Origin of the sequence: Oceanibaculum sp., assembly GCF_022449305.1 — a bacterium.
Classification (GTDB): domain Bacteria; phylum Pseudomonadota; class Alphaproteobacteria; order Oceanibaculales; family Oceanibaculaceae; genus Oceanibaculum; species Oceanibaculum indicum.
This window is the reverse complement of sequence record NZ_JAKUSO010000017.1, coordinates 1-55,347: the sequence shown is the minus strand read 5'-3', so window position 1 is coordinate 55,347 and position 55,347 is coordinate 1. Positions and strand designations below refer to the sequence as shown.

Annotated in this window: 57 protein-coding genes (1 of these 57 only partly in view); 36 read left to right on the top strand and 21 right to left on the bottom strand. The window is 65.4% G+C overall.

From position 1 onward, the window contains the following. From kdpF to MK313_RS07670, 6 genes are all read left to right on the top strand, one after another. A protein-coding gene (gene kdpF, locus MK313_RS07700) for a K(+)-transporting ATPase subunit F (RefSeq protein ID WP_121219240.1) crosses the window boundary here: on the top strand, positions 1 to 14 show its final stretch. It extends 76 nt beyond the left edge of the window; the window shows 14 of its 90 coding nt (coding positions 77-90); the start codon falls outside the window, past its left edge; it ends in the stop codon at positions 12 to 14. 13 nt (positions 15 to 27) lie between these two features. After that, on the top strand, positions 28 to 1,725 hold the full coding sequence (gene kdpA, locus MK313_RS07695) for a potassium-transporting ATPase subunit KdpA (RefSeq protein ID WP_287780722.1): 1,698 nt from the start codon (positions 28 to 30) through the stop codon (positions 1,723 to 1,725). An 18-nt stretch (positions 1,726 to 1,743) separates the two neighbouring features. Beyond that, complete coding sequence (locus MK313_RS07690) at positions 1,744 to 1,935, top strand: hypothetical protein (RefSeq protein ID WP_121219244.1); 192 nt, start codon at positions 1,744 to 1,746, stop codon at positions 1,933 to 1,935. 11 nt (positions 1,936 to 1,946) lie between these two features. Then, complete coding sequence (gene kdpB, locus MK313_RS07685) at positions 1,947 to 4,529, top strand: potassium-transporting ATPase subunit KdpB (RefSeq protein ID WP_416054114.1); 2,583 nt, start codon at positions 1,947 to 1,949, stop codon at positions 4,527 to 4,529. Further along, on the top strand, positions 4,526 to 5,221 hold the full coding sequence (locus tag MK313_RS07675) for a response regulator (protein ID WP_287780721.1): 696 nt from the start codon (positions 4,526 to 4,528) through the stop codon (positions 5,219 to 5,221). The genes kdpB and MK313_RS07675 overlap by 4 nt, the downstream gene beginning before the upstream one ends. Positions 5,222 to 5,290: 69 nt before the next feature. Then, complete coding sequence (locus tag MK313_RS07670; RefSeq protein WP_287780720.1) at positions 5,291 to 5,545, top strand: hypothetical protein; 255 nt, start codon at positions 5,291 to 5,293, stop codon at positions 5,543 to 5,545. A 56-nt stretch (positions 5,546 to 5,601) separates the two neighbouring features. Here the strand turns inward: MK313_RS07670 and MK313_RS07665 are convergent, their stop codons facing one another. Further along, the gene (locus MK313_RS07665) at positions 5,602 to 6,513 is read right to left on the bottom strand and encodes a LysR family transcriptional regulator (protein ID WP_287780719.1); all 912 of its coding nucleotides are present in this window, start codon (positions 6,511 to 6,513) and stop codon (positions 5,602 to 5,604) included. 169 nt (positions 6,514 to 6,682) lie between these two features. Here MK313_RS07665 and MK313_RS07660 point away from each other — a divergent pair, with 169 nt between their 5' ends. The 9 genes from MK313_RS07660 to MK313_RS07620 all read left to right on the top strand — a co-directional run bounded on the left by MK313_RS07660 (position 6,683) and on the right by MK313_RS07620 (position 15,092). Then, the gene (locus tag MK313_RS07660) at positions 6,683 to 7,375 is read left to right on the top strand and encodes an urea carboxylase-associated family protein (protein WP_287780718.1); all 693 of its coding nucleotides are present in this window, start codon (positions 6,683 to 6,685) and stop codon (positions 7,373 to 7,375) included. 65 nt (positions 7,376 to 7,440) lie between these two features. Further along, the gene (locus tag MK313_RS07655) at positions 7,441 to 8,622 is read left to right on the top strand and encodes an aromatic ring-hydroxylating oxygenase subunit alpha (RefSeq protein ID WP_287780717.1); all 1,182 of its coding nucleotides are present in this window, start codon (positions 7,441 to 7,443) and stop codon (positions 8,620 to 8,622) included. Positions 8,623 to 8,631: 9 nt separating this feature from the next. After that, positions 8,632 to 9,297 carry an amino acid ABC transporter permease gene (locus MK313_RS07650; RefSeq protein WP_287780716.1) on the top strand — a complete coding sequence of 222 codons (666 nt, stop codon included), beginning with the start codon at positions 8,632 to 8,634 and terminating at the stop codon, positions 9,295 to 9,297. Positions 9,298 to 9,304: 7 nt separating this feature from the next. After that, on the top strand, positions 9,305 to 10,060 hold the full coding sequence (locus MK313_RS07645; protein WP_287780715.1) for an amino acid ABC transporter ATP-binding protein: 756 nt from the start codon (positions 9,305 to 9,307) through the stop codon (positions 10,058 to 10,060). Position 10,061: 1 nt separating this feature from the next. After that, positions 10,062 to 10,691, top strand: coding sequence for a DUF1989 domain-containing protein (locus MK313_RS07640; protein ID WP_287780714.1), 630 nt, complete (start codon positions 10,062 to 10,064; stop codon positions 10,689 to 10,691). After that, positions 10,688 to 11,839, top strand: a complete 1,152-nt coding sequence (locus MK313_RS07635) for an aromatic ring-hydroxylating oxygenase subunit alpha (RefSeq protein WP_287780713.1) — start codon at positions 10,688 to 10,690, stop codon at positions 11,837 to 11,839. The genes MK313_RS07640 and MK313_RS07635 overlap by 4 nt, the downstream gene beginning before the upstream one ends. Beyond that, positions 11,839 to 12,849, top strand: a complete 1,011-nt coding sequence (locus MK313_RS07630; RefSeq protein WP_121219269.1) for a D-2-hydroxyacid dehydrogenase — start codon at positions 11,839 to 11,841, stop codon at positions 12,847 to 12,849. The genes MK313_RS07635 and MK313_RS07630 overlap by 1 nt, the downstream gene beginning before the upstream one ends. 40 nt (positions 12,850 to 12,889) lie before the next feature. Continuing rightward, on the top strand, positions 12,890 to 13,750 hold the full coding sequence (locus MK313_RS07625; RefSeq protein ID WP_287780712.1) for a substrate-binding periplasmic protein: 861 nt from the start codon (positions 12,890 to 12,892) through the stop codon (positions 13,748 to 13,750). Between the two features lie 82 nt (positions 13,751 to 13,832). After that, positions 13,833 to 15,092, top strand: coding sequence for a M20/M25/M40 family metallo-hydrolase (locus tag MK313_RS07620; RefSeq protein WP_287780711.1), 1,260 nt, complete (start codon positions 13,833 to 13,835; stop codon positions 15,090 to 15,092). Between the two features lie 62 nt (positions 15,093 to 15,154). Here MK313_RS07620 and ggt read toward each other — a convergent pair whose 3' ends face one another. After that, a complete protein-coding gene (ggt, locus tag MK313_RS07615) occupies positions 15,155 to 16,810 on the bottom strand; it encodes a gamma-glutamyltransferase (protein WP_287780710.1) in 1,656 nt (551 codons plus the stop codon). 323 nt (positions 16,811 to 17,133) lie between these two features. Then, entirely contained in the window at positions 17,134 to 18,027 is an 894-nt protein-coding gene (locus tag MK313_RS07610) for a LysR family transcriptional regulator (protein WP_287780709.1), read from the bottom strand. A 150-nt stretch (positions 18,028 to 18,177) separates the two neighbouring features. Here MK313_RS07610 and MK313_RS07605 point away from each other — a divergent pair, with 150 nt between their 5' ends. Together MK313_RS07605 and MK313_RS07600 are read left to right on the top strand one after the other, a co-directional pair. After that, on the top strand, positions 18,178 to 18,828 hold the full coding sequence (locus MK313_RS07605; RefSeq protein ID WP_287780708.1) for a hydrolase: 651 nt from the start codon (positions 18,178 to 18,180) through the stop codon (positions 18,826 to 18,828). 152 nt (positions 18,829 to 18,980) lie between these two features. After that, positions 18,981 to 20,756 (top strand): monovalent cation:proton antiporter-2 (CPA2) family protein, encoded by a 1,776-nt coding sequence (locus MK313_RS07600; RefSeq protein ID WP_287780707.1) that lies wholly within the window; start codon positions 18,981 to 18,983, stop codon positions 20,754 to 20,756. On the opposite strand, the gene MK313_RS07595 is transcribed toward MK313_RS07600, so the two are convergent. Next, entirely contained in the window at positions 20,753 to 20,893 is a 141-nt protein-coding gene (locus MK313_RS07595; protein ID WP_287780706.1) for a hypothetical protein, read from the bottom strand. The two genes, MK313_RS07600 and MK313_RS07595, sit on opposite strands and share 4 nt — an antisense overlap. Here MK313_RS07595 and MK313_RS07590 point away from each other — a divergent pair. The 7 genes from MK313_RS07590 (at position 20,892) to MK313_RS07560 (ending at position 26,596) form a co-directional block, all read left to right on the top strand. Continuing rightward, the gene (locus MK313_RS07590) at positions 20,892 to 21,182 is read left to right on the top strand and encodes a metal-sensing transcriptional repressor (RefSeq protein WP_287780705.1); all 291 of its coding nucleotides are present in this window, start codon (positions 20,892 to 20,894) and stop codon (positions 21,180 to 21,182) included. The genes MK313_RS07595 and MK313_RS07590 overlap by 2 nt on opposite strands. Before the next feature lie 52 nt (positions 21,183 to 21,234). Then, positions 21,235 to 22,344: an S-(hydroxymethyl)glutathione dehydrogenase/class III alcohol dehydrogenase gene (locus MK313_RS07585; protein WP_287780704.1), complete on the top strand. Its 1,110-nt coding sequence runs from the start codon at positions 21,235 to 21,237 to the stop codon at positions 22,342 to 22,344. A gap of 23 nt (positions 22,345 to 22,367) precedes the next feature. Continuing rightward, on the top strand, positions 22,368 to 23,204 hold the full coding sequence (gene fghA, locus MK313_RS07580; RefSeq protein WP_287780703.1) for an S-formylglutathione hydrolase: 837 nt from the start codon (positions 22,368 to 22,370) through the stop codon (positions 23,202 to 23,204). Between the two features lie 142 nt (positions 23,205 to 23,346). Continuing rightward, positions 23,347 to 24,627, top strand: coding sequence for an NAD(P)/FAD-dependent oxidoreductase (locus tag MK313_RS07575; RefSeq protein WP_287780702.1), 1,281 nt, complete (start codon positions 23,347 to 23,349; stop codon positions 24,625 to 24,627). 108 nt (positions 24,628 to 24,735) lie between these two features. After that, positions 24,736 to 25,074 carry an ArsR/SmtB family transcription factor gene (locus MK313_RS07570; RefSeq protein ID WP_287780701.1) on the top strand — a complete coding sequence of 113 codons (339 nt, stop codon included), beginning with the start codon at positions 24,736 to 24,738 and terminating at the stop codon, positions 25,072 to 25,074. Positions 25,075 to 25,097: 23 nt separating this feature from the next. Then, positions 25,098 to 26,189, top strand: coding sequence for an ACR3 family arsenite efflux transporter (arsB, locus tag MK313_RS07565; protein WP_287780700.1), 1,092 nt, complete (start codon positions 25,098 to 25,100; stop codon positions 26,187 to 26,189). Continuing rightward, positions 26,186 to 26,596: an arsenate reductase ArsC gene (locus tag MK313_RS07560; RefSeq protein ID WP_287780699.1), complete on the top strand. Its 411-nt coding sequence runs from the start codon at positions 26,186 to 26,188 to the stop codon at positions 26,594 to 26,596. The genes arsB and MK313_RS07560 overlap by 4 nt, the downstream gene beginning before the upstream one ends. On the opposite strand, the gene MK313_RS07555 is transcribed toward MK313_RS07560, so the two are convergent. Both MK313_RS07555 and MK313_RS07550 read right to left on the bottom strand, forming a co-directional pair. After that, positions 26,593 to 27,129, bottom strand: a complete 537-nt coding sequence (locus MK313_RS07555) for a GNAT family N-acetyltransferase (RefSeq protein ID WP_287780698.1) — start codon at positions 27,127 to 27,129, stop codon at positions 26,593 to 26,595. The two genes, MK313_RS07560 and MK313_RS07555, sit on opposite strands and share 4 nt — an antisense overlap. An 8-nt stretch (positions 27,130 to 27,137) precedes the next feature. Next, positions 27,138 to 27,710 carry a helix-turn-helix domain-containing protein gene (locus MK313_RS07550; protein ID WP_287780697.1) on the bottom strand — a complete coding sequence of 191 codons (573 nt, stop codon included), beginning with the start codon at positions 27,708 to 27,710 and terminating at the stop codon, positions 27,138 to 27,140. A 169-nt stretch (positions 27,711 to 27,879) separates the two neighbouring features. On the opposite strand from MK313_RS07550, the gene MK313_RS07545 reads away from it, so the two are divergent. The 7 genes from MK313_RS07545 (at position 27,880) to MK313_RS07515 (ending at position 37,261) form a co-directional block, all read left to right on the top strand. After that, complete coding sequence (locus MK313_RS07545; RefSeq protein ID WP_287780696.1) at positions 27,880 to 30,930, top strand: ATP-binding protein; 3,051 nt, start codon at positions 27,880 to 27,882, stop codon at positions 30,928 to 30,930. A gap of 19 nt (positions 30,931 to 30,949) precedes the next feature. Then, the gene (locus MK313_RS07540; RefSeq protein ID WP_287780695.1) at positions 30,950 to 31,345 is read left to right on the top strand and encodes a response regulator; all 396 of its coding nucleotides are present in this window, start codon (positions 30,950 to 30,952) and stop codon (positions 31,343 to 31,345) included. A 184-nt stretch (positions 31,346 to 31,529) separates the two neighbouring features. Continuing rightward, positions 31,530 to 33,323 (top strand): peptide ABC transporter substrate-binding protein, encoded by a 1,794-nt coding sequence (locus MK313_RS07535; RefSeq protein WP_287780694.1) that lies wholly within the window; start codon positions 31,530 to 31,532, stop codon positions 33,321 to 33,323. A gap of 72 nt (positions 33,324 to 33,395) precedes the next feature. Beyond that, positions 33,396 to 34,355, top strand: a complete 960-nt coding sequence (locus MK313_RS07530) for an ABC transporter permease (protein WP_008945450.1) — start codon at positions 33,396 to 33,398, stop codon at positions 34,353 to 34,355. 7 nt (positions 34,356 to 34,362) lie between these two features. Further along, positions 34,363 to 35,262 carry an ABC transporter permease gene (locus tag MK313_RS07525; RefSeq protein WP_287780693.1) on the top strand — a complete coding sequence of 300 codons (900 nt, stop codon included), beginning with the start codon at positions 34,363 to 34,365 and terminating at the stop codon, positions 35,260 to 35,262. Positions 35,263 to 35,275: 13 nt separating this feature from the next. Beyond that, entirely contained in the window at positions 35,276 to 36,268 is a 993-nt protein-coding gene (locus MK313_RS07520; RefSeq protein ID WP_287780692.1) for an ABC transporter ATP-binding protein, read from the top strand. An 18-nt stretch (positions 36,269 to 36,286) separates the two neighbouring features. After that, positions 36,287 to 37,261 (top strand): ABC transporter ATP-binding protein, encoded by a 975-nt coding sequence (locus MK313_RS07515; RefSeq protein ID WP_287780691.1) that lies wholly within the window; start codon positions 36,287 to 36,289, stop codon positions 37,259 to 37,261. A 2-nt stretch (positions 37,262 to 37,263) separates the two neighbouring features. On the opposite strand, the gene MK313_RS07510 is transcribed toward MK313_RS07515, so the two are convergent. From MK313_RS07510 to MK313_RS07500, 3 genes are all read right to left on the bottom strand, one after another. Further along, positions 37,264 to 37,614, bottom strand: coding sequence for a hypothetical protein (locus MK313_RS07510; RefSeq protein WP_287780690.1), 351 nt, complete (start codon positions 37,612 to 37,614; stop codon positions 37,264 to 37,266). 12 nt (positions 37,615 to 37,626) lie between these two features. Further along, on the bottom strand, positions 37,627 to 38,961 hold the full coding sequence (locus MK313_RS07505) for an FAD-dependent oxidoreductase (protein WP_287780689.1): 1,335 nt from the start codon (positions 38,959 to 38,961) through the stop codon (positions 37,627 to 37,629). A gap of 161 nt (positions 38,962 to 39,122) precedes the next feature. Next, positions 39,123 to 39,866: a cyclic nucleotide-binding domain-containing protein gene (locus MK313_RS07500; protein WP_287780688.1), complete on the bottom strand. Its 744-nt coding sequence runs from the start codon at positions 39,864 to 39,866 to the stop codon at positions 39,123 to 39,125. 168 nt (positions 39,867 to 40,034) lie between these two features. Between MK313_RS07500 and MK313_RS07495 the strand changes: the two genes are divergently transcribed. Beyond that, a complete protein-coding gene (locus MK313_RS07495) occupies positions 40,035 to 40,487 on the top strand; it encodes a hypothetical protein (protein ID WP_008945457.1) in 453 nt (150 codons plus the stop codon). Here the strand turns inward: MK313_RS07495 and MK313_RS07490 are convergent. The 4 genes from MK313_RS07490 to MK313_RS07475 are packed head-to-tail and all read right to left on the bottom strand — an operon-like array spanning position 40,484 to position 47,747. Next, on the bottom strand, positions 40,484 to 43,162 hold the full coding sequence (locus MK313_RS07490) for a bifunctional acetate--CoA ligase family protein/GNAT family N-acetyltransferase (protein ID WP_287780687.1): 2,679 nt from the start codon (positions 43,160 to 43,162) through the stop codon (positions 40,484 to 40,486). The two genes, MK313_RS07495 and MK313_RS07490, sit on opposite strands and share 4 nt — an antisense overlap. 21 nt (positions 43,163 to 43,183) lie before the next feature. Further along, positions 43,184 to 44,638 (bottom strand): alanine/glycine:cation symporter family protein, encoded by a 1,455-nt coding sequence (locus MK313_RS07485; protein ID WP_287780686.1) that lies wholly within the window; start codon positions 44,636 to 44,638, stop codon positions 43,184 to 43,186. Further along, entirely contained in the window at positions 44,635 to 46,248 is a 1,614-nt protein-coding gene (locus tag MK313_RS07480) for an MBL fold metallo-hydrolase (protein WP_287780685.1), read from the bottom strand. Before MK313_RS07480 ends, MK313_RS07485 begins: the two co-directional genes overlap by 4 nt. Beyond that, the gene (locus tag MK313_RS07475) at positions 46,245 to 47,747 is read right to left on the bottom strand and encodes a thymidine phosphorylase family protein (protein ID WP_287780684.1); all 1,503 of its coding nucleotides are present in this window, start codon (positions 47,745 to 47,747) and stop codon (positions 46,245 to 46,247) included. Before MK313_RS07475 ends, MK313_RS07480 begins: the two co-directional genes overlap by 4 nt. A 103-nt stretch (positions 47,748 to 47,850) precedes the next feature. Between MK313_RS07475 and MK313_RS07470 the strand changes: the two genes are divergently transcribed. Further along, a complete protein-coding gene (locus tag MK313_RS07470) occupies positions 47,851 to 48,162 on the top strand; it encodes an ArsR/SmtB family transcription factor (protein ID WP_121220652.1) in 312 nt (103 codons plus the stop codon). A 10-nt stretch (positions 48,163 to 48,172) separates the two neighbouring features. Here MK313_RS07470 and MK313_RS07465 read toward each other — a convergent pair whose 3' ends face one another. From MK313_RS07465 to MK313_RS07430, 8 genes are all read right to left on the bottom strand, one after another. Continuing rightward, on the bottom strand, positions 48,173 to 48,601 hold the full coding sequence (locus MK313_RS07465) for a CBS domain-containing protein (protein WP_008945463.1): 429 nt from the start codon (positions 48,599 to 48,601) through the stop codon (positions 48,173 to 48,175). Between the two features lie 163 nt (positions 48,602 to 48,764). Beyond that, the gene (locus MK313_RS07460) at positions 48,765 to 49,220 is read right to left on the bottom strand and encodes a DoxX family protein (RefSeq protein ID WP_287780683.1); all 456 of its coding nucleotides are present in this window, start codon (positions 49,218 to 49,220) and stop codon (positions 48,765 to 48,767) included. Continuing rightward, positions 49,217 to 49,975, bottom strand: a complete 759-nt coding sequence (locus MK313_RS07455; RefSeq protein ID WP_287780724.1) for a DNA-binding domain-containing protein — start codon at positions 49,973 to 49,975, stop codon at positions 49,217 to 49,219. Before MK313_RS07455 ends, MK313_RS07460 begins: the two co-directional genes overlap by 4 nt. Position 49,976: 1 nt before the next feature. Next, complete coding sequence (locus tag MK313_RS07450; protein ID WP_287780682.1) at positions 49,977 to 50,837, bottom strand: DUF692 domain-containing protein; 861 nt, start codon at positions 50,835 to 50,837, stop codon at positions 49,977 to 49,979. A 62-nt stretch (positions 50,838 to 50,899) separates the two neighbouring features. Next, on the bottom strand, positions 50,900 to 51,208 hold the full coding sequence (locus tag MK313_RS07445) for a DUF2282 domain-containing protein (protein ID WP_416054113.1): 309 nt from the start codon (positions 51,206 to 51,208) through the stop codon (positions 50,900 to 50,902). A 229-nt stretch (positions 51,209 to 51,437) separates the two neighbouring features. Beyond that, positions 51,438 to 52,097: an aspartate/glutamate racemase family protein gene (locus tag MK313_RS07440; RefSeq protein WP_287780681.1), complete on the bottom strand. Its 660-nt coding sequence runs from the start codon at positions 52,095 to 52,097 to the stop codon at positions 51,438 to 51,440. Positions 52,098 to 52,307: 210 nt separating this feature from the next. Then, on the bottom strand, positions 52,308 to 53,102 hold the full coding sequence (locus MK313_RS07435; protein WP_287780680.1) for an SDR family NAD(P)-dependent oxidoreductase: 795 nt from the start codon (positions 53,100 to 53,102) through the stop codon (positions 52,308 to 52,310). Positions 53,103 to 53,127: 25 nt separating this feature from the next. Beyond that, a complete protein-coding gene (locus MK313_RS07430; protein ID WP_287780679.1) occupies positions 53,128 to 53,613 on the bottom strand; it encodes a MaoC family dehydratase in 486 nt (161 codons plus the stop codon). 156 nt (positions 53,614 to 53,769) lie between these two features. Here MK313_RS07430 and MK313_RS07425 point away from each other — a divergent pair, with 156 nt between their 5' ends. Genes MK313_RS07425 through MK313_RS07415 form a run of 3 tightly spaced genes read left to right on the top strand, consistent with a single transcriptional unit; the run spans position 53,770 to position 55,245 of the window. Further along, the gene (locus MK313_RS07425; RefSeq protein WP_008945471.1) at positions 53,770 to 54,111 is read left to right on the top strand and encodes a hypothetical protein; all 342 of its coding nucleotides are present in this window, start codon (positions 53,770 to 53,772) and stop codon (positions 54,109 to 54,111) included. Between the two features lie 43 nt (positions 54,112 to 54,154). Beyond that, a complete protein-coding gene (locus MK313_RS07420) occupies positions 54,155 to 54,565 on the top strand; it encodes a cupin domain-containing protein (RefSeq protein WP_287780678.1) in 411 nt (136 codons plus the stop codon). After that, on the top strand, positions 54,562 to 55,245 hold the full coding sequence (locus tag MK313_RS07415) for an RluA family pseudouridine synthase (RefSeq protein ID WP_287780677.1): 684 nt from the start codon (positions 54,562 to 54,564) through the stop codon (positions 55,243 to 55,245). The genes MK313_RS07420 and MK313_RS07415 overlap by 4 nt, the downstream gene beginning before the upstream one ends. Positions 55,246 to 55,347 lie beyond the last annotated feature (102 nt).

The following is a 55,347-nucleotide window of genomic DNA, read 5'->3' as shown; positions in this document are numbered from 1 at the left end:
CAGAGCGTTTCTAGGGGAGGCGGAATCATGTCTCCCACTGATCTTCTGCAGATCCTGCTGTTCCTGGCGCTGATCCTGGCCATCGCGCCGTTTCTGGGCGCCTACATGGCGCGCGTGTTCGAGGGCCGGGTCGGCTTTCTGGCGCCGGCCGAGCGCGCGATCTATGCGGCCTGTGGCACGGACCCGGTCGAGGAACAATCCTGGGGCCGCTATCTCGGTGGCGTGCTGCTGTTCAACCTGGCCGGCTTCGCGCTGCTGTTCGCGATTCTGCTGACCCAGCACTGGCTGCCCTGGAACCCGGCCGGCATGGCCGGGTTGGACTGGGATCTCGCCTTCAATACGGCGATCAGCTTCGTGACCAACACCAACTGGCAGGCCTATGGCGGCGAATCGACGCTCAGCTATTTCAGCCAGATGGCCGGGCTGGCGGTGCAGAACTTCGTCAGCGCCGCCACCGGCATCGCCGTCGCGGTGGCAATCACCCGCGGTATTGCCCGCCGGCAGGCCCGGACGCTGGGCAATTTCACCGTCGATCTGACGCGCGGCGTGCTCTACATCCTGCTGCCACTGTCGATCCTGGTGGCGCTGGCGCTGGTCTGGCAGGGCGTGCCGCAGAATCTGGCCTCCTATGTCGATGCCGCCACCCTGGAAGGCGCGCAGCAGACCCTGGCGCAGGGTCCGGCCGCTTCGCAGATCGCGATCAAGCAGTTGGGCACCAATGGCGGCGGCTTCTTCAGCGTAAATTCCGCCCACCCCTACGAGAATCCGACGCCGATCTCCAACCTGATCCAGATGGTGGCGATCCTGGCGATCCCCGCCGGTCTCGCGCTGACCTACGGCCATATGGTCGGTGACAAGCGGCAGGGTTGGGCGATCTTCGCCGCTATGGGCGTGCTGTTCCTGGCCGGCCTTGCCGTTACCTACTGGGCCGAGATGCAGGGCAATCCGCTGCTGGCATCGCTGCCGGTGGATCAGGCGGCCGGCAATATGGAGGGCAAGGAAACGCGCTTCGGCGTCGTCAACTCCGTGCTCTGGGCGGTCTCCACCACGGCGGCCTCGAACGGCTCGGTCAACGCCATGCATGACAGCTTCACGCCGCTGGGCGGGCTGGTGCTGCTGCTGAACATCCAGCTGGGCGAGATCATCTATGGCGGCGTCGGCGCCGGCCTCTACGGCATGCTGCTGTTTGTCGTGCTGGCGGTGTTCATCGCCGGGCTGATGGTCGGCCGCACGCCAGAATATCTCGGCAAGAAGATCGAGGCGCGTGAGGTGAAGCTGGCGGTGCTCGGCATGCTCTCGATGCCGGTGGGCATCCTGGGCTTCGGCGCGCTGGCCGCCGTGCTGCCGGTGGCGCTGGCCTCGGTGCAGGATGCCGGGCCGCATGGCCTGAGCGAAATCCTCTACGCCTACTCCTCGGCCACCGGCAATAACGGGTCCGCCTTCGCCGGCTTCGGCGCCGACACGCCCTACCAGAACGTGATGCTTGGCCTCGCCATGATCCTGGGGCGCTACGCTTTCATCGCGGCGATGCTGGCGGTTGCCGGCAGCCTGGCGGCGAAGAAGGCCGTTCCCGCGTCCACAGGCACCTTTCCGACCCATGGCCCGCTGTTCGTCGGCCTGCTGGTCGGGACGATCCTCATCGTCGGCGGCCTGACCTTCTTTCCGGCGCTCGCCCTCGGCCCGGTGGCCGAGCACCTGGCGATGCTCGCCGGCACCAAATTCTGATTTGAAGGAGATAGGAAGATGTCCGTCATTGGCCATCATTATCCGACCGTGTCCCTCGCCCGCCCGAATATCCGTCCGTACCTCGGTCCGGTGCTTCGCCTCACTGGCTTCGCCCTGGGCATGACGGCGGTCCTGCTTGCCCTGATGGCGATCCGGGTACTGTCCGTTGCGGACACCATGCCAGCGGTCGCCAAGGCGATCTTCGGCTGAGGAGAGACATCATGATCGCAAACAAGGAAGCGCCGCTGCTCGACGGGAGTCTGGTCCGCGCCGCCGCCATGGCCGCGCTGACGAAGCTGGACCCGCGTACGCTGATCCGTAATCCGGTGATGTTCGTCACCGCCGTTGTGGCCGCGCTGTCAACCCTACTGCTGGGTATCGATATCGCCGCTGGCGGATCCGCGAATACCGGCCTGTTCGCCCTGCTATCCTTCTGGCTGTGGCTGACCGTGCTGTTCGCCAACTTCGCCGAGGCGGTGGCCGAAGGCCGGGGCAAGGCACGCGCTGACACGCTGCGCGCCACCCAACGCGAGACTATTGCAAAGCGGGTGAAAAGTTCCGGCGACCGGGAGTATCAGGAGGTTTCCAGCCGCAGCCTCGCCCAAGGCGATCTGCTGCTGGTCGAGACAGGCGACATTGTACCGGCCGATGGCGAGGTGGTGGATGGCATCGCTTCCGTGGACGAAAGCGCCATCACCGGCGAGAGCGCGCCGGTGATCCGCGAGAGCGGCGGCGACCGGTCCGCCGTCACCGGCGGCACCCGGGTAGTCTCCGACTGGGTCGTCATGCGCGTGACGCAGAAGCCGGGCGAAAGCTTCCTCGACCGCATGATCGGCCTGGTCGAGGGCGCGCAGCGGCAGAAGACGCCGAACGAGATCGCGCTCACCATCCTGCTGGTCGGCATGTCGCTGATCTTCCTGATCGTGGTCGGTAGCCTGGAATTCTTCGCTCATTACTCGGGCGCGCTGATCCCGGTCTCTTTCCTGGTGGCGCTGCTGGTGACCCTTATCCCGACGACCATCGGCGGGCTGCTGTCGGCCATCGGCATTGCCGGCATGGACCGGCTGGTGAAGGCGAATGTGATTGCCAAGTCGGGCCGGGCGGTCGAGGCGGCGGGCGATGTCGATGTGCTGCTGCTGGACAAGACCGGCACCATCACCTTCGGCAACCGCATGGCCGATGGCTTCCTGCCGGCGGCCGGCACCTCGGAGCGCAGTCTGGCGGAAATGGCCATGCTTGCCTCGCTGGCCGACGAGACGGCGGAGGGCCGCTCCATTGTCGAGCTGGCGCGCCGGCAGTATGGGCTGGACCTCGCCGCCGAAGCGGATGCGGTCTTCGTCCCCTTTACCGCGCAAACCCGGATGAGCGGCGTCGATCTGCCGGACGGGCGCCGCATCCGAAAGGGCGCCGCCGATGCGGTGCTGGCGGATGCCTTCGGCGATGGCGGCTCCCAAAAGGCACCGCGCGAGCTGCTGAACGCGGTTGACCGGGTCGCCCGCTCCGGCGGTACGCCGCTGCTGGTGTCAGTCGACCGTAAGCCCGTCGGTGTCATCCATCTGAAGGATGTGGTGAAGCCCGGCATCCGGGAGCGTTTTGCCGAACTGCGCGAGATGGGCATCCGCACCGTCATGGTCACCGGCGACAATCCGTTGACGGCGGCTGCCATCGCCGCGGAGGCCGGGGTTGACGACTTCCTGGCGGAAGCCACGCCGGAGAAGAAGCTGGAGCTGATCCGCAACGAACAGGCCGAGGGCCGGCTGGTCGCGATGTGCGGCGACGGTTCCAACGACGCGCCGGCACTGGCCCAGGCGGATATCGGCGTGGCGATGAATGACGGCACGCCGGCGGCGAAGGAGGCCGGTAACCTGATCGATCTCGACAGCGACCCGACCAAGCTGATCGAGGTCGTCATGGTCGGCAAGCAGATGCTGATCAGCCGGGGCGCGCTGACTACCTTCTCCATCGCCAACGATGTGGCGAAATATTTCGCCATCATCCCGGCGCTGTCCGCCGTCGTCGATCAGGCGGCGCTGGCTGTGGAACGCACCAACCTTGCCCGCGACATCGAGGAAAAGCGCCTGCTGACGGAGACGGAAAGCCTGCGCGCCGCCCTGCTGTCCTCCATCTCGCACGATCTGCGCACGCCGCTGGTGTCGATCATCGGCTCGGCGAGCAGCCTGCAGGCCTATGGCGAGCGCATCCCCCCGGCGCAGCGCGGCGAATTGCTGGAAACCATCCAGGACGAGGCAGAGCGGCTGAACCGTTTCGTGCAGAACCTGCTCGACATGACGCGGCTGGGCTATGGTGCCCTGATGCCGAAGCGCGACTGGGTGGACCTGCGCGACGTTATCGGTCGCGCGCGGGAACGGCTGAAAAAGCCGCTGGCTGCTTTTCAGCTGTCGGTTGACTTCGCGGAGGAGCTGCCGCTGCTTCATGTCGATGCCGTGCTGATGGAACAGGTGATGGTCAATCTCTTGGACAATGCCGCGAAATACGCGCCGCCGGGGACGCCGATTTCGGTTACCGCGCTGCCGAAGGATGGGGCGGTGGAGGTGCGCGTCTGCGACCGCGGGCCCGGCATTCCGCCGGCCGACCGCGAGGCGGTGTTCGACATGTTCTACCGGGTTCGCAGCGGCGACCGGGAGAAGGCGGGCACCGGCCTGGGCCTCGCCATCTGCCGGGGTATTGTTGAGGCGCATGGCGGTTCCATCCGGGTGGAGGACGGTGCAGATGGCGTGGGGGCGGCGATCGCCGTGACGCTTCCGGTATCGCCGATGCAGGCCGAGGCGGGAGAGGCGGCATGAGCGGCATTGCCCGTATCCTCGTCATCGATGACGAGCCGCAGATCCGGAAGTTCCTGCGCATTAGCCTGGAGGCCAATGGGTTCGAGGTCATTGAGGCGGAAACCGGCAAGCAAGGTATCGACCTGTGTGCCACCCGGACGCCCGACCTGGTGGTGCTCGACCTCGGCCTGCCGGACATCGACGGGCAGGAAGTGGTGGGCCGCATCCGCGACTGGTCGCCGGTGCCGATCATCGTATTGTCGGTCCGCGCGGCGGAGGCGGAGAAAGTGGCGGCGCTGGACAGCGGCGCCAACGACTACATCACCAAGCCCTTCGGCATCGCCGAGTTCATGGCTCGGCTGCGGGCCGCCCTGCGCAGCCGCCCGGCCGAGGACGGTGCTGTTCAGGCGGTACACCGGATTGGTGACCTTGAAGTCGATCTGGCGGCCCATCAGGTCACGCGCGCGGGACAAGTGGTGAAGCTCAGCCGCAAGGAGTTCGAGCTGTTGCGCCTGCTGGTCATCCATGCCGGCAGGGTGCTGACGCATGACCACCTGCTGCGGGATGTCTGGGGACCGGCGCATCTCAGCGATACGCAATATCTGCGCGTCTATATCGGCCATCTCCGCCAGAAGCTGGGCGACGATGCCACCGATCCCAGGTTGATTGTGAACGAGATCGGCGTCGGCTACCGGCTGGTGACGGGCGAGTAAATGGAGGGCCCTGCACGGCTGTTTTCAGGCATACCTAGATCGAAGACCGTACGCTATCCAGGCGTGAACATGGAAGACGCGCTCGCCTTCTCGGGGGACAGAAATCTGACGGCGATGGCGGCTCTTCATCCGACCTTAGGGGCCGCCATCGGCCGGTTATCGAAACGACCGCTTATCGGGGTCAGATATTTGAAGCAGACAGGCCGCTTCCAGCCGGGACCGGACAGGATCGAACAGACCGCCAGTGACATCTCCACCCTCGAAGACGATGCCGCGACGCGCCGCGCGAATTACGAGGATTCACCGGCTGGTATGCCGGGCTGATGCTGGAGCTGTTCGGTTAGCGGCTGGCCGGGTGTTGTCAGGATACCCGCCGCAGCTTATCCCTCATGCAGCCGGCGGTTCAGGATGGCGACCAGCTCCTGCATGAACTTGTCGCGCAGCGGCTGCTTCTGCCGGCTGCTCCTGGTTATAATGAAGAATGCGGTGTGCAGCGCCAGGTCGCTGCCGGACAGGTTGCGCATCTCGCCGACCTGCAGCCAGCGCCGGGCGTAATGATCGGGCAGGAAGCCGATGAAGCTCCCACTCAGGATCAGGTGCGCGGCGGCTTCCATGCTGGACACACGGGAGCCGACGAGGGCGTTCTTGATGACACCCAGCTCCTCGTCGCCGCCATAGCTGCGCACCACCAGTGGATGCTGGCGCAGCATAGACAGCTTTGGCTCGTCGTCGGGGTGCAGGAACAGCGGATGCCGGCGGCCGCAATAGAGCGAGTGTTTCTCGACATAGAACTGCCGGTATTGCAGCCCCTCACGGTGATAGATGATCGGCCCCAGCGCCAGGTGGAGATTGTTGTTCGCCACCTCCGTCTCCAGATGCTCCGGAATGTCCACCACCACCTCGATCTCCGCCTCCGGCATCTTCTTCAGGAAGGCCGAAATAGCCTCTGATATCGGGAAGTCGTAGTTGGAGACGGTATTGTCCACCAGCCCGATGCGCAGCTTGCCGGTGACCCGGCGGCGCAGTTCGCTGAGGCTTTCCTCGAAACTGTCCAGCTCCGCCAGGATCAGCCGGGCCTGGCGATAGACGACGGCGCCGCGGTCGGTCAGCTGGAAACCGCGCCGGCCGCGCTGGCACAGGGTGAAGCCCAGCCGCTCCTCCAGTTTCTTCAGGTGCAGGCTCAGCGCCGACTGGGTGAGGCCGAGCGAGATTTCGGCACCGGCAAAGCCGCCATGCTCAACGATGGCCTGAAAGACATGGAGCGCGCGGATGTCGGTGTTGGCGAGACGCATGGCTGCCCGACAGCTTGTTTGAGGAAAACTTATGTAAGGTTTGAAAGAAAGATATTTTCTTTAAGCGCATCCTGATGCGTCAATCTTGTCAACAAAGAAAACAGGATTTCAGGGAAGTCGTAGCCGGCAGCGTCATTCAACCCTTAATAATTGTGGGGTTTGCGCTGTAATGTGCAAGACAGAAGAAGTACAACTACTGAACAGTGAGTGGCTGGGTACTAACGCCACCCTGAATAATCCGATATCCAGTGACGGAACGCCAGTATTGGGGCGGCGTTATACGGTGCCGGCACGCGAAGGGCGTGCTGTGAGGGTCGCCAGGGGGCAGACCATCCGCATCGTCAACACGCATGGCACGCAGGTCTGCGATACCTGGGCCTTCAGCCAGGCCAACCTGCAGGAATTCATGTCCTGGGAGCATGGTCGGGTAATGATCAGCCGGGTCAATCCGGTTGCCGGCGATCCGCTCGGCTCAAACCGCCGCCGGCCGATCCTGCAGTTCCTGGAAGATACATCGCCCGGCATCCACGACACGATCTATGCGGCGTGCGACCTCTACCGCTACCGCATCCTGGACGTGGCCGGCTATCACGATAATTGCTCGGACAATCTGCGCATGGCGATGGCGGCCATTGGGCTGACCGTGCCAGAAGTGCCGCAGCCGCTGAATCTCTGGATGAACATCCCGATCACGGAAGGCGGTAAGACCGAATTTCTGCCGACCGTCTCCAAGGCTGGCGACCATGTGCTGCTGCGTGCCGAAATGGACGTGATCGTCGTCATGTCGGCCTGTCCGCAGGACATCATCCAGATCAATCACGGCACCCCCGCCGACATTCACTTCATCGTCGAACCAGCCTGATCCCCAGCCTGATCCGGGCGGGCGGAAAGCCCCCGTGCGGCGCGTCAAAGCGAGGAGTCAAACGGATGATCGAAGCGGCCACCCTGTCCAACTCTGCCATCGGCCTGTCCGAACCGGCCGACATGTTCTCCCCGGATCATTACAAGGCGATGCGCCGCCCGCTGGATCAGGCAGAGACGCTGCCGGCCTGGTGCTACACCAGCGAACGCTTCTACAAGCGCGAGGTGGAGCGCATCTTCCTGAAGGTCTGGAATTTCCTCGGCCGCGCCGACCGCATCCCCAATCCGGGCGATTATTTCACGCTGACCTTCGCTGGCATCCCGCTCATCATTGCGCGTGGCGATGACGGCAAAGTGCGGGCCTTCGCCAACAGCTGCCGGCACCGCGGTTCCATCGTGGCGCTGGGCGAGGGCAATTGCCGGGCCTTCAAGTGCCCCTACCATTCCTGGGCCTTCGCACTGGACGGCACGCTGCTGGGCGCACCTTCGATGGAGAAGACCGCCAATTTCGACCCCGCCGATTACGGGCTGATCGAGGTGCGGCTGGAAAGCTGGGGCGGCTTCATCTTTGTGAATTTCGACAAGGACGCTCCCGATCTGATGAGCTTCCTGGGCGATCTGCCGGAGCGGCTGGCCTCCTATAATTACGAGGAGATGGTCTGTGTCCGGCGCGTCGAGTACGAGCTGAACTGCAACTGGAAGATCTATGTCGAGAATGCCATGGAGGCGTACCACGTCCCCTATGTGCATAAATCGACCCTGCAGCGCCAGAAGGGGCCGACCGCCCAGCCCATCGAGACCAGGGGTGAGTGGGTGGGGCTGTTCAAGGAACATACCGGCAGCCGCGCGCTGCTGGCCGGTGAGACCGGCTTCCCGCAGATCCCCAGCCTGACCGGCCCGGCCGCCGCTGGCACGCATTACCCGCTGATCTATCCAAGCACCATGTTCGGCGCGACCATCGACTGCATGTGGTGGCTGGAAATCCACCCCATCGCCGCCGACCGCATGCGGCTGATCGTCGGTTCCGCCTTCCCGAAGGATGTTGTGGCGCGGCCGGATTTCGAGGAGATCGTCACCCGCTACTACCGGCGCTGGGACGTCTCCATCCCCGAGGATAACGAGATTTCCGAACTGCAGCAGCGCGGACTCAGCTCGCCGCTCTACCGCGAGGGTCGCTTCTCCCATCTCGAACCCCTGGTGCACGCCATCGACAATTGGGTGCTGGACCAGGTGCTTGACCCGGCCTGAGGACGCATCATGGATTATGTCTGGCATTTCGGCGTCGTCTGGGACTACCGGCTGGTCTTCGTGCGCGGGGCGGGGATCACCGCGCTGCTTACCCTCTATTCGACGCTGATCGGCGTCTCGCTCGGCCTGCTGTTCGGCCTGTTCCGGTCCAGCAACATCGTGATCCTGCGCTGGCCGGCGGCGGTCTATATCGAATTCTTCCGGGCAACGCCGGTGCTGGTCCAGCTGGTGTGGATCTACTATTCCCTGCCGATCCTGACCGGCCTGCAGATGAGCGGCATCGCCTCGGTGTCGGTCGGCCTTGGCTTGCATGCGGCGGCCTATTTCGCGGAAATCTTCCGCGCCGGCATCGCCTCCATCGACAAGGGCCAGTGGGACGCCGCGCGCTCCATCGGCATGGGCTATGGCCAGGCGATGTGGCGGATCATCCTGCCGCAGGCGGTGCGCCGCATGGTGCCGCCCTTCATCAACGAGTTCGCCACGCTGATCAAGCTGACCACGCTGGGCTCCGTGCTGGCCGTGTACGAGCTGCTGCACGAGGCCAATAACCTGATCAACAACACCTACCGCCCGCTGGAGATCTACAACGTGCTGGCGCTCGCCTTCGCCGTGCTGATCTACCCGATCATCCTGCTGTCGCAGCGGCTGGAGCGGTACTGGAAGACCAATTCTTGAGGGCGCGATGATCGAGGTCAGGAACCTGCACAAATATTACGGCCCGCTGCATGTACTGCGCGGCATCGACGTGGACATCGCCAAGGGCGAGGTGTTCTCCGTCATCGGCCCGTCCGGGTCGGGCAAGAGCACCTTCCTGCGCTGCCTGAATTTCCTGGAGGAATATCAGGAAGGTGATGTGCGCTTCGACGGCAAGCTGGTGGGCTACCGCGAGACGGCGGGCAAGCGGCTGCGGGCCGGGGCCGGCTCGATCGCGGCGATGCGTACCCGGATGGGCATGGTGTTCCAGAGCTTCAACCTGTTCCCGCACAAGACCGTGCTGGAGAACGTCATGGAAGGCCCGGTCATCGTGCAGAAGAAGCCGCGCGGGGAGGTGCGGGCGATGGCGCTCGACCTGCTCGCCCAGGTCGGCCTCTCGGAAAAGGCGGAGCAGTATCCGAGCAAGCTGTCCGGCGGCCAGCAGCAGCGCGTCGGCATCGCGCGGGCGCTTGCCATGCAGCCGGAGGTGATGCTGTTCGACGAGCCGACCAGCGCCCTTGACCCGGAACTGGTGGGCGAGGTGCTGGACGTGATGAAGAACCTCGCCACCGCCGGCATGACGATGGTGATCGTCACCCATGAGATGTCCTTCGCCCGCGAGGTCTCCGACCGGGTGATGATGATGGATGAGGGCGTGGTGGTCGAGATTGACCGGCCGGAAGTGATCTTCGGCAGCCCGCGCCAGGCGCGCACCGCCGACTTTCTGCGCCGGGTAGTGCACTGAGATGGATGAGGTCGTGCATCTCGACGAGGTGGTCGCGCCGAAGACCGGCTGGTCCTGCCGGATGGCCGCCGGGCAGCATCTGAAGATCGTCGATCTGCGCGGCGCCCAGGCGGTGGATTTCCTCGCCTATGCCGCGGACCGGCCGGAGGAGCGCTACAACGCCGCCGACACGATGAAGATCGCCGGATCGATCTTCCTGACGACAGGTAGCCGGCTCTATTCCGATATGGGGCGTGTGCTGCTGACCATCGTCGAGGACACGGTGGGATTCCACGACACCATCGGCGGCTGCTGCAGCCGGGAGAGCAATCTCGCGCGCTATGGCAAGCCGGGGGAGGCGAACTGCCGGGACAATTTCCTGGACCAGCTTGCGCGCCACGGCCTCGGCAAGCGCGACATCGTGGCGAACATCAATTTCTTCATGGCCGTGCCGGTGCTGCCGGACGGCGCCATGGCGATCAGCGACAGCCGCTCCCGGCCGGGCGACTACATCGTGCTGCGCGCCGAGACCGATGTGCTGGTCGTGCTGTCCAACTGCCCGCAGATGTTCAATCCGGCGGCCGGCTACGACCCGACGCCGATCCGCTGCGTGGTCTATTCAAATTCCGACGAGAAGGAGACGGTCCGATGATCCTGAACAAGGAACCGCAGGACCTGTTCGACCCCGCCCTCTACGCCAATGTGCGCAAGCCGCTGGCCGAGGCCGAAACGCTGCCGCCCTGGTGCTACACCAGTGACCGGTTCTACCAGCGCGAGGTGGAACGCATCTTCCTGAAGGTCTGGAACTTCATCGGCCGCGCCGACCGCATCCCCAATCCGGGCGATTATTTCACGCTGGAGTTCGTCGGCATCCCGCTCATCATCGTGCGCGGCGACGACGGCAAGGTGCGCGCCTTCGCCAACAGTTGTCGGCATCGCGGCGCGCTGATCGCGATGGGCGAGGGGCGGTGCCGCGCCTTCAAGTGCCCCTACCATTCCTGGGCCTTCGGGCTGGACGGGCGGCTGCTGAGCGCGCCGTCGATGGAAAAGACCGCCAATTTCGACCCCGCCGAATACGGGCTGATCGAGGTGCGGCTCGAAAGCTGGGGCGGCTTCATCTTCGTGAATTTCGATCCGGACGCGCCGGACCTCGCGACCTATCTGGGCGACTTCATCGACAGGGTCGCCCCCTACAATTTCGAGGATATGGTCTGCGTCCGGCGCACCGAATACACCATCGATTGCAACTGGAAGATCTATGTCGAGAACGCTAAAGAGGCGTACCACATCGGCACGGTCCACCGGAACACGATCAACCGCTACGCCTCGGCCAAGTCGGCGGGCTACCGGGTGCAGGACACGGCGGGCAATTACTGCTCCACCTTCTCCATGCATGAAGGCTCGATGGCGCTACTGAAGGGCGACAAGGGCTTTCCCATCATCTCCACCCTGATGGGCGACCTGCGCGGCGGCACCACGGCGCCGCTGATCTATCCCAGCACCTACCTCGCCTGCACCATCGACTGCGCCTGGTATCTGGAGATCCACCCGCTGGGGCCGCGGCGGATGAAGCTGATCCATGGCGCGCTGTTCCCGAAGAACAATCTGGCGCGCAAGGATTTCGAGGACTCGGTCCGCAACTACTACCGCCGCTGGGACATCACCACCGAGGAGGACAACGTCGCCTGCGAGTTGCAGCAGCGCGGGCTGGAAAGCCCCTTCGCGCTGCCCGGGCGGTTCTCCTACCGCGAGCCGCTGGTGCTCGACATCGACAATTGGGTGCTGGACCAGGTGCTGTGATGCCAAAAGCCGTGAAAGAGGGCCGAAGGGTCCGGCTGTACGTCGAATCGCTGACGCGCCAGCCGGAGGTGTTCCACATCACGCCGGAACGCTATGCCCGTGTCGCCGCGCGCCTGCCGGAGATCGCGGCGAGGATCGACCCGGTGCTGAGCTTCGATGGCGCGAAATTCGCGGAGAATGTCGAGACCGCCGAGGTCATGGTCGGCTGGGAGTTCGACCGCATGGCGGTGCGCGGCCGGGCAGACAATCTGGCGCTGGTTCATATCACCGGGGCGGGGCTCGACCATCTGCGCCCCTTCGACTGGCTGCCGCCCGGCGCGAAACTGACCAACAACAGCGGGGTGCATGGCGAGAAGGCCGGCGAGTTTGCCTTCATGTCGGTGCTCATGCTGAACAACCGCATGCCGCAGCTCATCAATTCGCAGGCTGCCCGGAAATGGGACCGGGCCTTCGCCTCGGTCAGCGCCGGTAAGGTCCTGCTGGTGGTCGGCGTCGGCCATATGGGGGCGGAGGTGGCGCGCTATGCCCACCGCAACGGGCTGACCGTGCTGGGCATCAGGCGCAGCGGCAAGGCCAGCCGCTATGTTCACAAGATGGGCACGCCTGACCGGCTGGCGGAATTCCTGCCGCTGGCTGATTTCGTGGTCGTCACCGCCCCCGCCGTCGAGGAGACGAAGCACCTGATCGGTGCGGCGGAGCTGGCGCTGATGAAGGACACGGCCGGGCTGGTGAACATGGCCCGCGCCCATCTGGTCGATTACGCGGCGCTCAGCCAGGTGCTGGAATCCGGCCGGCTGTCGGGCGCCATCCTCGATGTGTTCTCGCCTGAGCCGCTGCCGGCGGACAGCCCGCTCTGGGGTGTGCCCAGGATGATCCTGACCCCGCATTGCTCATCTGACGATGCGGAGTTGTACGCGGAAAAGACGCTTGAACTCGTCTTCCGCAACATCGACCGCCTGCTGGGCGGGCGGAAACTAAAAAACGTGGTCGATCTGACCAGGGGGTACTGACCATCGGCGGAATCCAATGCTCAAACGCACGGAGGCACCAATGTTTCGGACAACATTTCGCAGATTAGCCCTGGCGACAGGAATAGTCGCCATCGCCCTGGCCGGCACGGCGGCCCTGACGGACGCCAAGGCGCAGATGATGGACCGCATCCTGAAGGACAAGAAGGTCAAGGTCGGCTATATCCCGTCGCCGCCCGGCACGATCAAGGACCCCGCCAGCGGCGAGATCAAGGGGTTCTATGTCGAGGGTGTACGCTACATGTTCGACCAGATCGGCGTCGAGATCGAATTCGTCGAGACCACCTGGGCGAACTTTGCCGCCGGCCTGCAGTCCGGCCAGTTCGACTTCTCGATGGCCGGCACCTTCGCCACCATCAAGCGCGCCGCGGCGGTCGAGTTCACCAACCCGATCCATTATCTCGGCTACAGCGCCGTGGTGAAGAAGGGCGACGAGCGCTTCAAGTCGCTGGCCGACTTCAACCAGGAAGGCATCAAGATTGCTGTCGTGCAGGGCGGCGCAGGCCAGGAATATGTGCGCGAGAACTTCCCCAAGGCGGAAATGGTCCAGCTTGCCACCGGCAATCTGACCGCGCCCTTCATCGAGGTGGCCTCCGGCCGCGCCGATGTCGGCATTGAGGATGCCTGGCAGGCCCGCCGCTTCGCCTCCGCGCAGCCGGGCGTGACTGACCTGTTCGGCGACCAGCCCTATAATGTGCTGCCCATCGCCTGGGCGGTGAAGCGCGGCAATGACGACATGCTGCGGTTCCTGAACACGGCCATCGACTTCATGCTGCTGACCGGCCGCTGGGAGAAGATGGCGGAGCCGTATGGCGGCACCGGCCGCTATGTCGACAAGGTGGTGATGGTGCCGTTCGGCCCGGCCACCGAAGTGAAGAAATAATTCCAGCCCCTGACTGCCGGCGCCGTCTCCGGGCGGCGCCGGACTTTCTCGTCATATCCGCTCTATCGGAAAGGTATTTCCCATGTCCGCATCCACCGGCGACGACAAGCAGCAGCTCATCGACTGGATCGAGGCCGACCGCGACAAGCTGGTCGCCTTTCTGTGCGAATTCATCCGCCGCCGCAGCCCGAATCCGCCCGGCGACACGTTGGAGGCCGCCGCTCATGTGATGGAAGCGCTGACCGGGAACGGGCTGGACTACAGGGTGATCGACCCGAACAAGGTGATGCCGAACATTGTCGCCAGCTTCGAAGGCGGATCGCCCGGCCGGCATCTGGCGCTGAACGGCCATATCGATGTGTTTCCGGTGGAAAGCGATGCCGGCTGGACTGCCGAGCCCTGGGGGGCCGAAATCCGCGATGGCAAAATCTACGGGCGGGGCGCGGCCGACATGAAGTGCGGCACCACCGCCTCCCTCTTCACCTACATCTATCTCAACCGGCTGCGCGAGAAGCTGAAAGGCAGGCTGACCCTTGTCGCAGTCTCGGACGAGGAGACTTTCGGTCCGTGGGGTGCCCGCTATCTCGCCGATCACCATCCCGAAGTGTTTGGCGATTGCTGCCTGAATGGCGAGCCGAGCGGCAGGGGCTCCCTGCGTTTTGGCGAGAAGGGGCCGCTCTGGCTGGAATTCACGGTGAAGACCGCCGGTGCACACGGCGCCTATACCCATGCCAGCCCCAGTGCCACCAAGATTGCCGTCGGTATCATTACCCAGTTGGAAGATCTCAGCGACATGGAGCCGGCGGACCTCGGCAATCTGGAGGCGCTGATCCGCGATGCTTCATCGGTTATCGATCACGAGTTAGGCGACGGGGCGGCGCGCATCGTGCGCCGCGTCACCGTCAATCCCGGCACCATCAGCGGCGGTGTGAAGGTGAACATGGTCGCCGCCGACTGCACCTTCCAGGTCGATATCCGGGTGCCTAACGGGCTGACTGATGAGGACATTCACAAGGAAGTGGCGCGCATCCTGGAGGCCTATCCGCAGGTGACCTACAAGACGCTGGTCTATAACCCGCCGGCCTGGACCGACCCGGACACCGAGATGGCCCGCATCGTGCGCGCCAACGCCATGCTGGTGTCAGGCGTCGATCCGGTGCCGGTCATCAGCCTGGGCGGCACCGATGCGCGGCTGTGGCGCTACAAGGAAGTGCCGGCCATCGTCTATGGGCCGGCCCCACGCGGCATGGGCAGCGTCGATGAGCATGTGCCGATCGAGGAGTTCATCCACGTCGTGAAGTGCCACGCCCTGTCCGCCTACGACTACCTGACAGCTGAATAGAGTGTGGCGGGATGGGCTGGCGCTTCTCGCAAGTCGGGACGTGAAACCACGCGCCCGGATGGTCAGAGGCGAAACCGAACGCCAGGGCGGGCCAGCCCTCCGCTTTGCGCCATTGCGGTGCCGTCCGCCCGCCAGCAGGCGGCACCTGTCATCATCCCGTCCTTCTCGAAAGCGATGGCGTTCATGCCGCCGCCCGCGGTCTTGACGAGGCGTACCTCCCGGCCCCGCTGCGCCAGATCTCCTCCCATATCCGCGTAGGCCGGTTCCAGTTCGATATGGTGGCCTTCCGTCCAGAGGCGCGGTGCCTCGACGGCCTGCTGCAGGCTCATCCGGTGATCGATCAGGTTGACAATGGCCTGCATCGCCGACGGGAAAATGCGTACCCCGCCCGGTAGGCCCAGTGCGAAGACAGGGCGGTCCTCTTTCAGGATGATTATCGGCGCCATCGCTGTCGGCACCCGTTTGCCAGGGGCGATGGACATCGCCTTACCGGGACGCGGGTCGTAGTTCAGCATGTAGTTATTGGGGATAATGCCGGTGCCGGGCACCATGATGCGCGCACCGAAGAGGCTGTTTATCGTATGTGTCGCGGCGACGATATTCCCGTCCCGGTCGGCCGCCGTGACATGCGTGGTGTCGCGGCTTTCGTGAAGCGAGGGGTGCGGCACCGGCCTTTTCTTCATTCTCTGGAGGCAGGTGCGGGCATAGTCCTTCGAAATGTAGCGTTCGACAGGCACCTCGACGAAATCGGGGTCGCCGGACGCGGTGCGCCGGTCCTCGAAGGCGATGCGGATCACCTCGGCCAGCAGGCCCAGAGACTCCACGCTGCCGAACCCCATGGCGGTGACGTCGAAATTCTCCAGCATGTTCAGCATCTGCACGATGTGCACGCCGGATGAGGCCGGCGGCGGCGGACCGACGATGGTGTGCCCGCGATAGGTGCCGAAGATCGCCTCGCGTTCGATGGCGCTGTAGGAAACAAGGTCTTCCAGCGTCAGGGCACCGGCATCCATACCGCCGGTCTGCAGCCGGTCGATCAGGGCGCGCCCCAGCGCACCGCCATACAGCGCCGATGCGCCTTCCGTCTGCACCTGCCGCAGGCTTTCGGCATAGTCTCCCATCACCATGCGGCTGCCCGGCTCCGCCGGCGTGCCGCCCGGCAGCATCAGCCGTGCAATCTCGGCATCCGCCGCAAGATCGGCCTCATGCTCTTTGATTGCGCCATTCAGATAGTGACTGACAGTGAAACCGCGCCTCGCGGCCTGTATGGCCGGTTCGATCACGTCGGCAAAGGGCAGTTTGCCGTACTTTTCCTGCATCAGGCACCAGCCGCGCAGATTTCCTGGAACGGCGACGGCCGATGGCCCGACGAGATTGCGCCGGTCAAGCGTGTCACTGTATCGCTCGGGAAGGTCGGAAACAGGGGTGAACATCGTCGGGTGCATCGCTGCCCCCGCCGTTGACAGCGCGTCGATCACCACATGGCGGCCGTCACTCAGCCTTATGTGCGAGATCCCGCCACCCGCGATCCCCACCATCATTGGCTCGACAACGGTGAGCGTCAGCAGCGCGGCAACGGCGGCATCGATGGCATTGCCGCCAGCCGCCAGCATCTCGCTGCCCGCCGCGGTGCCGAGCGGCGCGTTCGTCACGACAACGCCAAGGTCACCTGAGGCTGACCGCTTTTCGCAGGTGAAGGGCAATTTTTTGCGGATCAACGGAATCTCCCCGGTTTTCACACGGATTGGGCCCATATCGCATCGGTCTGGCGGCGTACGGCGCATGTGGCCAATCCGCAGGGTCTCTCCTGTATCGAATGCCATCGGTCGCGTTTTGGCTAATACCGTCCGGTCGATAGGGAGCCGAAGCCAGCAACGAGGTTTTGCAGGCCAATGCCATTCAACGCCAGGACTTTAGAGGCTGGGCGTATCGCTGTCCGGTAGATAAATATTCAATGCTGCAATGCGACGTCATCGGATGGGCGAAGGAGGATACGCGGAACCCTGTCAAAGGAAATGGAGCGTTTGGACAGTACGCTATGTTAGCGGTCGAGGCCCCAAATCTCCGGATTGCCGGCCATGTGCTTGATCAGCATCTCGGTCAGGACCCGTATTTTCCGCGCGGGATGCTGGCCGGGCGGACGGACGACATAGGCGCCGGCGGGCGGTGGGGGATAACGTGTCATGATCGGAACGAGGGCGCCGGCGGACACATAGTCATGGATGATGCAGTCGGGCAGCCAGGCAATGCCGAGGCCAGCCGCTGCGGCACCGGCAAGCGCCGTGGCGTTGTCGGCCTTGAACCGGCCCTGCGGCTGCACCGTGACAATCCTGTTTCCATCCTGGAACTGCCAGCTTTCCGTTCCCTGCATCAGCGCCTGGTGGCTTGCCAACTCATCCGGCGTCTGCGGGGCGCCGTTTTTCTCGATATAGTCCGGACTGGCCACAAGCTTGCCATGGATCGGCCCGATGCGCTTTGCGATCAGGTTGGAGTCCTGGAGATAGCCAACCCGGATCGCGCAGTCGAAGCCCTCGGCGATCAGATCGACAAAACGGTCGCTGTAGGCGCTGTGGATATGCAGCCGGGGATGCCGGTGCGCCATCTCGGCAAGCACCGGGGCGAAATGCGTCGGACCGAAGGAAAGCGGCATGGCGATCCGCAGATGGCCGCGCAGATCGCCGGTCGGCAGGATTGTCTCCCGGGCCGTGTCGATCTCCGCACTGGCCCGGGCCGCATGATCCCTGAAGGTAACCCCCGCTTCGGTCAGCGCGGCCCCGCGGGTCGTCCGTGCCAGAAGCTGCACGCCGAGTTCGGCCTCGATCCGGAACAGCCGCCGGCTGACGATCGACTTGGAGAGGCCAAGCCGGCGTGCGGCGGCCGACACACCCCCGGCATCGGCCACAACGACAAAGGTCCGCAGATCGTCCATATCCATACTATGCGTTCCAGTTTTTGCGACACAGCATGCCGCATTATGGCGCTAGCCTGCGAATTAAAGGAACAGCAGAGTGCGGCCCGTTAATGGCGCCGCCCATGGTGCATGTGGCAGACCGCCCCTTCACACAGGCACGACAAGGATGCAGCAATGACCTTCCGCAATGGCCTCGATTCGCTTCTCCGCCCCGAAGATTCGGTCCTCGTTCTGATCGACCACCAGCCTTACCAGCTGACGAACCTGAACAGCCATGACCCGCATATGGTGGTGAACAATTCGACCGCGCTGGCGAAGGCCGCCAAGGCCTTCGGCGTGCCCACCATCCTGACCAGCGTGATCGCCGAGCGCGGTGGCCTGATCTTCCCGCAGATCACCGATGTCTTTCCGGGGCAGGAGGTGATCGACCGGACCTTCATCAACACCTGGGAAGACAAGAAGGTCGTCGATGCGGTCAGGGCGACGGGCCGCAAGCAGCTGATCATCGCCGGCCTGTGGACGGAGGTCTGCGTCGCGATGCCGGTGATCCAGGCTCTCGGCGAAGGCTGGGACGTGACGGTCGTCAACGAAGCGTCGGGGGGCACCGCGGGCGAGGCTCATGAAGTCGCGATCCAGCGCATGATCGGGGCCGGCGCGAACATGATGACCTGGCTGGCGGTGGCGTCGGAGTGGCAGCGCGACTGGGCCCGCACGGAACATGCCGCCGAGCTGACGCAGATCCTGATACAGCATGCCGCCGGCAGCGGCGTCGCCTATCTGTGGGAACAGCAGCTGCTGAACACGCCGGTGCCGGCAAAAGGCTGAACCAGGCCGGGGATGGCGGGTGTTTCGGAAAATGGCCGGCCCTCGCCATCCCTTCCTGCCGGAGAATGCCGGGAAATCGCACGGTCGCCGAACCTGCCGGAATAGGCCATAGTCTCTAACGGTTGCCGGCACAACATTCAGAAGGCAGGTGGATGGCAGAAGCGAGTCTGGGGCAAATCATCGGACCGGCGGTTGTCCTGATGGGGGCGGCTGTTGTCGCCGTGCCCTTGTTCCGGCGGATCGGCCTCGGATCGGTGCTGGGCTATTTCGCCGCCGGCCTGCTGGTCGGCCCCTCGGTGCTGGGCCTGTTCACCGATGCGCAGTCGATCCTGCATTTCTCCGAACTTGGCGTGGTGATGTTCCTGTTCGTGATCGGACTGGAACTGCGCCCGCAAAAGCTCTGGACGATGCGCGGCCAGATCTTCGGGTTGGGCCTTGTCCAGGTTGCCCTCGCCACCGCCGCCCTGGCGCTGACAGGGGCGGCGATCTTCGGCTTTTCCGCTCAGGTGGCCTTTGTCGCCGGGGCGGGTTTCGTCCTGTCCTCGACCGCTGTCATCATGTCGGTGCTGCAGGACCGCGGCGAAATCGCCAGCCTGGAAGGCCAGAAATCGGTCTCGATCCTGCTGTTCGAGGATCTGATGATCGTGCCGCTGCTGGGCGTCGTCGCCTTCCTGTCGCCGCTGGCACAGGGCGAGGCGGGATGGATGGACGCCCTTCTGGCGGTCGGCGCGCTGCTGGCGTTGCTGGGGGTGTCGCACTGGGGGCTGAATCCGTTCTTCGCCCTGCTGGCGCGGGCGCGGACGCGCGAGGTGCTGACCGCTGGTGCGCTGCTGGTGGTTCTGGGGGCGGCGCTGCTGATGGACGCCGTTGGCCTGTCGATGGCGATGGGCGCTTTCCTCGCCGGTGTGATGCTGTCGAGTTCGAGCTACCGCCATCAGATCGAAAGCGATATCGAGCCGTTTCGCGGCCTGCTGATGGGGCTGTTCTTCCTTGCCGTCGGCATGTCGCTCGACCTGTCGGTCGTCGCGGTGGAATGGCAGCTCCTTCTGGCGATGCTGGCGGCCTTCACTGTCGCCAAGGGCATCATGGTCTATGGCGTCGCGCGCGTGTTCGGCAGTTCCAACCATCAGGCGCTGCGCCGGACATCGATGTTCCTGCAAGGCGGCGAATTCGCCTTTGTGCTCTATGCCGCCGCGACCTCCGGCGGCGTGATCGATGCGCGGGAAAATGCGCTGTTCGTCACTGTCGTCATCCTCTCCATGGCGATGACGCCGCTTTTCATGCTCATGGCCGACCGGCTGCTGCGCAGCGAACCCTCCATGGAGGGTGTCGATGTCGCCCGTGACCTGAAGGGGCGCATCCTGATGATCGGCTTCGGCCGCTTCGGCCAGATCGCCTCCCAATTGCTGCTGTCCCGGGGCGTCAGCCTTTCCGTCATCGACCGCGACCCGGACCGGATTCGCGATGCCGGTCGATTCGGCTTCAAGGTCTTCTTCGGCGACGGCACCCGGCTCGACACGCTGCATCATTCCGGTGCCGGCACGGCCGATGCGATCATGGTCTGCATCGATGACCGGAAGGCCGCGTTACAGATCGTGGAGCTGGCGCAGCACGAGTTTCCGCAGGCGAAGCTGCTGGTGCGCAGCTACGATCGTGGCCATTCCATCGATCTCATCCGCGCCGGCGTGGCGTATGAGATCCGGGAGACGGTCGAATCCGCCTATCTGATGGGCGCCGAGGGCCTCCGCGTCCTGGGCTGTGCCGAATCCGAGATCGAGGAGGCCGCGGAGGATATCCGCCAGCGCGATGTCGAACGCCTGTCCGAACAGGTGCAGGGCGACATCATGTCGGGCCTGGACCGGCTGCACAGCAACCAGCCCACACCAGAGCCGCTGAACAAGGCAAAGCCAACGGAACAGGCGGACTAGAACCGCACGGAAACGGAGGCGATGGCGGTCAGCGGCTGGCCCGGATGGGCGATGGACCGGTCGCTGGCTGCGGTTGCCTCAAGCGCCTCACGGCCTATACTATAGGGGAGTATAAGCCACAGGCCTGAGGCATTCATGCCGAACGATCCGGAAGAGAAGAAGCGTGTGCTCGCCCGCGTCCGCCGTATCCGCGGGCAGTGCGAGGCGTTGGAGCGCGCGCTCGATTCCGGCGCTGCGTGCGGGCCGGTGCTGCAGCAGATCGCGGCCGTGCGCGGCGCCATCAACGGGCTCATGGCCGAGGTTCTGGAGGCCTATATCCGCGAGGAGTTTCCCGCGTCCGGGCCCGGTTCCGGGCCTGATACTGGGGAAGGGGCGGATACGCGACAGCACGAGCTTCTCGGCCTCGTCCGCAGTTACCTGAAATGAGAATCGGCGGCACAGACGCCAACGACAACAGCCACCAGATGGAGAGAGCATCATGAAATCCCGCGCCGCCGTCGCCTTCGGTCCCGGAAAGCCGCTGGAGATCGTCGAGATCGATGTCGCCCCGCCACAGAAGGGCGAGGTGCTGATCCAGGTAACCCATACCGGCGTGTGCCATACCGACGCCTTCACCCTGTCGGGCGAGGACCCTGAAGGCCTCTTCCCCTGCGTGCTGGGGCATGAGGGCGCCGGCATCGTGCTGGAGGTCGGCGCGGGCGTCACCTCGGTGAAGCCGGGCGACCATGTGATCCCGCTCTACACCGCCGAATGCGGGAAATGCGAATTCTGCACCTCGGGCAAGACCAATTTGTGCGTCGCCGTGCGCGCGACCCAGGGCAAGGGCGTCATGCCGGACGGCACCACGCGCTTCTCCTACAAGGGCGAGCCGGTCTATCACTATATGGGCTGCACCACCTTCACCGAGTACACCGTGGTGGCCCAGGTGACGCTCACGAAGAACAACCCGGAAGCCAATCACGAGCAGGTCTGCCTGCTGGGCTGCGGCGTGACCACCGGCATCGGCGCGGTGCACAACACCGCCAGGGTGCAGGAAGGCGATTCGGTCGCCGTGTTCGGGCTGGGCGGTATCGGCCTTGCGGTCATCCAGGGCGCCCGCCAGGCGAAGGCGGGGCGGATCATCGCCATCGACACCAATCCGGGCAAGTTCGAGCTGGCAAAGCAGTTCGGCGCTACCGACTGCGTGAATCCGAAGGATCACGACAAACCGATCCAGCAGGTCATCGTCGAGATGACGGGCTGGGGCGTCGATCATTCCTTCGAGTGCATCGGCAATGTGAATGTCATGCGCGCCGCGCTGGAATGCGCGCATCGCGGCTGGGGCCAGTCGGTCATTATCGGTGTTGCCGGTGCGGGGCAGGAAATCTCCACCCGCCCGTTCCAGCTGGTGACCGGGCGGCGCTGGATGGGCACCGCCTTCGGCGGGGTGAAGGGCCGCAGCCAGCTGCCCGGCATGGTCGAGGACGCGATGAAGGGCAAGATCGAGCTGGCGCCCTTCGTCACCCACACCATGGAACTGGACCGGATCAACGAGGCCTTCGACCTGATGCATGAGGGCAAGTCGATCCGCTCCGTCGTCCATTACTGACCGGCGGCGCACAAGGAAGCGACATGGAACTTACCGAGAGTAACCGCGCCTTTGGCGGCACGCAGCAGGTCTGGCGGCACGAGTCCCGCACGCTTGGCTGTGCGATGAATATCGCCGTCTATGTACCCCCTCATGCCGAGGGGGCGCGGCTGCCCGTGATCTACTGGCTGTCGGGCCTGACCTGCACCGAGCAGAATTTCATCACCAAGGCCGGCGCGCAGCGCTATGCGGCGGAACAGGGGGTGGTTCTGGTGGCGCCGGACACCAGCCCGCGCGGCGGCGATGTTGCGGATGATCCGGCCTATGATCTGGGCAAGGGGGCGGGGTTCTACCTGAACGCCACGCAGGCTCCCTGGTCGCCCCATTACCGGATGTACGACTATATCGTTGAGGAGCTGCCGGCGCTGATCGAGGCGCATTTCCCGGTCGATGACCGGCGCGGCATCATGGGGCATTCGATGGGCGGGCTTGGCGCGTTGGTCATCGCGCTGCGCAATCCGGGGCGTTACAAGGCGGTCTCTGCCTTCGCGCCGATCGTGGCCCCGTCGCGTGTGCCCTGGGGCCGCAAGGCGTTCACTGCCTATCTGGGCGAGGATGAGTCCGCCTGGGCCGCCTATGACGCGACGGCCTTGCTGGAAGGGGTGCGGGAGCGGCTGCCGATCCTGATCGACCAGGGTGATGCTGACGATTTTCTGGAGAAGCAGCTGAAGCCGGAGATTTTCGAGGCAGAGGCGGCGCGCGTCGGCCATCCGCTGGAGCTGCGGATGCAGCCCGGCTATGGCCACAGCTACTACTTCATCGCCAGCTTCATCGGCGACCATATCGCCCATCATGCGAAGGCCCTGAACCCAAAGCCCTAAACGGAGGCTAATTCATGCGCCCATGACGGGACGGGCATTGCGCAGGTGCGAAAGCCGGCGCAGACTTCGCGGTATCGGGCATGCGTTCTGCATTGCCTGTCCCATCCTGCCAGATGATGCCCCGAACCCGAGAGGTCCCGTCATGAGCGCCCGTCCCGACATGCCCTATTGGTGGGAAGAAGCCGAACCCGCGGCGGCATCAACAGGGACGCTGCCGGCCAGGGCCGATGTCGTGGTGGTCGGCGGCGGCTATGCCGGCATGGGGGCGGCGATCCCGCTGGCGCGGGCGGGCCGCGATGTCGTGGTGCTGGAACGTGACCGCCCGGGCGATGGCGCGTCCAGCCGCAATGGCGGCATCACCAGCGGCAATATCCGGCATTCCTTTTCCAGCCTCATCTCGAAATACGGGCTGGAGAAGGCGAAGGCCATCTATGCCGAGGGCGTGGCGGCCCGCGAGGAACTCTACGCCTTCATTGAGGCGGAGAAGCTGGATTGCGATTTCCAGCCGACCGGCCGCTTCACCGGGGCGATGCGGCCGGAAATCCTGGACACGATGAAGCGGGAAATGGCGCTGCTGCACGAGCATATCGGCGTCGAGCCGGTGATCGTCGAGCGCCAGGACATGCAGGATGAGATCGGCTCCGACCTCTATCATGGCGGCGTGCGCCGCGCCGATATCGGCGGCGTCCATCCGGCGAAGCTGCACCGCGCTCTGCGGGGCGTTGCCGAGGCGGCCGGGGCCGCGATCCATAGCGGCGTCGGCGTTACCAACATCCGCCGTACCGGTACCTCCTTCGAGGTGACGACTCCGAAGGGCAAGATCCAGGCGGCGCATGTCATCGTCGCCACCAATGGCTATACCGACAAGGGGCTGCCCTGGCTGCGCCGCCGCCTCGTGCCGGTGATTTCCGAGATGATCGCGACGGAACCGCTCAGCCCGAACCTGATGCAGAAGCTGATGCCGAAGCGCCAGATGCATGGCGAGACACGGCAACTGGGCTATTACTACCGGCCCTCGCCCGATGGCACGCGCATCCTGCTGGGCGGCCGTCGCTACGCCAGCGACACGGCGGAGGCGCGTGAGCGGCTGCGTCAGGGGCTGATCGAAATCTTCCCGGAACTGGACACTGTGAAGCTGACGCATCACTGGGGCGGCTTCGTTGCCTTCCCGATGGACCAGCTGCCGAAACTGACGGTGCAGGACGGCATCGTCTATGCCGCCGGATTCTGCGGTTCCGGCGTCGTGTGGGCGCGCTGGATGGGCATGAAGGCGGCCGCCCTTGTGCTGGAGCGGGACGAGCCCTCGGCCTTCTACAGCGACGCCTTCCGGCGCATCCCCTTCTACAATGGCAAGCCCTGGTTCCTGCCGGTGATGATGAACTGGTACAAGCTGAAGGACCGGCTGACCGGCACAATGAAGTAGTTGCCATCGGTGCGGGCTGCCTTCCGGGTGCCGCGCGGCAGCATTGACGGGTACACTCTCAGCCTTTATGTATCGTCAATCGACGATAAACGAAGATGAGGTTGCGGCATGACTACGCTGCTGGCCCCGCGGCCCGATGCGGGCTTTGACAAAGATGACGAGGCCGTGGCGGCTATCGCCAAGGCGCTTGGCCATCCGGCGCGTATCCACATCGTCCGTGTGCTGCTGGCAAAGCAATCCTGCATCGGCTGCGACATTGTCGATGAGGTCGGGCTGGCCCAGTCCACCGTGTCGGAGCATCTGCGCATCCTGAAGGCCGCCGGGATCATCACCGGCCAGATCGAGCATCCGCGCGTCTGCTATTCGCTGAACCCGGACAGCCTCACCCCGCTGGCCGCCCTGCTTGCCGCCCTCTCCGGGGCGGACGGCTCCGCACCCTGCTGCTGATCCGGCAATCGAGGTATCCCGCCATGTCGCTCTTCGACCGTTACCTCTCGCTCTGGGTTGCCTTGTGCATCCTCGCCGGAATCGTGCTCGGCAGCGTCTGGCCGGGCCTGTTCCAGACCGTCGCCGGCTGGGAGTACGCCTCGGTCAATCTGGCCGTCGGCGTGCTGATCTGGGCGATGGTCTATCCGATGATGGTGGCGGTGGATTTCGCCAGCCTGCGGCACATCCACAGGCGACCCAAGGGTCTGGTCATCACGGTCGTGGTGAACTGGCTGATCAAGCCTTTCACCATGGCGGCGCTGGGCGTGCTGTTCTTCGAATTCCTGTTCACCGACCTGATCGACCCTGCGGATGCCGGCCAGTATATCGCCGGGCTCATCCTGCTGGGGGCGGCACCCTGCACGGCGATGGTGTTTATCTGGTCGCAGCTGACACGTGGTGATCCCAATTACACGCTGGTCCAGGTGTCGCTGAACGACATCATCATGATCTTTGCCTTCGCGCCGATCGTGGCGCTGCTGCTGGGCGTCACCGATTTGCAGGTGCCGTGGGAGACGCTGCTGCTCTCCGTCCTGCTCTATGTCGTGATTCCGTTGGCCGCCGGGGCGGCAACGCGCGCGGCGCTGGTCGGCAAGGCCAATAACGGTAGTGGCGGTGAAGTGCGGGTCGCCCGCTTCATCGCGGCGGTAAAGCCCTTCTCGATCCTGGGCCTGCTGGCGACGGTGGTGCTGCTGTTTGGCTTCCAGGGGCATGTCATCCTCGACAAGCCGCTGCTGATCGGGCTGATCGCCGTGCCGCTGCTGATCCAGTCCTACGGCATCTTCGCCATCGCCTATGTCGCCGCCTGGGCATGGCGGGTGCCGCACAATATCGCGGCACCCTGCGCCCTGATCGGCACCTCGAACTTCTTCGAGCTGGCGGTCGCCGTGGCCATCGGCCTGTTCGGCCTCAATTCCGGGGCGGCGCTGGTCACTGTCGTCGGCGTGCTGGTGGAGGTGCCGGTGATGCTGTCGCTGGTCGCCTTCGCCAACCGGACGAAGCGGCATTTTCCCGACACGGCGGACGCTGCGAACGACAGCACCCAACCGCTGCACCCCCAGGAGGCCCGGCGATGAACATCCTGTTCCTGTGTGTCGCAAATTCCGCCCGTAGCCAGATGGCCGAAGGCCTGGCCCGCGACCTGTTCGGCAGCCGGGCGAGGGTGATGAGCGCCGGCTCCGCCCCGTCGCGCGTCAACCCCTATGCCATCGAGGCGATGGCCGAGCTGGGCATCGATATCACCGGCCAGCACTCGAAATCGGTTGATGGCATTGATCCGGAAGGGCTCGACCTCGTCATCACGCTCTGCGCCGAGGAGGTCTGCCCGGTCCTGCCCGGCCGGGTGCAGCGGTTGCACTGGCCGATTGCCGACCCGGCCTCGACCGATCCCGCGCTGACGCCGGAGGATTTCCGCGCGCGCTTCCGCATGGCGCGCGACGAGATCCGCGCCCGGCTGGAAAGCCTGAAGCTCAATCCGGCCTAAAGCCGCTTGTACATGATCGTGGTCGCGTCCAGCCGGTCGATGGCGACGTCGCGGGAATAGTCTGGAACGATGCCGGCTGTCTGGTATCCCAGCGAGGTGTAGAGCGGTTCCGCCTTGTCGCCGGTCCGCGTGTCCAGGGTGATGAGGCTGCGGCCGCGCGCGCGCGTCTCTACCTCCAGCGCCAGCATCAGGGACCGCGCGATGCCAAGGCGCCGGCAATCGGGATGCACGATCAGCTTGTTCACCTCCGCCCGGTGCGGCTGGTTCGGCGGCGTGTCGAGATTGAGCTGTACCGATCCGGCAAGGCGTCCCTCGTGCCGGGCGATGAACAGGATGCGGCTGCCATCGGCCAGGCCGGGCTGTACCTTGCGCCGCCAGAAGGCCTCGCTGTCCGCCAGCCCAAAGGGCTGTATGAAGCTGATGCTGGCCCCGGCGCTGACGCAGGCATGCAGCAGCGCGGTCAGTTCGCCGAGGCTGCCGGCGAAAGCCTCGGCCGGAAGGATGGAGATATCGGTCTGCGCGGTGGCCAGCATGATTGCCCTCACAGGATGAAGATCAGATAGCGCGCGCCCTGCCGGGCGGGCGTGGAGAAGACGCTTTCGCCGAACAGCTGGTAGCGCAGGCAGTCGCCCGGCCGCAGCGCATGGGTGCGCCCTCCGACCGTCACCTCCAGCGCGCCGTCCAGCAGCACCAGATGATGCTCCAGCCCCGGACGGGGCGGTCGGGGATAGTCGATGCGCGCACCGGGATCGAGCGTGCCTTCCAGCACCTCGCCGGCCAGCGCCTGCGCCGGTGGCGAGACGGAGCGGCGGTGGAACCCGCTGTCGGGATCGTGCCAGACCGGCTGCGCCGCGCGCGGCAGCAACGGGGTGAATTCCGCTTCCACCAGATGCATCAGGCGCGACAGCGTCATGCCATAGGCCGCGCAGAGCTGGCCCAGTACCTTGGCGGTCGGGCTGACCTCCGCCTTTTCCAGCCGCGACAGGGTGGCGCGGCTGACGCCGCTGCGCTCCGCCAGCTCGTCCAGCGTCCAGCGGCGCTCGCCCCGCAGTGCGCGCAGGCGCTGGGCCAGCCGGTCATCGATGGAGGTGTCTTCGAGGAGTGCTTGTTCCATAAAGGAGAAAATTTCCCATATATGGGATTTCGTCAAGTGAAGATTGACGGGCGTTGCTTGCTGCGATTTTAGTTAAAACCAATCCTTTGATGGTCGCGGCGAAACCGCATCGCCTCCTGACGGCGCCAAGGTGCCGACCGGGCAGACAGCTGAAGAGAGGTCGAGGAGCATGCGGATCGCGCCGGCTGCGCTTTTGGCCTGTTATCTGGCGGTGGCGGCAGGGGCCGTCGGCTTTGCTGCCTACAGTGTCCACGAAGAGCAGGCACGCGTTGCCGAAAGGATCGAGGAACAGGCGCTGCGCGTGCGGGGCCGTGTCGATTACATGGTCGGCACGGCGAAAGTCCTGGTCGAGCTGATGCAGAAGCTGGCCATCGATTACCGAATCAACCGGCCCGACTTCGCCCCGCCCAGCGACCTTTATCTTGCCCTGACCGAGGAGCCGGACGGGCGCTACCATCTCGACATGCCGTCGCGCGGCATAATTCCGCTGGAGATCGGCAACCTGACCGGCCTTGGCGGGCTGCAAGGGCGGGGCGATGCCTTTCTGGCCGAGGTCGAGATGGCGTTGTCGCTGCATACGGTGTTCCGGCTGGCGACCGAGCGGCTGCCGAATATTCCGTGGATCTATTACGTCTCGGCCAGACGGTTCGAGTTCGTCTATCCATGGGTCCCGTCGGCGGAACTGACCTATGCCGACGAGGATCTGGAGGAGCCCTATTTCCAGCTTGGCACGCCGGCCCTCAACCCCTGGGGCGCCGAATATTTCACGCCGGTCTATGAGGATGATGGCGGCCGGGGACCGGTCACCACCATCGGTCGCCCGGTCTATATAGACGAACGCTTCGAGGGGATCGTCGCGGTCGATATCACGCTGGATCATCTGCTGCGGCTGCTGAATGGTTTCCCGGTCGAGTATGGCTATCTCAACCTGGTGGAGCGTGATGGCACGCGCTTCTGGTATGACGACCGCCCGCCTGCCCCCGGGGCGACGCGCTATGACCTGACCCGCGCACCCTGGAGCTTGGAGCTGACGCCGCCGCCCGGCGGTCAGTTTGCGCTGGCGCTGCGCGGCAGCGCCATGCCCATCGCCTCCTCGGTCCTGATGCTGCTGATGCTGGTTGCGTTCGAATGGCGCCGACGCGTCGCCCAGAAGATCGAGGCACAGCGCCAGGCCCTGGCGGATGCCAATGCCGAGCTGCAGGTGGCGCGCCGGCAGGCCGAGGCGGCGACCGAGGCGAAGTCCAATTTCCTGGCCTCGATGAGCCACGAAATCCGCACACCGATGAATGGCGTCATGTCGATGGCCGAACTGCTGGACCAGACACCGCTGACCGACGAGCAGCGCGGGATGAGCGCGATCATAAGGCAATCCTCGGCGGCGCTGCTTGGCATCATCAACGACATTCTCGACTTCTCGAAGATCGAGGCCGGCAAGCTGGACATCGAGATGCTGACCATCGACCTGTCGGAGATCGTCGAGGATGTCGGCGACCTGCTGGCGCTGCGGGCGGAGGAGAAGGGGCTGCACCTCATCGTGGATATCGATCCGTGCCTGCCGGGGCGGCTGCAGGGTGACCCGACGCGGCTGCGGCAGATCCTGCTCAATCTCGGCGGTAATGCGGTGAAGTTCACCGAAGAAGGCCATGTGACGCTGCGCGTGTCGTTGCCCGATACGGCAAAGCCGACGGCGGGCGCGACCCTGCCGGTCCGGCTGGAGGTCATCGACAGCGGCATCGGGCTGACCCCGGAGCAGCAGGGCCGGCTGTTCCAGCCCTTCATGCAGGCCGATAGTTCGACCGCGCGGAAGTTTGGCGGCACCGGCCTTGGGCTGTCGATCTCGCACCGCCTGACCGAGATGATGGGCGGCCGCATCGGCGTGGACAGCGAGGCCGGCAAGGGATCGACCTTCTGGGTAGAGCTGCCGATGGCGGTCATGGATGAGGCGGGTATCCGCCCGGAGGCCGACATCGCCGATGCGCGGCTGGCGCTGGTCGGCGTGCCGGCGCCGCTGGCCGATGCCATCGCCGGCTATATGCGCTTCGCCGGGGCAGCCGCGCCGTCGGTCTGGCCGGATGGCGCCACGGCGCTGGCGGCGCTTTCCGCTTCCGGTACGCCGTCGCATCTGGTCCTGATCGAGGCAGCACTGCCGGACATGCCGGGGCTGGCACTGGCGCGCGATCTGCGCACAAGGTTGGGCGGGGATGGCCCGAAGCTGGCGCTGCTCGCCTCGCGTCGGCTGTTCTCGACCATTTCCGAGGCAGAGCGGCGAGGGCTGCTGGTCACGCTGCTGCATCCGATGCGCCGCGCGCGGCTGTGGAATGCGATCGCCGCCGCGATGGGCCGCGCGGCATTGCTGACACGGGGCCAGTTGCTGGCTGGAACGGAAGAACTGGAACCGCCCGGGCTGGAGGAGGCGCGGTCAGCGCAGGCGCTGATCCTGGTCGCGGAGGATAATCCGACGAACCAGATCGTCATCGGCCGGCATCTGACGCGGCTCGGCTACGCGCATGAGGTCGCGGCGAATGGCCGGCTGGCGCTCGACCGGCTGGAGGCGGAAACCGGTTACGGTCTGTTGCTGACCGATTTCCACATGCCGGAGATGGATGGTTTCGAGCTGACCGCCGCGATCCGCGCGCAGGAGGAGCCGGATACGGCGCGCCTGCCCATCGTGGCCCTGACCGCCGATGCGCTGGCCGGCACCGAACAGCAATGCTTCGAGGCCGGCATGGACGGCTATCTGACGAAGCCGATCAACAGCGCGGCGCTGGCGCGGGTACTCGAAGAGATGCTGCCGCAGGCCCAGTCGCTGCGCCGGCCGAAGAGCGCCGCGTCAGAGCAACCTGCGCCTGCAGCGCCGAAAGCGCCGGCGGCCGATCCCGACATCCTGTCACTCGACCAGCTGGGGGAAAGCTTCGGGGCCATCGATGCGGAGGCCATCGCTTTCCTGCGCCGCTTCGCCGAGGATGTGCCGGCGCGCCTCGCCCGGCTGGAGGCGGCGCTTCGGGCCGGCGATGCGGCAGCGGCCCGGCACGAGGCGCATGCGCTGAATGGCTCGGCCCTGTCCATCGGCGCGGTGCGGCTGGGGCAGACGGCATCGGACCTGCAGGATGTGCTGGATGCCGGCGATCTGGACACGGCGGAACTGCTGGCCTCGACCCTGCCGGACAGCGCCGCCGAATTCAGCGCCGCCGTGGATGGCCTTGGGAAGAGCTTGGGATGAACATGTCAGGGAGAGCGCGGTGAGCGTCAATTTCAAGGCACTGAAGATCGTCATCATCGAGGATGAGGATTTCATCCGCGTGCTGATCCGCCGGCTGCTCCATCAGCTTGGCGTGGAGCTGATCTATGAGGCGAAGGAGGGCGGCGAGGGGCTGAAGGAGGTGGTGCGCACCCGCCCTGACATTGTGCTCTGTGACATTCATATGGAGCCGATGGACGGTCTGACTTTCCTGAACCGGCTTCGGTCCCTGCCGATGGGGCTGGTGAAGGACACGCCCGTGGTTTTCCTGACGGCGGATGCACAGCAGGAGACCGTCATGCAGGCGAAGAAACTGTGGGTGAACGGCTATCTGGTGAAGCCCGTCTCCCTGCAATCGCTGGAAAGGCGGATCGTCAGCATCCTGGCAGTGGCCTGATTTTCAAGGCTTTTTGGCTGACGCCTGATCCCGGATTCCAGCATTGCAATAAAATAGTAAGGGGCATGCAAAAAGGGGGTGCGTGACGGTTAATGCTACATTAGCATGTCATTGCTCCTTACAGTTTCCATCCCGGAGTCGGTGGGGGCATTCACTCGAAACCACAATCGAGGGGGAGGTTCTCATGAAAGAACGGGAACTCAGGGGGCTTATCAATAAGGTCAAGCAGGGCAAGCTGTCGCGACGCGGCTTCATTTCCCGCATGGTGATGCTGGGGCTGACCGCCCCGCTGGCCAGCCAGATGCTGTTGTCTTCCGGTGTCGCGCTGGCGCAGGGCGCGATGGAGTACAAGCCGACCAAGGCCGGCGGCGGCGGCACGCTGAAGCTGCTGTGGTGGCAGGGTCCGACGCTGCTGAACCCGCATTTCGCGACCGGCACCAAGGACCAGGACGGCTCGCGTGTTTTCTATGAGCCGCTGGCTGCCTGGGCGCCGGACGGCACGCTAATTCCGATCCTGGCGGCGGAAATCCCGACGCGGGAAAATGGCGGCCTGTCCGAGGATGGCAAGACCGTCACCTGGAAGCTGAAGCAGGGTGTGACCTGGCATGACGGGCAGCCCTTCACCGCCGATGATTGCGTGTTCAACTGGGAATATGGCCGCGATCCGGCGACCGCCTCGGTGACCAGCGGCACCTACCGCGATGTCGAGGTGGAGAAGGTCGATACCCACACCGTGAAGGTGATGTTCAGCAAGCCAACGCCGTTCTGGGCCGATGCCTTCGTCGGCAATCGCGGCTGCCTCATCCCGAAGCATCTGTTCGCGGAGTATGCCGGGGCGAAGTCGCGCGAGGCGCCCGCCAACCTGGCGCCGGTCGGCACCGGCCCGTTCAAGTTCGTCGAGTTCAAGCCGGGCGATCTGGTGCGCGGCGAGCGCAACCCGAACTACCACGTGCCCAACATGCCCTATTTCGATGCCATCGAGATGAAGGGCGGCGGCGATGCGGTTTCGGCGGCACGCGCAGTCATCCAGACCGGCGAATACGACTATGCCTGGAACATGCAGGTCGAGGATTCGATCCTGAAGCGGCTGGAAGATGGCGGTCGCGGCAAGGTCATCGTCTTTGAGGGCGGCTCCATCGAGCATATCCAGCTGAACAACACCGATCCCTGGACCGAGGTCGAGGGCGGCGAGCGGTCCAGCATGAAGACCAAGCACCCGTTCCTGACCGATCCGGCGGTGCGGCAGGCGATGAACCTGCTGGTGGACCGCCAGTCGGTGCAGGATCACATCTATGGGCGCGGCGGTGTTGCCACCCGCAACTTCCTGAACAATCCGGAACGTTTCCGCTCCAGCAAGACGGCCTTTGAGTTCAATGTCGAGAAGGCCATCAAGATCCTGGAGGATGGCGGCTGGAAGGTCGGCAGCGGTGGCATCCGCGAGAAGGGTGGCAAGCAGCTGAAGATGGTCTTCCAGACCTCGATCAACGCACCGCGCCAGAAGACCCAGGCCATCGTGAAGCAGGCCTGCCAGAAGGCGGGCATCGAGCTGGAGCTGAAGTCGATCACCGCTTCGGTGTACTTCTCCTCCGATGTCGGCAATCCGGACACCTATACGAAGTTCTATACCGACATCCAGATGTACACGACGACCCAGCCGCAGCCCGATCCGGCGCTGTTCATGAACCAGTTCACCACGTGGGAGATTTCCACGATGGAGAACAAGTGGCAGGGCCGCAACATCACCCGCTGGTACAACGAGGATTACGACAAGCTGTACCGCCAGGCGGAGGGCGAACTGGACCCGGTGAAGCGCGCGGCCTTGTTCATCGCCATGAACGATCTGGTGATCGAGAATGTGGTGAACATTCCGGTGATCTATCGCCCGGGTGTCGCCGCTGCCTCCAACAAGCTGCATTGCCAGCCCAGCGGCTGGGACAGCAGCCTGTGGAATGTGAGGAGCTGGTATCGCGACGCGTGAGAAGTCCATTCCGGATGGGGCCGGCCATGATGGCCGGCCCTTTTTCCCGCTTCTCTGCGGAGTGACCCGACAGTGAGTCAGTATCTCATCCGCCGGCTGCTGGTGGCGCTGCCCAGCCTGCTCGGCATCAGTATCGTGCTTTTCACCGTCCTGGCGCTGGCGCCGGGCGACCCCTTCGAAGAACTTGCCACCAACCCGAACATCCCGCCCGAGGTGCGCGCGAATCTACGCGAGCAGTTCGGCCTGGACGATCCGGTGTGGGAGCGGTATGTCCGCTGGCTGATCGCCATGCTGAACGGCGACTGGGGCTTTTCCTTCGTCAGCCGTGTCGATGTTGACGATCTGATCATGCAGCGCCTGCCAGCGACGCTGATCATCATCGGCCTGTCGCAGCTGCTGGCGCTGGCGATTGCCCTGCCGGTCGGCGTGATCGCCGCGACCCGGCCCTATTCGGTGTTCGACCAGGTCGCCAACACCTTCGCCTTCATCGGCTTCTCGCTGCCGACCTTCTTCACCGGCATCCTGTTCATTCTGATCTTCTCGATCCATCTGGACTGGCTGCCCTTCGTCTATCGCTCGGACGTGGAGGCGACGGGGCTGGCCTGGTTGTGGGAGCATTTCAAGCAGTCGATCATGCCGATCGCCGTGCTGGGCCTGTTCCAGGGGGCATCCTGGACGCGCTTCGTGCGCTCCGCCGTGCTCGACGTGATCCGGCTGGATTACGTGACGACGGCCCGCTCCAAGGGGCTGCGCGAGCGGGTGGTGGTGGTGAAGCATGTGGTGCGCAACGCGCTCATCCCGGTGGTCACGCTGGTCGCATTGCAGATGCCGGTGGTGTTCGGCGGTGCCATCGTCACCGAACAGATCTTCCGCATTCCCGGCATCGGCTCGCTGCTGATCGCCGCCATCCTGGCGAACGACACGCCGGTCATCATGGCCGTCACCTTCGTCTTCGCCTGCCTCGTCATTCTCTTCAACCTCATCGCGGACCTGCTCTATGGCTGGCTCGACCCCCGCATCTCCTACCGCTGACGCGGCCGTGCCGGCCGTTGCCCGGGCGAAGCATATTTCGCCCGCGCATGAGGCATGGCGCCGGTTCCGCCGCCACAAGCTGGCGGTGGCCAGTGCCGCCATCCTGCTGCTGATGGTGCTGGCCGTGCTGATCGGCCCGTTCCTCTGGACGGTGCCGATCAACGAGATCGACTTCTCCTCGCAGCTTGAAGGCCCGTCCTGGAAGCACCCGCTGGGCACCGACGATCTGGGGCAGGACCTGCTGGCCCGCATGCTCTATGGCGGGCGCATCTCGCTGGCGGTCGGGCTGGCGGCCATGCTGGTGGCGGTGCTGGTCGGTACGGTGATCGGCGCCATTGCCGGCATCGCGCGCGGCAGCGTCGACACCGCGCTGATGTGGCTTACCGACCTGTTCCTGTCGCTGCCGCAGCTGCCGCTGCTGCTGCTGGTGATCTACCTGTTCCGCGATGCGCTGAAGGAGATCGCCGGGCCGGAGGTCGGCGTGTTCATCCTGATTGTCATTGTCATCGGCGGGTTGCGATGGATGCCGGTGGCCCGCCTGGTGCGCGCGCAGTTCTTCTCCCTGCGCGAGAAGGAATTCGTCGAGGCGGCGCGGGCGCTGGGTGCTTCCACGCCGCGTGTGGTGGTGCGCCATATCCTGCCCAACTCGCTGGGGCCGGTGATCGTCGCCGGCACCATCGATGTGGCGGCCGCGATCATCGCCGAATCGACCCTGTCCTTCCTGGGGCTGGGCTTCCCGCCGGACATCCCGACCTGGGGCCGGCTGCTGTACGACGCCAAGGATTATCTCGACTTCGCACCGCACTGGGCGATCTTCGCGGGTGCCGCGATCTTCCTGGCGGTGCTCACCATCAATTTCATCGGCGACGGGCTGCGCGATGCGCTCGACCCGCGCAAGGTCATGTAGGGGGAATCCGGGAATGACGGAACCGGCTGCGGGCGGTGACGCCCTGCTGCGCATTCGCGGGCTGAAGACTCATTTCAAGACCGACGATGGCTGGGTGCGCGCGGTGGATGGCGTCGATCTGACGCTGAACCGGGGCGAGACGCTGGGCGTGGTCGGCGAGTCGGGCTGCGGCAAGACCGTCACCGCCATGTCGGTGCTGAAGCTGATCCCGATGCCGCCGGCGAAGATCGTCGAGGGCGAGATCCTCTGGCGTGGCCGCGACATCGTAAAGCTGGATGCCGACGAAATGCGCGACATACGCGCCAAGGAGATCGCCATCGTCTTCCAGGAGCCGATGACCAGCCTGAACCCGGTCTATACGGTGGGTGAGCAGATCGCCGAGGTGGTGCGGCTGCACGAGAATCTCAGCCGCCGCGACGCGATGGACCGGGCGGTGGAGATGCTGCGCCTGGTCAATATCCCGACGCCGGAACGGCGGGTGCGCGACTATCCGCACCAGTTCTCCGGCGGCATGCGCCAGCGCGTGATGATCGCCATGGCGCTGTCCTGCAACCCGCAGCTGCTGATCGCCGACGAGCCGACCACCGCGCTGGACGTGACCATCCAGGCGCAGATTCTCGACCTGCTGGCCGAGATGAAGGAGCGCCTCGGCATGGCGGTCATGCTGATCACCCACGCGATGGGCGTGGTGGCGGAGGTGACGGAGCGCGTCGTCGTCATGTATGCCGGCAAGGTGGTGGAGGAGGCGCCGGTCGAACGCATCTTCGCCAACCCGCTGCATCCTTACACGCAGGGGCTGATCCGCTCGATCCCGCGCATTGACCTGGCCGCGGTGAAGAAGACCCGGCTGGAGGCAATCGGCGGCAGCGTGCCCAGCCTGCTGAACCCGCCGCCGGGATGCCGCTTCGCCGCGCGCTGCAAGCAGGCGCGCCCCGACTGCACGGCGGAAATCCCGCCGTTGCGCGAGATCGAACCGGGCCACAAGGTGGCCTGTGTCCTGTACTGATCCGGAGGATTCGACGCGATGACCGAGCCGCTTCTGAAGGTCCGGGATCTGGTGAAGCATTTCTCCGTGCGCGGCGGCATCCTCGGGCGCGAGGTGGACCGGGTGCATGCCGTGGATGGCGTGAATCTTGAGCTTGCCGCCGGCGAGACGCTGGGCGTGGTCGGCGAGTCGGGCTGCGGCAAATCCACCACCGGGCGCTGCATCCTGCGGCTGATCGAGCCGACCGCCGGCGAGATATGGTTCGAGGGCAAGGATGTCATGGCGATGGGCCGGGGCGAACTGGCCGCGCTGCGCCGTGACATGCAGATCATCTTCCAGGACCCCTACGCCTCGCTGAACCCGCGCATGACGGTGGGGTCGATCATCGGCGAGGCGCTGCTGATCCACAATCTGACGAAGACCCGCCACGAGTTCGAGGACCGCATCGTCGAACTGCTGGAGACGGTGGGGCTCAATGCCGACCATATGCGGCGATACCCGCACGAATTCTCTGGCGGGCAGCGCCAGCGCATCGGCATCGCCCGGGCGCTTGCCGTCAGCCCGAAGCTGGTGGTGTGCGACGAGCCGGTCTCGGCGCTGGACGTGTCGATCCAGGCGCAGGTCATCAACCTGCTGGAGGATCTGCAGGAGAAGTTCAGCCTGACCTACATGTTCATCGCCCACGATCTGTCAGTGGTGGAGCATATCAGCACGCGGGTCGCCGTGATGTATCTCGGCCGCGTGGTGGAGATTGCGCCGGCGAACGAGCTTTATACCAACCCGCTGCACCCCTATACCGAGGCGCTGCTGTCGGCGGTGCCGATCCCCGACCCGACGGTGGCGCGCAAGCGCATCATGCTGCAGGGCGATGTGCCCAGCCCGATCAACCCGCCGCCGGGCTGCCACTTCCACACACGCTGCCCGATCAAGCAGATGCCGCTCTGCGGCACCGAACGGCCGGAACTGAAGCAGACCAAGGACGGACACTGGGTGTCCTGCCATCTGCGCGGCTGACGTTAGCTTCTGGGGCGGGCGGCCAGCCACAGGACCGGCAGCAGGGCGATGCCGACTGCTGCGCCGATGCCGGCGGCACCGCCGATCAGCAGCACATAATCCGCCAGTACCGCGACATGGTGGAAGCCGGCATCGGTCCAGGCCGGTAGCAGCAGCGCCGTCAGGATGGCAGCAACGATCCCGGCCAGCAGCGCCAGGAAACGCGGGCGGGCACGGTCCGGCGGCGGTGCCGTGCGCAAGGCCAGAACCGCCAGCACGGCCCAGATCGCGGCCAGCGCCAGCAGCGCAAAGAACCAGAGCCCGAGGAACTCCAGGGCGGTGAAATAGATATTTCCCATCGACAGGCCGGACATGGCGTTCTCCCCTCAACCGAAGCCGCGCAGCATGGCCGCATAGACCGGGCGCAGCGCCTTTTCCTCGACCATCCAGGCCGCCCAGCTTTCCGCCAGCGGGTCGATCAGCGGCAGGGTCGGGATCAGCCGCCCCTCATAGTCGAACTCGATCAGCATGGCCTGACCGACCCTGGTGATCATCGGGCAGGAGGTATAGCCGTTATAGCGGGCGCTGGGCGGCTTGCCGGCCATGGTGTCGATCAGGTTCTGCACCGCCACGGGCGCCTGCCATTTCACGCTGGCCGCCGTCTTGCCGCGCGGCACGCCATTCACATCGCCGACGCCGAAGATATTGGGGTAGCGGCGGTGCTGCAGCGTGTCGCGGTCCACTTCCAGCCAGCCCTGGGCGGCGAACGGGCCTTCCTTCCAGCTCAGCGGCCCGTCGGCGACTGGCGGCGCGGCGCGCATCGGCGGCACCACATGCAGGAAGTCGTAGCGCATCTCCACGCTCTCCGCGCCGTGGCGGAAGCGGGCGATGCGCCGGCCGGGATCGACCGCTTCCAGCACATGGCTGTAGGCGACCGCGATGTCGCGGCCGGCGAACAGCTCCTTCACCTTCTCGTTCACCGGTTTCACGCTGAACAACGTGCCGTCATGCGCGGCGTAGGTGACCTGTGCGCGCGACCGCATACCGGCCTCGCGCAGCCGGTCATCGGTCAGGAAGGTCATCTTCAGCGGCGCGCCGGCGCATTTCATGTCACCGGGCGGGCGGGTGAACACGGCATCGCCGCCCTGCTCGCGGAACTGCGCCATCGCCTGCCAGGTGTGGAGTGCGCCGTCCGGCCCGGCATAGACGCTGCCGATGCGATGTTCTGTACCGATTAGCCCTGGCTCCATGCCCTCGATCAGGTCGTAGCGCAGATCGAGGCCGGTGGCGACGATCAGGAAGTCGTAGGGCACCGCCGTACCGTCCTGTGCCAGAACCCGGTTCGCCTCCGGGTCGAAGGCGGCGACGCGCGCGCGCACCCAGCGCACGCGGGACGGCATGTAATCCGCATTCGCCCACTGCACCCGTTCCGGACCCCACAGCCCGGCGGCGACCAGCGTGAAGCCGGGCTGGTAGAGGTGGGTGACGCGGTCATCGATCAGGGTGATCTCCGCGCGGTTCAGCCGGCGGGAAAGCTGCGCTGCCACGGCCAGGCCGGCGGCCCCTGCGCCGGCAATGGCGATGCGCACAGCCTTGTCTTGCGCGATGGCCTGCGACGACCTGCCCAGAGGCGCTGCCATAAGGGCACTACCCGCCGTGGCGGCCAGAGTGGCTTTCAGGAAGGCGCGGCGGTTCAGTCCGGGGACGCTGAAATCAGACATAGGCATGCTCCTCCATCCGCGGGCATCAGCCAGAGGCCGCGCCCCACCGTTATCGGCTTATATTTGAAAACATAAAGATGAGAGGTCCACCTGGCTTTGATCTGAATCAAGAGGCCGGGGAAGAGGATTGTGCCGCGTAACAGACCGGGAAAAGCCCCGGGTCAGCCCTGTTCCGCCATCTCTTCCAGCGCGTCGAAATCGCGGATGTCGATATGGCTGGAGGGCAGCAGGGCGATCACACCGCTCTGCTTCATCTTGGTGAAGACGCGGCTGGTGGTCTCAATGGTGAGGCCGAGATAATCACCGATTTCCGACCGGTTCATCGCCAGCGGGATCGGGGTCGGCTTCTGGCCCCGCCGTTCCGCCCGCTTCGAGAGCATCAGCAGGAAGGAGGCCAGCTTCTCCTGCGCCGTCTTGCGGCCCAGCAGGACCATCTGGTCCTGCGCCGCCGCCAGCTCGTTGCTGGCCATGCCGAACAACCGCTGCTCCATCGCCGGGAACTTCTCCAGCGCCTCCTGCAGGGCGGGGCGCTTGAACCGGCACAGCGTCGCTGGCGTCAGTGCCTCGGCGCTGTAGCGATAGCTCTTGTCGTTGCCCAGCCCCAGGAAATCGCCGGGGAACAGGAAGCCGGTCACCTGCCGCCGCCCGTCGGCCAGCAGCCGATAGACCATCATGGTGCCGGCGGTGATGTTGAACAGATGGTCGGCGGGGTCGCCTTCGCTGAACAGCGTGTCGCCGGGCTCCAGCGACCGCTCGCTGACGATGCTGACCATATGCTGCAGATCGTCATGCGTCAGCGGCGCGCAGATGGTCAGGCCACGGACCTGGCAGGCATTGCAGGGCGAGCCGAGCGCGCCTTCCTGCCAGTCGCAGTGGATTTTTCCCGTGTTCGCCATGCCGGTCATCAGAACCACCCTTTCGCCGAAAAGCCCGGATGCTCTTCGGGATCAGCAGGCCATTTTTGAGCGCCAGGTTCCAGTGCGTCTTCGGAACTGCAGCGTTGATGCAAATCAATGCCCCACTATCCGGACGATATCAGTATGGCCGCTACCGTACAACAGGAGGTGGCAGGCTTGCGCGCGTTCTCGATACGCCCGGTGACAGCGGATCTGGTCGGACAGGCCTTTCCTGTCGTGCAGGCGGCTGCGCCGGATGTCACGCTGGAACAGTGGCGCGCCTTTGCGACAAACCCGCCCGGCGAGAACGGCATGGGGCTGGTCGGCGTGTTCAACGAGCAGGATTACATCGTCGGCCTGTTTGCCTATCGGCGAGAACCGCATCTTCAGCATGGGCGCATCCTGCGCATCTGCCATCTGGCGGCGGTCGATCTCGTCGATTCGGAGCCTGTCCTGCAGGCCCTGCTCCAGGCGATCGAAGATCAGGCCAAGGCGCAGGACTGCTCGGCGATCCTGATGGCGACGCCCGCCAGCTACCTGAAGGTGGCGGCGCACTGGATGCATCCGCTGTTTGCGGCCCGCGGCTATCTGCTGGACAGCACGCAGATCCGCAAGATGCCGCCTTCCTAAATAGGCAGCACCATGCGGACCAGGGTGGGGTCTTCCTCCGACTCCATCGCGGTGAACCCCAGATCGCGGCAAAGCTGCAGCATCGGCTGGTTCTCGCGCAGCACATCGCCGAACACCTCGCGCACGCCGCGCTGTTTTGCCTGCGCGATGATGAGTTTCATCAGCCCATAGCCGATGCCGCGCCCCTTCAGGTCGCTGCGCACCAGGATGGCGTATTCGGCGCGCTCATTGTCCGGGTCGCAGCTGATGCGCACCACGGCGGAGATTTCCTCTTCCTGTTCCGGGGGCTCCTCCGGGCTGGCGATCAGCGCCATCTCGCGGTCATAGTCGATTTGTGTCAGGCGGGCGGCCAGCGCCAGGGGCAGCGACTTAAGCGGCTGGAAGAAGCGCATGCGGATATCCTCCGGCGCCAGCCGTGCGAACAGCGCCTGCAGCGCCGGACCATCTTCGGGCCGGATCGGCCGCACGGCAAAGCGGCTGCCGTCGCGCACGACCATTTCCTGCTCCAGCTCCTGCGGATAGGGCCGGATCGCCAGCCTTGCGGTACCGCGCCGGGCCGGCTGCGCCACCCGGATGCGGGCATCCAGTGCGATCACGCCCTTCTCGTCGGCCAATAGCGGATTGATGTCCAGCTCGGCGACTTCGGCGAAGTCGCAGACAAGCTGCGATATCTTGATGAGGGTCAGCGCAATGGCGTCCAGATCGGCAGCGGGCCGGTCGCGATAGCCGCGCAGCAGCCGGATGATCCGGGTCTCCTCCATCGTCTCGCGGGCCAGCTTCATGTTCAGCGGCGGCAGGGCGAGCGCCTTGTCGTCCAGCAGCTCGACCGCGGTGCCACCCTGGCCGAACAGCAGCACCGGGCCGAACTGGCGGTCATCGACCATGCCGACGATCAGCTCATGCGCGTGCGCGCGGCGGATCATCGGCTGCACGGTGAAGCCCTCCAGCCGGGCCTCAGGCTGCCTGCGCCGGATGGTGGCCAACATCGCCTCAGCCGCCTGCCGGGTTTCCTCCGACGTCTCCAGATTCAGTGCCACACCGCCGGCATCGGATTTGTGGGTGATGTCGGGCGACAAGATCTTCAGCGCCACCGGCCCAGCCATCTCCTCCGCATGGGTGGCGGCCTCGGCCGGGGTGCGGGCGATGCGGGTCGGCACCACAGGCACCTGATAGGCGGCGAGCACCTGCTTGGCTTCCGATTCCGACAGCCAGTCGCGGCCCTCAGCCAGCATGGCGCGCAGGATGGTGCCCGCGCGGTCCCGGTCCGGCGCGAAATTCTCCGGCAGCGAGGGCGGCGTCTCCATCAGCAGCGCCTGGTTGCGCCGGAAGCGCACCAGATCCATGAAGCCGCGTACCGCCTGTTCCGGCGTATGGTAGGTCGGGATGCGCTGTTCGGTGAACAGGTGGCGCGCGTCGGCCGCCGCCGGATCGCCCAGCCAGTTGGTCAGCAGGGTGCGCTTCGACTCCTTCGCGGTCTCGATGATGGCACGGGCGACCTCGGTGCTGTCGGCCACTGCCGTCGGGCAGTTCAGCACCAGCACGGCATCGTTGTTCGGGTCGGCCAGCAGCGCCTTCAGCGCTGCGGCATAGCGCGCCGGCGGGGCGTCGCCAATGATGTCCACCGGATTGCCGCGCGACCAGGTGGCTGGCAGCGCCGCATCCAGAACCGCCAGGGTCGCGGGCGCGAGGTCGGCCAGCGTGCCCTCGAAGTCGATCAGCGCATCGGTCGCCAGCACGCCGGGCCCGCCGCCATTGGTCAGGATCGCCAGCCGCTCTCCCTGCGGCGGGCGGGCCGTCGCCAGCGTCTCCACCGCGTCGAACAGTTCGCGCATCTCATAGACGCGCAGCGCCCCGGCACGCCGGAAGGCGGCGTCATACACCGCATCGGCGCCGGCCAGGGCGCCGGTGTGCGAGGCGGCGGCCCGGGCGCCTTCGGCATGGCGGCCGGCCTTGATGATGATGACCGGCTTCAGGCGGGCGCAAGCCCGCGCCGCCGACATGAATTTCCGGGCGTCGGTGACCGCCTCGATATAGAGCAGCACCGCCTTGGTGGCGGGATCGGCGGCGAGGTAATCCAGCATGTCGCCGAAATCCACATCCGCCATGTCGCCCAGCGAGACGAACTGCGAGAAGCCGATGCCGCGCGAGGCCGCCCAGTCCAGTACGGCGGTCACCATTGCGCCCGACTGGGTGACGAAGGCGATGTCGCCGGCTCGCGGTGCGATATGCGCGAAGCTGGCGTTCAGGCCGGCGCCAGGCGCCATGATGCCCAGGCAGTTCGGTCCGACGATGCGCAGCAGATGCGGTTTTGCCGCGTCCAGTGCCGCCTGGCGCAGCGTGCCGCCCTGCCCATCATCGGCGCCAAGCCCGGCGGTGATGACGATGGCGGCCCGCGTGCCGCGCGCGCCCAGATCAGCTATCAGTCCGGGCACGCTGTCCGGAGGCGTGCAGATCACCGCGAGATCCGGCGTCACCGGCAGGCCGGCAACATCCGGATAGGCCAGCACCCCCTCCACCGCCCGGTGGTGCGGGTTCACCGGCATCACCGGTCCCCTGAACCCGGCGTTGAAAAGGTTGCGGGCAACCACCGCGCCCACCGATCCGGCGCGCGTGCTGGCGCCGATCAGCGCCACCGAGGCGGGCTTGAAGAGATAATCGAGATTGCGGACGCTCATGGCCGTCTCCTGCGGGGTCGATCAGCGTTTGTTGAGGCCGCGCGCCTCATAGTCGCGCAGTGCCGCCCGAATCACCGGGGCCAGGATGTACAGCCCGGCCAGATTGGCGAGCGACATGGCGAAGATCATCGAATCGGAGAATTCCAGCACCGATTCCAGGTTCATCGTCGCGCCGATCACCACGAAACCGCAGAAGATCAGCTTGAACAGGATATCCAGGCTGCGGCTCTCGCCCAGCAGATAGCTCCAGCATTTCACGCCATAATAGGACCAGGCGATCAGGGTGGAGAAGGCGAACAGGTTGACCGCCAGCGCCAGCACGACCGGAAACCAGGAAAAGGCGCTGGCGAAGGCGCTGGAGGTTAGCGCCACGCCGTTAACCGCGCCGGGTGGCGGCACGACGCCGGTGACAATGATGACCAGCGCCGTCAGGGTGCAGATCAGCACCGTGTCGATGAAGGGCTCCAGCAGCGCGACATAGCCCTCGGTCACCGGCTCCTTCGTCTTCACCGCCGAATGGGCGATGGCGGCGGAGCCGATACCGGCCTCGTTGGAGAAGGCGGCACGCCGGAAGCCCTGGATCAGCGTGCCGAGAAAGCCGCCCGCGACCCCTTCCGGCGAGAAGGCGCCGCTGACGATCAAGCCGAAGGCCCAGGGTATCCGGTCGTAATTCAGGATCAGGATGAGCAGGGCGGCGGTGCAGTAAATCGCCGCCATCAGCGGCACCAGCTTCGAGGTGACCCGCGCGATGGAGCGAATGCCGCCGATGATGACGAGGGCAACCAGCACCGCCGCGATCAGCCCGTAGAGCCAGGCCTTGTCGGCGAAGAAGCTGCCATCGCCGCCGGTCGCCGCGACGAACTGGCTGTAGGCCTGGTTCACCTGGAACATGTTGCCGCCGCCCAGCGCCCCGCCAACGCAGCACACTGCGAAGAAGGCTGCCAGCATCCGGCCCAGCCGGGGCAGGCCGCGATCCGCCAGCCCGTGGCTGAGATAGTGCATCGGGCCGCCGGAAACCGACCCGTCGGGATGCACACGCCGGTACATCACGCCCAGCGTGCATTCGGCGAATTTCGAGGACATGCCTAGCAGGCCGGCGAGGATCATCCAGAAGGTTGCCCCCGGCCCGCCAACCGAGACGGCGACCGCAACGCCGGCAATGTTGCCGAGGCCGACCGTGGCAGCCAGCGCCGTGGTCAGCGCCTGAAAATGCGAAACTTCGCCCGGGATGCTTTGGGGCGCGCGGCTGGGTTCGTGCACCTTGCCGGTGACCAGCCGGACGGCATGGCGGAAGCCGCGCAGATTGACGAAGCCGAGATATCCCGTGAAGAAGCAGGCGCCGAGGATCAGCCAGACCACGATCAGGCTGACATCCGCGCCGGCGATGCGCACCGAATAGAACACCAGGCCGGCCACCGCATCGGCATAGGGCGACAGCCCCCCGTCGATCCAGCTGTCCAGCGAGGCAAGGTTCATTGCGGGGCCGCTTCGATCATGCGCTGCAGCTTGCGCATCAGGCGGCGGCGCGCGGCGTCGTCCTCCATGCCGCGCAGCCGGCGCTGCACATCCAGCATCAGGCGGGCATAGTCATTGTGCCAGTCATGCCCGGCCAGCGCCTCCGCCTCGGCATAGCGGTCAAGGCGGCGGGGCGCGCCATCCTGCGGGATGCGCGCGGGCCGCTTGCCATCCAGCCGGTAGGCCTCGTCGATATGCGGCACGGTGACAGCGGGCAGCTCCTCCTTCCAGCCGGCGATGGCGGCGCGCAGGCTGGCTGCGGCATCCAGCTCGCCATGCGTCAGGAACAGGCCGCGCCGGACCGGCAGCCGGTCGCGCAGCCAGTCCAGCAGCTCGTCATGGTCGGCATGGCCGGAATAGATTTCCAGCTTTCGGATGCGCGCCTTTACCGCGATCTCGTCGCCCTGGATGCGCACCCTGCGCTCGCCGGCTTCCAGCAGCGCGCCCAGCGTGCCCGGCGCCATATAGCCGATCAGCAGCACGGTGGCGTTGGCGCGCCACAGATTGTTCTTCAGGTGATGGCGGATGCGCCCGGCATCGCACATGCCGCTGGCGGAGATGATGATGGCGCCGCCCTTCACCTTCTCGATCCGCATGCTTTCCTGGACCGTGCGGGTGAAGCGCACATTGCCGGCGGCGAAGGGCTGCTTCGTCGTCGCCTCGATGCCGTTGCCGGCCTGCAGGAAACGGTCGAAGACATGGGTGATCTGGGTGGCAAGTGGCGAATCCACGAAGATCGGCACGCTGGGCACGGTGCCGTCGGCAATCAGCCTGTTCAGGTCGGCCAGCAGTTCCTGCGTGCGCTCCACCGCGAAGGCGGGGATGACCAGGTTGCCGCCGGCGGCCAGCGCCGCATTCACCTCGCCGGCAAGCACGGCGCGGCGCTGCAGCGGGTCCAGTTTCGGCCGGGTGCGCCCGCCATAGGTCGATTCCATGACCAGAATGTCGATGTCGCGCGGTGCTTCCGGGCTTTTCACCAGCGCCTTGTGCTCCGGCCCGATATCGCCGGAGAACAGCAGCTTCAGCGGCTTGCCGCCGTCCTGCGCCACCGCCAGCTCGATAGAGGCTGCGCCCAGTATATGGCCGGCATTCCAGAAGCGTGCGCGCACGCCGGGGACGGCCTCGAACCAGCTCTCATAGGGCTGCGTCTCAAGCTGTTCCAGCGCGTCCTGCGCGTCCTGCTGGGTGTAGATCGGCCGCAGCGACGGCAGGCCACGGCGCTGGTTGCGCCGGTTCAGCCGCTCCACCTCCATCTCCTGGATGGAGCCGGAATCCGGCAGCATGAAGCGCAGCAGCTCCGCCGTGCCCTCGGTGGCGATGACCGGGCCCCTGTAGCCGGCCTTGGTCAGGCGGGGGACCAGCCCGCTATGGTCGATATGGGCATGGGTCATCAGCACGGCATCGATGGCGCGCGGGTCGAACGGCCAGGGCTCGTAATTCAGCTGCTTCAGCGTCTTGTCGCCCTGGAACATGCCGCAATCGATCAGCAGCGTCTTGCCGCCGGCCTCCAGCCGGTAGCAGGAGCCGGTGACGGTGCCGGCGGCGCCGTGAAAGGTGAGGGTGATGCTCATGCCGTCTCCACCATGCCATCGACGAGATAGCCGCTATCCTGTCCCGCCAGTTCGGCGGCGAAATCCAGATCCGCCTTCAGTCCGGCATGGATGCGGTAGAGCGGTTCGCCCTTGCTCACCGTGTCGCCGGCCTTCTTCAGCAGATCGACGCCGGCCGCCTTGAAGGAGGGCGCGCCGGCCATGCGCGCGACGCGGGCGATGCGCAGGCAGTCGATGGCCTCCACCATGCCGGCGCGCGGGGCCAGCACCTCGCTCGACAGGCTGCTGGCGGCGAGACCATTCCCGCTAGGGCCCTGGGCCTCGATGATGCGTTCCATCGCGCGCAGCGCCGCGCCGCTTTCCAGCAATACGCGGGCGCGGCGGATGCCCTGGCCGCCCTTTACATTGCGGTCGCTCTCGATTAGCGCGCCGGCCAGCAGCAGGCTGCGTTCGCGCAAATCCGCCGGCGCGTCCGGCTCGTTGCGCAGCACTGCCATGACGTCGCGCGCTTCCAGCACCGGCCCGACTCCGCGCCCGATGGGCTGGCTGCCATCGGTGATGATGGTCTCCAGCATCAGGCCCAGCGCGCCGGCGATATGTTCGAACAGCTTGCGCAACCGGATCGCCTCGGCCTGTGAGCGCACCTTGGCGGTGGGGCCGACCGGGATGTCGAGCACGAGGTAGCGCGAGCCGGCGGTCAGTTTCTTCGACAAAATGGACGCCACCATCTGCTCGCGTGTGTCGATGCCGAGCGGGCGTTCGACGGTGATCATCACATCGTCGGCGGGCGACAGATTCACCCGCCCGCCCCAGACCAGGCAGCCGCCGATACGCTCCACGATGGCGCGCATCTCGTCGGTCTCGATATCGACGCGGGCCAGCACTTCCATCGTGTCGGCGGTGCCGGCGGGCGAGGTGATGGCGCGCGAGGAGGTCTTGGGGATGACCAGGCCATGCGCCATCACCAGCGGCACCAGGATCATCGAGGTGCGGTTGCCGGGAATGCCGCCGATGCAGTGCTTGTCCACCACCCATTTGTCGCCCCAGTCCAGCCGGTGGCCGACTGCGGCCATGGCGCGGGTCAGGTTCAGCACCTCCTCCGTGGTCATGAAGCTGGCGCAGGCCACCAGGAAGGCGGCGATCTCCATCTTGGAATAGCGCAGCGCGGCGATGTCGCGGATCACGGCGGTATAGTCACCGGCCGACAGGATATGGCCCTGCGCCTTGGCGCGCACGGCCTCCAGGCTTTCCAGCGGCCTTGGGTGTTCGATGCAGACCGGCGTGCCTTCCGGCAGGCGGAACAGGCGGAAGGCCTCCTCCGACAGGCCCAGCTCGCCTGGCGTCAGCAATTCGGGGTCATCGACGATGTTCAGCGTCGCAGGCATCTGCCTGTCCGGGCCGACAACCTCGATCTTGGCCAGCGCCTGGAATTCCTCCGGCTGATAGACGGTACAGCCGCGATTGAGATAGGCGATGCTCTCGCGGTGGGTGTCGATGCTGATGCGCTTCAGTTTCAACATGGCTTTCCCATAGCGGGGAAAGGCAGCCCATGCCCTTGATCCACATCAAGGACCGCGCATCTTGCCCGCACGGAAAGACTTCCATATATACGAAGAAATGGAAATGACGCGACTATCGGCGGCGGCGGAACAGGCGAGCGAGCTGCTCAAGGCCCTGTCCAACCCGACGCGCCTGAAAATCCTGTGCACGCTGGTCGAATCGGAAAAGTCGGTCGGTCAGATCGCAGAGGCGCTGGATGTGCGGGAAAACAATGTCTCCCAGCACCTGGCGCTGCTGCGCAAGGACCGGCTGGTGCGGACCCGGCGGGAAGGCCAGACGATCTATTACAGCATCGACGATCCGGCGGCGCAGCAGGTCATCGCCCTGCTGCACGATCTGTTCTGCGGGCCGGAGGAGCTTTCCCGGCAGCGCTAAGGGCGGGCCGTCAGCCGCCGCTCACATAGGCCGCCATCTGGCGCACTTCCTCCTGCGCTTCCTCCAGCCGCCATTTCACCACATCGCCGATCGAGATCATGCCGGCGAGGCGCCCATCCGCGACCACCGGCACATGACGGAAGCGGCCGCTGGTCATCAGCTCCATCACATCGCTGATCGACTGGTCGGGCCGGCAGGTCACCACCTTTGCGGTCATCAGCCGGGAGACCGGACCGTCCAGACAGGCAGCCCCTTCGGCGGCCAGCGTGCGCACGATGTCACGCTCGGACAGGATGCCGGCGATCTTCTCCCTGTCCATCACCAGCACGGAGCCGATACGCTTTTCCGCCAGCAGCTTCGCCGCGTCGGACACTGGCAGCGAGGGCGGCACGGCAACGACGTCGGCCCCTTTCGTCTTCAGAATGTCGGAAACCAGCATGGCCTTCTCCTCCCGTCCGTTTCAGGCGGGTACCCGGAAGCCACGCGGAAGAGACAGCGCCGGAGCCGGGCGACCCGATTCCTCATAGACGTATCTTTGTTGTCTAATATTCCGATGATGGCGCGGAATATCCGGCTTGGCAATCTTAGGTGAGGAAGGCAGGTCAGCCCTGCAGGCGCTGCAGGATCAGATGGTCCAGCGAGAAGCGGCCCGGCCCCAGTACCAGCACGGCGAACAGGATCGTCGCCCAGAACATATGGTGCGACACCCAGGCGTCGGGATAGACGAAAAGCTGGATCACCATGGTCATGGTCAGCAGCCCCAGCGCGCCGAGGCGCGTCGCCAGCCCCAGCACCAGCAGCACAGGCAGGATATGTTCGGCCAGCGTGGCGAGATGGGCGGACAGCACCGGGAAGGGCAGGCCGTATTCATGCTCGAACAGGAAAAAGGCAGAAGGGCTGGGGGCGAAGATGTTCCAGCCCTCCACCTTGGTGCGCGCCGAGGCCCAGAACACCCAGGCGACCGGCAGGCGCAGTGCCAGCAGGGCGAAAGGCTGGAGGGCGGCCTGCAGCCGGTCCGTGATGGCCTGGCCGGTGGAGAGAAGCTGGTGTGGCGTCATGATCTGTATTCCTCCGGCAGGGCAAGGATCGGCAGGGCGGCGAGCTTCTGGAAGCGGGCGACCAGCCCCTCGGCCGCATGCTGCGGCGAGCAGGCCTCGGCTATACGGGCAAGGGTCCAGCCAGCCTTGAGCCGGCGCAGCAGTTGTAGCTCAGCAGGCTCGATCCCGGTCAGCCGGACGGCATGTCCGACGCGATAGATCAGCACGGATTGCGGCCGATCCTCGATTTCCCCGCCGCCATTGCTATCGCCGCTGTTGGCAGCATGGATATCCAGGGCGGGATAGCGCGAGGCGACCAGCCGCACGGCGGGATGCAGGGGCAGCGGCGTTTCCGCCAGCGCCTCGCCCAGCGCCAGCAACTGCTCCGGCGTGGCGGCAGGCGCATCGGCGGCGTGCAGCACATCTAGTGTGGAGCGTTCCAGCCGGGCCACATCGGCCAGATAGGGCAGGCTTCGGGCTGGCGGAAACCGGTACAGGAAAGCCGGGAAACGATCGCCATAGTGGGTCAGGCTGCGTGCGCGCGGCAGGTTCTCCGCCACATAAAGCCGCGCCATCGCGAAGAAGAACTCCTCCCCGACCAGCCGCTGGACCACCGGATAGGCATCGGCCAGCGCCTGCACCAGCCCGTGATGCACATTGTTCAGATAGACCGCGAAGCGCCGTGCCAGCGGGTGGGTGCCTTGCGGATCGCCGGTGAGGCCGGCGGGCGGCGCATCCTGAAGGCGCAATGCTGTTGCGAAGGAAGTCTGCTGCACTTCAAGCAAGGGCCGGCTCCCGCGCCAGCGCGGCCAGAAGGGCGTCGGCCTTCTGCACCTCGGCTTCTAGCACCGGCCAGGCCGGCACGTCAGTGTCCCATTCCACCAGCGTCGGGCGCGGGCCGATACGGGCAATCAGCGCCTCGTAGAGTTGCCATACCGGGTCCGGCACGGCGGTGGAATGGGTGTCGATCAGCAGTTCGCCTTCCGGGTGGCGCTCAATGCTATGGCCGGCCAGATGGATCTCGCCGATCAGATCGCTCGGAAAAGCATCGAGATAGGCGGCGGGGTCAAAGCCCATATTGCACCCGCTGACATAGGCGTTGTTCACGTCCAGCAGTAGGCCGCAGCCGGTGCGCCGGGCGAGCGCGATGAGGAAATCGGCCTCTTCCAGTTCCGCCCCCTCGAAGCCGGCATAGAGTGAGGGGTTCTCGATCAGCAGCGGTCGGCGCAGCACATCCTGCGCGATGGCGACGTTGCGGCAGACGATCTCCAGCGCCTCGCCGGTCATTGGCAGCGGCAGCAGATCGGCGAAATAGGTGCCGCCCTCGGCTGACCAGGACAGGTGATCGGAGACGAGGCCAGGCTCGAACCGGTCGATCAGCTGGCGAAAATTCTTCAGATGCTCCAGGTCGGGCGGCGTCACGCTGCCCAGCGACAGCCCCACGCCATGCAGCGACAGCGGATAATCGGCGCGCAGCCGGTCGAGGGTCGCGAGGCGCGGCCCGCCTTCGACCATGTAATTCTCGGGATGGACCTCGAACCAGCCCACATCCGGCCGGGTGCCGGCGATCTCGCCGGCATGCTCCAGCTTGAAGCCAGCGCCGGCGCGGCAGGGAATGTCAGGGGGGCCAAAGCTCATGGCGTGTCTCGCGGAAAGCGAAAGGGCGGCACCGCTGGCACCGCCCTTTCCGGGGTTCCGGGTCAGCTCGGCAGGTTGCGGTTCAGCGCGCTCAGGCTGCCTTTCACTTCCTTGCCGTCCATCGTCTTGATGACCATGGATTCGCAGGTGCCCTTCGGGACCAGCTTCCAGGCATTGCCCTGATAATCCACCTTCGAGGTGCCGGCGCAGGTGGTGCCGGGGCCGGCGGCGCAGTCGTTCTTGCCGGCGAGGGAAACGCCGTAGCACTTCTCCATATTGGCGGACTGGGCCTGCACGCCGTTGGCGGCGGTCAGGGTCAGGGCGGAAACCAGGGCGGCGCCCAGGGCCATGCTGTTGAACTTCATCATCATCCTCCATTGTCGCGGCGAGCGGCGGTCGCCGCGTGTTCCGCAAAGTCGTTCTGTTCAGCAATGAATACTGGGCGCAGTTTTATTTAACCTTCGCCCGTTTATTGCCGGATCAGAATGGCGAATTACTGTGGAGGTGGAAAATCAACAGCCATCACGCTGATGTGAGGCGTGCGTGATCTCTTGAGAAGCCCGGAAAATCTCTGAAAAAAGGCGATGGCCGTTTTGAATTCTAGAACAGTCCGCGCAGTTTCGTGACCGCGCTGTCCGGGGTCGTGAACACCGGCAGGCCAGTGGCCTCCGCGATCGGCTTCGCCATATGCGCCAGCGAGAACTGCCCCAGCACCAGCGCATCCAGCGCCGGCAGTTTCTTCGCCGCCTCCAGCGCCAGCCGGTCATGCTCGGCGGTGTTGCCGGATTGCAGCGCGGCGATAGCGCCCTCGACCAGGATGCAGTGGATATCGAGCGGCTTGCCCTTCTGCGCGGCGATGGCGGTCATCTCGTCGCCCAGCAGCTTCAGCGACACCGGGAAGGTAACCATCAGGCCGATGCGGCTGCCCTTTTCCAGCGCCGCCTCGAAGGCCGCCTCGCTGGGGCTGAACACCGGAATGGAAAGGTCCCGCTTCACCGCCTCGATGGCCGGGCCGAAGGCGGAGCAGGTGAACTGGATGGCATCCGCCCCGGTGCCGGCGGCATAGCGCCCCAGCGTCAGGAAGCGCTCGATCATGTCGTCGGTCAGCTTGCCGGCGGCGGCCACATCGGCCGACAGCGAATCGTCCAGCAAATTGAAGATGCGGGCCTGCGGCCAGCCGGCTTCGAAGGCGCGCCAGGCAGGCACCTGCGATTCGCGCAGCGCGTGGATCAGCATGATGCGGGGCGTGGGGTCGGTCATGACATACCTGTCTGCTTGTTTGTTCGGTAAAGACTATTGCGGTTCACTCTACCCGTCATTCCCGCACTTGTTGCGGGAATCCAGACCTCCGCTCGCTCAGGCGTCACCGGTGCAAGCTGGACCCTGAACCCCCGGGACAAGCCCGGGGGTGACGGCCGGAGGGTTTTTCGACTGGCGCCGCGACATCAGCCTCGTCGGGAAAAGCCAGGCTCAGGGGGTCGTGGCGGTGATGCCGCCATCGACGACGATTTCGGTCGCGGTCACGTATTTCGCCTCGTCGGAGGCGAGGAACAGCACGGCGTTGGCGATGTCCCAGGCCTCGCCCATATGGCCCATCGGCACCTGCGCATTGCGCTTGGCGACGAAGCCGTCGAAATCGCCGCCGGCATATTTGTCGGCCAGCCTAGTCACCAGCGGGGTGAAGATCAGGCCCGGCACCACGCAGTTCAGGCGCACCTTCTTCGCCGCATGGATGACGGCGGTGGTCTTGGTGAACTGGATCAGCGCCGCCTTCGCCGCCGCATAGGCAACCTGCGGCTTGCCGATATAGCGCAGCCCCGCGACCGAGGAGATATTTACGATGGCCCCGCCACCCTGGCGCTCCATGACGGGAATCGCCGCCTTGCAGCCATTATAGGCGCTGGTCAGGTTCAGCTGCAGCTGCCGGTCCCAGACCTCCGGTGCCATCTCGACCGGGCCGCCCGGCTCCGACTGGCCGACATTGTTCACCAGAATGTCGAGCCGCCCGTGGCGTTCGACGATGCCATCCACCAATGCCTGCACCTGCTTGAGGTCGGTGACGTCGCAGCTGGCGACCTCGCAGATTCCGCCCTCGCCCTCAATGATCTTCTTCGTCTCCTCGGCGGCGGCGAGGTTGATATCGACGCCGATGACAATCGCCCCCTGCCGCGCGAACAGCGTGGCGATGGCCTTGCCATTGCCCCAGCCGGGGCCGCTGGAACCACAGCCGGTGACCAGCGCCACCTTGCCTTTCAGACTGAGCATTCTTCTGTTTTCCTTCGTTTCCGGATCAATCCTGCCGTTGGGCCTGCGCCCGCCGCTTCAGCAGCCGCAGCGGCGTATAGACCAGCACCTCGCGCCCGTCCTGGTCGCGCACGCTGTTGCGGGTGCGCACGAGGCCACGGTCGCCGCGCGAGGTCAGTCTATGCTCGATCACCTCGCAGAACACGGTGATGGTATCGCCCACGCGGGTCGGCGCCTTCACGTCCAGCTCCATATGCAGGAAGGCAAGGCCGGTATCCTGCATCATCGGCAGCATCAGCCCTTCGCAGAAGGAATAGACCAGCGCCCCCGGCACCACGCGCTCGGTCAGCGCCATCTCGCCGCGATGCGCGGTGTTGGTGAACAGCTCCTCGGTCAGCCAGGTCATGTTGCAGAAATTGACCAGATCGGCCTCGGTCAGCGTGCGGCTGGCGGTGCGGAACCGCATGCCCTGATGCAGATCCTCGAAATGAAAGCCGACCCCGATTTTCGGGATGTCGTTGCCGTCGCTCATTCTGGGTTCCTCGGTGCTTTATTTCTTTGCGCGGAACGGTAAGGGCTGAAACCGGAGACCGCCAGTGTCTTCGTGGCATGGCTTGGTCTCTCTCGACATTGGGCGGCGCGGGTCCAGTATAAGAGGAATTGTTGCAAACAATGCTGAGGTTGCCCCGTGGCCAGGACTCTGCCCTATACCGCCCGCACGCAAAGTGGCGAGACGCTCGATTTTTCCTTTCCGCTGCACAAGGACACAGCCTCGCCGATGCGGGTGTCGCAGCTGGTGACGACGATCCTGGGCGCGCTCGATCAGGATGTGCGCACGCTGGGCGAGACGGCGAATGGCGATGTGCTGCAGGCGCTGGCGATGGCGCTGGCGGTGCGCACGGCGATGATCCCGGCCCCGGCGCTGACCACCACCGCGATGGCGCATCAGCTGGTCGATGAGGCGCTGGGCGCGGTGGAAACCGCCACTCACTCCGGCCCCGACGCCAGCCCCGATAGCGGAACCGCCTGATCCTCATTAGGATGGCGGCAACCGACAGACGGGGGAGGAGATAATGGCCGAACGGGACAAGCCGGCAAAACGCCCGGCCGATGATTTCGTGGTGACGCATGCCGATGAGGCCGGCTTCGATGGCGGGTTGCGCGAATTCTTCGATTATCGCGATCTCGGCATGGCTGGGGTCAGCGGCGGCAAGGTGCAGGCGCATGTGATCCGTGCCAAGGACGGCCACAAGGCGACCGGCGGCTGGCACTACCACATCCTCGATTTCCAGATGGTCTATGTGCTGAAGGGCTGGGTGCGCTTCGAGTATGACGGCGTCGGCGAGGTGGTGCTGAAGCCCGGCTCCTGCGTCTATCAGCCGCCCGGCATCAAGCACCGCGAGATCGAGCATTCGGCGGATCTGGAGCTGATCGAGATCGTCAGCCCGGCCGAGTTCGAGACCGTGGCGATCGAGGCACCGTGAGTCCTGAACAATTGCAGGCCCGCGTGCTGTATCGCGACGGGCTGATGCTGATCATCGACAAGCCGGCGGGCCTGCCCTGCCATGCCGGACCGAAAGGCGGCCCCAATCTGGAGGCGCAGTTCGACGCGCTGCGCTTCGGCTTGCCGAAACCGCCGGCGCTGGCGCACCGGCTGGACCGCGACACCAGCGGCTGCCTGGTGCTGGGCCGGCACCGCAAGGCACTGGCGAAGCTGGGCCGGCTGTTCTCCTCGGGCGGCATCGACAAGACCTATTGGGCCATCGTCTCCGGCGGCCCGGCGGAGGATGCCGGCCATATCGACAGGCCGCTGTCGAAACTGAACAAGAAGAGCGGCTGGAAGATGGTGGTCGATCCGCAAGGCCAGCCCTCGCAGACCGATTTCCGCGTGCTGGGCCGTTCGGAAGGTATATGTTGGCTGGAGCTGAAGCCGCTGACTGGCCGCACCCATCAGCTGCGCATCCATTGTTCCTCGATGGGCTGGCCGATCCTCGGCGATCCGGTTTATGGACCCGTGCCGGGCGATACCGGCGGCGTGCCGCTGCATCTGCATGCCCGCGCGGTCAGCGTGCCGCTCTATCCGAAGCGCGATGCAGTCTCCGTCACCGCCGAACCGCCCGCGCATATGCTGAAGGCGCTCCGGGCGTGCGGGTATACGGAGTGATTCCCCCTCACCCGGCGCGCGGGCGCTCGCCACCCACAACCGCGAGGGGAGCGGGTGGGTGTGAATGGGGTTATGTTTATGGATGTACAGGGGGAGGGCGCG

Excerpts from the sequence above, each read along its gene's own strand:
- kdpA (WP_287780722.1), top strand. The coding sequence starts at position 28 with ATGTCTCCCACTGATCTTCTGCAGATCCTGCTGTTCCTGGCGCTGATC.
- MK313_RS07690 (WP_121219244.1), top strand. The coding sequence starts at position 1,744 with ATGTCCGTCATTGGCCATCATTATCCGACCGTGTCCCTCGCCCGCCCG.
- kdpB (WP_416054114.1), top strand. The coding sequence starts at position 1,947 with ATGATCGCAAACAAGGAAGCGCCGCTGCTCGACGGGAGTCTGGTCCGC.
- MK313_RS07675 (WP_287780721.1), top strand. The coding sequence starts at position 4,526 with ATGAGCGGCATTGCCCGTATCCTCGTCATCGATGACGAGCCGCAGATC.
- MK313_RS07670 (WP_287780720.1), top strand. The coding sequence starts at position 5,291 with ATGGAAGACGCGCTCGCCTTCTCGGGGGACAGAAATCTGACGGCGATG.
- MK313_RS07665 (WP_287780719.1), bottom strand. The coding sequence starts at position 6,513 with ATGCGTCTCGCCAACACCGACATCCGCGCGCTCCATGTCTTTCAGGCC.
- MK313_RS07660 (WP_287780718.1), top strand. The coding sequence starts at position 6,683 with ATGTGCAAGACAGAAGAAGTACAACTACTGAACAGTGAGTGGCTGGGT.
- MK313_RS07655 (WP_287780717.1), top strand. The coding sequence starts at position 7,441 with ATGATCGAAGCGGCCACCCTGTCCAACTCTGCCATCGGCCTGTCCGAA.
- MK313_RS07650 (WP_287780716.1), top strand. The coding sequence starts at position 8,632 with ATGGATTATGTCTGGCATTTCGGCGTCGTCTGGGACTACCGGCTGGTC.
- MK313_RS07645 (WP_287780715.1), top strand. The coding sequence starts at position 9,305 with ATGATCGAGGTCAGGAACCTGCACAAATATTACGGCCCGCTGCATGTA.
- MK313_RS07640 (WP_287780714.1), top strand. The coding sequence starts at position 10,062 with ATGGATGAGGTCGTGCATCTCGACGAGGTGGTCGCGCCGAAGACCGGC.
- MK313_RS07635 (WP_287780713.1), top strand. The coding sequence starts at position 10,688 with ATGATCCTGAACAAGGAACCGCAGGACCTGTTCGACCCCGCCCTCTAC.
- MK313_RS07630 (WP_121219269.1), top strand. The coding sequence starts at position 11,839 with ATGCCAAAAGCCGTGAAAGAGGGCCGAAGGGTCCGGCTGTACGTCGAA.
- MK313_RS07625 (WP_287780712.1), top strand. The coding sequence starts at position 12,890 with ATGTTTCGGACAACATTTCGCAGATTAGCCCTGGCGACAGGAATAGTC.
- MK313_RS07620 (WP_287780711.1), top strand. The coding sequence starts at position 13,833 with ATGTCCGCATCCACCGGCGACGACAAGCAGCAGCTCATCGACTGGATC.
- MK313_RS07610 (WP_287780709.1), bottom strand. The coding sequence starts at position 18,027 with ATGGATATGGACGATCTGCGGACCTTTGTCGTTGTGGCCGATGCCGGG.
- MK313_RS07605 (WP_287780708.1), top strand. The coding sequence starts at position 18,178 with ATGACCTTCCGCAATGGCCTCGATTCGCTTCTCCGCCCCGAAGATTCG.
- MK313_RS07600 (WP_287780707.1), top strand. The coding sequence starts at position 18,981 with ATGGCAGAAGCGAGTCTGGGGCAAATCATCGGACCGGCGGTTGTCCTG.
- MK313_RS07590 (WP_287780705.1), top strand. The coding sequence starts at position 20,892 with ATGCCGAACGATCCGGAAGAGAAGAAGCGTGTGCTCGCCCGCGTCCGC.
- MK313_RS07595 (WP_287780706.1), bottom strand. The coding sequence starts at position 20,893 with ATGAATGCCTCAGGCCTGTGGCTTATACTCCCCTATAGTATAGGCCGT.
- MK313_RS07585 (WP_287780704.1), top strand. The coding sequence starts at position 21,235 with ATGAAATCCCGCGCCGCCGTCGCCTTCGGTCCCGGAAAGCCGCTGGAG.
- fghA (WP_287780703.1), top strand. The coding sequence starts at position 22,368 with ATGGAACTTACCGAGAGTAACCGCGCCTTTGGCGGCACGCAGCAGGTC.
- MK313_RS07575 (WP_287780702.1), top strand. The coding sequence starts at position 23,347 with ATGAGCGCCCGTCCCGACATGCCCTATTGGTGGGAAGAAGCCGAACCC.
- MK313_RS07570 (WP_287780701.1), top strand. The coding sequence starts at position 24,736 with ATGACTACGCTGCTGGCCCCGCGGCCCGATGCGGGCTTTGACAAAGAT.
- arsB (WP_287780700.1), top strand. The coding sequence starts at position 25,098 with ATGTCGCTCTTCGACCGTTACCTCTCGCTCTGGGTTGCCTTGTGCATC.
- MK313_RS07560 (WP_287780699.1), top strand. The coding sequence starts at position 26,186 with ATGAACATCCTGTTCCTGTGTGTCGCAAATTCCGCCCGTAGCCAGATG.
- MK313_RS07555 (WP_287780698.1), bottom strand. The coding sequence starts at position 27,129 with ATGCTGGCCACCGCGCAGACCGATATCTCCATCCTTCCGGCCGAGGCT.
- MK313_RS07550 (WP_287780697.1), bottom strand. The coding sequence starts at position 27,710 with ATGGAACAAGCACTCCTCGAAGACACCTCCATCGATGACCGGCTGGCC.
- MK313_RS07545 (WP_287780696.1), top strand. The coding sequence starts at position 27,880 with ATGCGGATCGCGCCGGCTGCGCTTTTGGCCTGTTATCTGGCGGTGGCG.
- MK313_RS07535 (WP_287780694.1), top strand. The coding sequence starts at position 31,530 with ATGAAAGAACGGGAACTCAGGGGGCTTATCAATAAGGTCAAGCAGGGC.
- MK313_RS07520 (WP_287780692.1), top strand. The coding sequence starts at position 35,276 with ATGACGGAACCGGCTGCGGGCGGTGACGCCCTGCTGCGCATTCGCGGG.
- MK313_RS07515 (WP_287780691.1), top strand. The coding sequence starts at position 36,287 with ATGACCGAGCCGCTTCTGAAGGTCCGGGATCTGGTGAAGCATTTCTCC.
- MK313_RS07510 (WP_287780690.1), bottom strand. The coding sequence starts at position 37,614 with ATGTCCGGCCTGTCGATGGGAAATATCTATTTCACCGCCCTGGAGTTC.
- MK313_RS07505 (WP_287780689.1), bottom strand. The coding sequence starts at position 38,961 with ATGTCTGATTTCAGCGTCCCCGGACTGAACCGCCGCGCCTTCCTGAAA.
- MK313_RS07500 (WP_287780688.1), bottom strand. The coding sequence starts at position 39,866 with ATGACCGGCATGGCGAACACGGGAAAAATCCACTGCGACTGGCAGGAA.
- MK313_RS07490 (WP_287780687.1), bottom strand. The coding sequence starts at position 43,162 with ATGAGCGTCCGCAATCTCGATTATCTCTTCAAGCCCGCCTCGGTGGCG.
- MK313_RS07485 (WP_287780686.1), bottom strand. The coding sequence starts at position 44,638 with ATGAACCTTGCCTCGCTGGACAGCTGGATCGACGGGGGGCTGTCGCCC.
- MK313_RS07480 (WP_287780685.1), bottom strand. The coding sequence starts at position 46,248 with ATGAGCATCACCCTCACCTTTCACGGCGCCGCCGGCACCGTCACCGGC.
- MK313_RS07475 (WP_287780684.1), bottom strand. The coding sequence starts at position 47,747 with ATGTTGAAACTGAAGCGCATCAGCATCGACACCCACCGCGAGAGCATC.
- MK313_RS07470 (WP_121220652.1), top strand. The coding sequence starts at position 47,851 with ATGACGCGACTATCGGCGGCGGCGGAACAGGCGAGCGAGCTGCTCAAG.
- MK313_RS07465 (WP_008945463.1), bottom strand. The coding sequence starts at position 48,601 with ATGCTGGTTTCCGACATTCTGAAGACGAAAGGGGCCGACGTCGTTGCC.
- MK313_RS07460 (WP_287780683.1), bottom strand. The coding sequence starts at position 49,220 with ATGACGCCACACCAGCTTCTCTCCACCGGCCAGGCCATCACGGACCGG.
- MK313_RS07450 (WP_287780682.1), bottom strand. The coding sequence starts at position 50,837 with ATGAGCTTTGGCCCCCCTGACATTCCCTGCCGCGCCGGCGCTGGCTTC.
- MK313_RS07445 (WP_416054113.1), bottom strand. The coding sequence starts at position 51,208 with ATGATGATGAAGTTCAACAGCATGGCCCTGGGCGCCGCCCTGGTTTCC.
- MK313_RS07440 (WP_287780681.1), bottom strand. The coding sequence starts at position 52,097 with ATGACCGACCCCACGCCCCGCATCATGCTGATCCACGCGCTGCGCGAA.
- MK313_RS07435 (WP_287780680.1), bottom strand. The coding sequence starts at position 53,102 with ATGCTCAGTCTGAAAGGCAAGGTGGCGCTGGTCACCGGCTGTGGTTCC.
- MK313_RS07430 (WP_287780679.1), bottom strand. The coding sequence starts at position 53,613 with ATGAGCGACGGCAACGACATCCCGAAAATCGGGGTCGGCTTTCATTTC.
- MK313_RS07420 (WP_287780678.1), top strand. The coding sequence starts at position 54,155 with ATGGCCGAACGGGACAAGCCGGCAAAACGCCCGGCCGATGATTTCGTG.